The following is a 57,671-nucleotide window of genomic DNA, read 5'->3' on the forward strand; positions in this document are numbered from 1 at the left end:
TCAGCAGGGGCTGATCTGACAGCCGCCGGCGACAGTCCTGCAGTTGTAGGGCGAGCCGGAGCTCTTGCAGCTCGGACCCCCACCCGGCCCCTTCGCGCAGGCCTTGAATTCGCAACCCGGCGCCGCCACCGCCTGGCTCGCGCCCAGGTCAGCCAGCGCCGACAGATAGGGCGTCGTCGCATTCGGCGACAGACTGCTGAAGATCGTCATGCCCGAGATGACGGCCGCCACGACAAGAACGCGAACCGCGAACTGTAATGCGCGCATCATGGCTCCTCCTCCCGCTGGCTGGCCGCCGCTGCAGACCTACCTGCCGGCGGAGACAGCGGAATCTGAAGTCATTCTAGTACTGGGGGCCGCCTGGACAACAGTCTGGCGTCCCCAACGGGATTTGAACCCGTGTTACCGCCTTGAAAGGGCGGTGTCCTAGGCCAGACTAGACGATGGGGACCCAGTGCGGCGATGCCGTGGGGCGCGGGCCGATGTGGGCGAGGAATGCTAGCCGCCGCGTCACACGGCTGTCAAGAATCGACGAGCACGAGAGTCATCATTTCCCGCTGGGTGGACGCGAAGCCGTGCCTCTCATACACTTCCCGCGCCCGCCGGTTGTCGAAGCCGACGGCCAGGTGAAGCGCGCGCCCGCCGAGATCGCGGCTGGCTCCCGAGACAAACTCGAGGACGCGCGTCCCGAGGCCCAGCCCGCGACAGCGCTCGACGATGAACAGCTCGTCAATGAACATCTCCCGGCCGCCCGCCTCGAGGCCGTAGTCGAACGTCAGGACCACGTACCCGGCAATCGCCTCGTCCTGTCGGACGAGATAGACACGCCCGAGGGCCGGATCGGCCAGCAGCGCCCGCAGCGCCGGCCCCTGCACGTCGGGGCAAAACGCCGCCCCTTCGATGGGGTAGTACTCGCGCATCATGTCGAGAATGATCGCGGCATCGCCCGGGCCGGCGGAGACATAAATTGGATCCATGTCGACGTCCTGAATCAACTTGACGGGTCGAAGCTGGGCTCCCTGCGGGAATCTTCTCCACCGGCGACTATTGTTCCACGCCGGCCCCGACAGTGATAGAGTCTTCCCACAGCAGTACATCCTTTGAATACTCTTGGACCGAAAGCGTCGCTTGGCCTATCGCCCCGGACGCGAGAGGTCTCATACCGGAGGACTCCGAGATGGCTCAGATCCCGAAGAAGATCCAAGAACGACTGTTTCGCGAAGTACCGAAGTTGCAACGCGTCCTGCAGGCGGGCAAGCACCGCGACATCAACGAATCGGACACGGGATTAATCGTGGCCGACATCCTTTCAACCGTCTTTGGTTTCGATAGGTACTCCGAAGTCACAAGCGAGATGGCGATCCGGGGGACCTATTGTGATCTTGCCGTAAAGGTCGATGGAAAGGTGCAGTACCTGGTCGAAGTCAAAGCCATCGGCCTCGATCTCAAGGACACTCATCTGAAGCAGGCCGTGGACTATGGCGCGAATCAGGGGATCCCGTATGTCGTGCTCACCAACGGCATCCTGTGGAAGATCCATCGAATCCGGTTCGAAAAGCCGATCCAGAACGATGAGATCTGCGCCTTCAATTTCCTGGAACTCAGCCCTCGCAGGGACGCGGACCAGGAGCAACTCTACCTGCTCTGCAAGGAAGGGCTGAGCAAGGCAGCGATTGAGGAATTCAGTGAGCATGTCCAGACGGTCAATCGCTTCGTCATCTCAGCGGTGCTGCTCACAGACCCGGTCGTCGACCTCATCCGTCGAGAAATGCGTCGCCTCGCCCCAGGGCTCCGCGTGGATGAAGAGGAGGTGCTGTCCATCCTGCAGAACGAAGTTCTCAAGCGCGAGGTCATCGAGGGCGCCAAGGCGCATGAGGCAATGAGCCGCGTAAAGCGCGCCGCCGGACGCTCTCTCAGGAAGGAGCGCGAGGATGAAGCGCGACAGCCTTCTGCCTCGGCCGGAACTCCGCCAATGTTGCCAGTGGCGGCAAAGCCTGGCTCAGAGCCGCAGCCTTCGCAATAAACGAGGGGCCCCTACGCTTCGTAACTTCAAGAAATTTCTTGGTGAGCCGTGCTGGACTCGAACCAGCGACCCTGTGCTTAAAAGGCACATGCTCTACCGCCTGAGCTAACGGCCCACGCCTCGAGGACGGCCGCCATTCTACATCCTTCACGCGCGGAGCCGCACGGGTGTAACATTTCCCGGCAACGGAGGGGGCATGCAGCTGGAAGCCACGCTGGCCGGCACGTTCTACTGCGATGGCGCGATCCTCGCGAAGGAATGGGAGCGGATCTTCGGCCGCACGTGGGTCTGCGCCGGACGCGAGGAGCGGGTGGCCGAGCCGGGACAGTTCATCACCCTCGAGATCGGCCGGGAGAGCGTCCTCGTCATGCGCGACCGCGAGGGGCGGCTGGGGGCCTTCTTCAACGTCTGCCGGCACCGGGGGGCGCGGCTGGTCACGGCCCCGGAAGGGCGCCTGAAGGGGGCGCTGAGCTGCCCCTACCATGCCTGGACCTACTCCCTGGACGGGCGGCTGGCCGGCACGCCGCACCTGTGGGAAAGTGCGGGGCTGCCGAGGGAGCAGTTTTCCCTCTGCCCGCTGGCGGTCGGGACGTGGGGGGGATTTGTCTTCATCAACCTGGACGCCGAGCGGGCCAGCCCTCTCCTGCAGGACCTGGGGGACCTCCCCGCCCGCCTGCGGCGCTACCCCCTGGACAGGCTGCGGATCGGCGCCCGCGCCGAGCACGAGGTGGCCTGCAACTGGAAGATCCTGGTCGAGAACTACCTGGAGTGCTACCACTGCCCCGGCGTGCACCCGGAGCTCTGTGATCTGGTGCCGCTGTATCGCAAGGGGGTCGTGGATGCGGCGGGTTCGGGAGACGTCGCCTGGTTCCGGGAGGGGGCGGTCACCTTCACTCTGGACGGCACCACGAAGCGGCCGTTCCTCACGGGGCTCAACGACGACGAGAAGCGACGGTACGACGGCGAGAGCGTCTTCCCGACGCTTCTCCTGAACGTCTTCCCGGACTATGCGCAGTACCGGATGCTCCGGCCGCTCGCTCCGGACCGCACCCGCATCGTCACCGAGTGGCTGTTCGAACCCGAGACGATGGCGCGGCCGGACTTCGACCCGGCCGACGCCATCGAGTTCATCAACCTGATAGGGCGCCAGGACTGGACCGTCTGCGAGCTCGTCCAGCAGGGGGTCGGGTCACGGTCCCACGGACACGGGGTCTTCACGCCGCAGGAGACCCACTCCGGCGCGTTCAAGCGGTGGTACCTGGAGCGCCTCGAGTCGGAGCATCCCGTCGCCCGAGAAGCGCCCGCACGGCCAGGTAGGCCAGAGGCCCGCTGACAAGCCCCAGAATCCCCGCCCAGGCCAGCCGCCTCGCTCCAATCGGCACTCCCGCCCAGCAGATCAGAAACGGCCCGATGCAGATGGCGAGGGCCCCGATCCATCCTCCCGGGACGCGGAAGCGGCGCGGCAGGTCGGGGCGCGTCCGGCGGAGCCTGAGGAACGACAGGTAGATGAGGGTGTAGATCCCCAGGTTCAGCCACTGGTTCCACACCACGATGTCCGTGAAGCTGCCGATCGTGAGGGCGATCACCGTGTAGGCCGTCCCCTCGAACAGGAGCGACACCCACGGGGCGCCGAACCGGGCGCCGATCGACGCGAACAGCGCCGGGAAACGTCCCTCCTGAGCCAGGACCAGCGGGACGCGCGTGTTGATCATGAGCGCGCCGTGGAACAGCGAGACGTTGCTGATCAGCCCGCCGATGGCAATCCAGCCGCCCAGCCATTCGCCGCCGAGCCGGAATCCCAGGGTCGAGAAGTGGTGGTCGTCCCACTGGCTGTACGCCGGATCGATCGAGAGGCCGACCAGGATCGGCAGGAGGTAGCCGAGGAACAGGGCCGGGATGGCCAGCGTGTAGGCGCGTCCGTAGGCGCGTGTCGGATCCCTGACCTCCCCCGCCACGATCGAGACCGAGTCGAGCGTGTTGTAGCACCACATCCCGTACATCAGGGAGAGGCCGAGCCCCTCGAGGGTCCCCTTGCCCGCGGCGACCAGGGGGGTCACGGCCGATGCGTGGAGCCGCGGCGTCCCGAGGAGGACGAACAGGACGAACGGCGCCAGGATGAACAGGGTGAAGCCGACCGCCAGGCCGCCGCCGGTCCGGATGCCGCGCAGGTTGATGCAGACGAAGAGCCAGATCACGAGAACCCGAAGAAGCCGCTCCTGCCAGGGGGCGATGTCGGTCACCCAGTACTTCAGGTACTCGCAGAAGAGCATCGGGTAGATCGACGTGTCGGCCAGCATCTTGATCCAGTACCACCAGGCGGTCTGGAAGCCCCAGAACTTGCCGAAGGCCAGCTCGACCCAGCGGAAGAACCCTCCCTCCTCGGGGACGGCGCTGGACAGCTCGGTGGCGACCAGGGCATGCGACAGGCCCCAGAAGACCAGGCCGACGATGAGCATCAGGACGGCGGCGCCCGGTCCGCCGTCCCTGACCATCGCCTCGAGCCCGAACGGGCCGGACGAGACGAAGACAAAGATGGTCCCGGCCAGGGTCAGGACACCCAGCCCGCGGCGCAGGCCATGCGTGGAGGAGGTGGTCACCTGGCGCGAAGCCTACCAAAAAAAAGAGGCCCTTGCGGGCCTCTTTGTCGTGCGTGTGTCTCGTTCCTTCTACGGACAGGTGGCCGCTGGCGGCGTCAGGCGGACCGTGTTGTTGACCCCGCGCCCGAGGGCCGTCTTCGCCCCCGCCGTCACGCTGCTGTGGCCGGCGAGGTAGTAGAACATGGCGTTCGGCAGCGGCTGAGACACGGCCAGCGCGATCGGGATGTCGGTCCCGACCAGCACGCCGACGCCGGTGCCGCAGGCCAGGATGGCCAGCGAGCTCAACGCCGTGTCGGGAACACCGGCCGTGGTCGACTGGCCGTCATCGGACTGCGCGCCGCTGAACGCATCGTAGCCGGACATGGTCGGCGGCTGCGGCCGCGCCGGGAAGTGCAGGGTCGTGATGCCGGTGGCGCGATCGTGCGTCAGGGTCAGGAAGACGTCCGTGCCGTCGCCCGGGTAGACCTTGATCGCGGCGCTGGCGCCCGTCGTCGTGGTGCAGGCCGGATTGCTGCTGCAACGCGCCATCACCTGGTACGAGGCATCGGCGGCCGGTGAATCCCGGAAGATCGCCTGCGCCGAGAAGTCCTGCGCGAGGACGCCGTCCTTCAGGAACCTGAACTGCACCTCGCCGTCCGAGCATCCGCCGGGGTTGGTGGTGCCGCTCGCCGACAGCTCGGCCGTCTCCCCTTTCTCGTAGATGCCGTTGCCGTTGGCGTCTGCGGCCGTCAGGCTCACGATGAAGCCCTTGTCGTTCAGGCTCGAATTGCACTTTTGATCCGGACCGGCCGGGCAGGTCGATGCCGGCGGCGTGTCTGGATCCGGCACGGGCGACGCCTGGGTGGTGATGGCTCCCGTGACCGTGATGTCATCCACCCACCAGCCGTCCTCGTTCAGGCTGTTGTTCCAGCAGGTGCCGGCGCCGCAGCCGTAGGTCTGGTAGTCCTGAGACGGGCCGTTGAGATCGAACTCCCAGCTCGAGCCAATCCAGCGGATCTGCACCCGCGCGCCGAGGTAGTTCGTCAGGTTGAACCGGGTCAGCACCCAGAGGGCGCCGCTCGGCGGCGCCAGGCTCCCCGGGACGCCCGGGCCCGGGCAGCCGTAGGTCGTGTTCGCCCCCCAGGCGTTGCCGCAGTGCGACCAGACTCCCAGCGGATAGCACATGGTCTCGTGCGTGCCGCGCGGTGCGGGATCCGCCGTGCCGGTGTCGGTCGGGGTCAGGTTGCAGTAGGTGACCCGGGCGCCGTAATGGCTCCAGACGTACGGAATGTGATCGTAGACGTTCTCGAACGGGGCCAGCTTGTCCCAGGGCCCCCAGGTGTCGCCGCTGCCCGGGGCCGGATCCGGGTTGACGTCGACGCGGATCTGCACGTCGCCGTAGTCCACCGCCGAGCCGCGCGGAACGTCGGCCTGGATGTTGTCCATCATGTCGGCGATGTGGAAGAACGACAACTGCAGGTCGCCCGCGATCGGAAGCGGCGTCAGGTTGATCGGCCTCGTGGTGAACGCCGCGAGCTCCCGGAATCCCGTGGTGTCGCCCACGCGACTGTTCGCGTCGGTGTGGCGTCCCCAATGGAGGGAGTTGTTGCCCGAATAGGCCAGCCCGCCGTTGACCGGGGTCAGCATCAAGGTGGTGTTCGACCCCACGACGTGCGTCGCCAGGCATGTCCCGGGCGGGCAGTGAATGTGCCACTGCATGTCGTTGTCCGGATCGATGATGCACCCCGGATCCAGGGGCGGGATCAGATAGCCGCCGCAGCCGATTCCGGCGAGCGAGTTCAGGCCCCCCTGGGCGCTGCCGACCGTGTACCCGATGGTGTCGTTCGGCACTCCGGTGCGCCCGTCGCTGAGGTCGACTCCGCCGCCGTCCGTATCGAGGTCGAAGTCCTCGAACACGGTCCCGGCGGCCATGCCCGGCCGCGGGGCGGGCACCTTCGTGAGCGTCACGCCGGTCGGCAGGTCCAGGTCGAGGAGGATCTGGAACCCGACTTTGCGCGCCGTTCCCAGCGCTTCGCGCGACGTGATGTTCAGCGTGAAGTCCCCCTTCGCCGGATTGGCGGCGACGACCGTCTGCGTGCTCGCCGACACGGTGAATTCGAACGGGCGGCGCTGGCCGCCGATGTTCGCCGTGTCCACGCGCTCGCCCACCGCCAGGTTGCCGACCTTCACGGACGGCTTGCTCACGCACTGGATGTCGCCCTTGTCGGCCGTGGCGACGTACAGGGTCACATCGCTCAGGGGGATCGGACCGGCGTTCCTCACGGCCATCGTCATCTCGCACTTCTCGCCGCTGTCGCAGAAGGCGTCGTGGTCGCCGTTGAGATCGTTGACCTGGACCGCCTCGACGATCAGGTTCGGGAGCACGAGCCGGCCGCAGTTGACCAGGAGGCCGAAGTTCACGACGTCGTCGGGAATGCCGTTGTTGTCGCCGTCCACCATGGCGGCGGAGTCGCAGACATCGCCGACTCCGTCGTTGTCGGCGTCGGCCTGGCGGAAGGTTCCGCCGATGATCGGCGGGTTGGCGGTCACCGGGCAGTTGTCAACGTTGTCCGGGACGACGTCCACGTCCATGTCGTCGTTGAGGCTCGAGCAGCCGCCGCTGTTGACCACGCCGGCGACCGAGCAGGTCTCCTGTGTGAGAGGCCCGCAGGTGCACTGCGCCGAGGAGCTGGTGCACACCTTGGTCGGGTCCTCTTGGCAGATGCCGGTCGAGGGGCACTGCGCCTGGGTGGTGCATTGTATCTGGCTGGATCGGCTGCACGAGCCCATCGTCAGGTCCTGCCTGTGGGCCCCGTTGCAGTCGCCGTCGCAGGCGTCGCCGATGCCGTCGACGTCCGCGTCGGCCTGCGTGGGGTTCGGGGTCCTCACGCACTTGTCGAGGCGATCGACGAATCCGTCCGCGTCGCGGTCGGAGTTCGAATCGCAGGCCGTGCCCCGGCCGCTCTGCCCCAGGGTCTGGGTGGGGTTGTACACGTCCTTGCAGTTGTCGATCTGGTTGACCACCCCGTCGAAGTCGATGTCGTCCAGATCGCAGGCATCCCCGACGCCGTCGTTGTCCGAATCCTTCTGGTCGGGGTTCGGTGTGGTCGCACCCGGACAGTTGTCGCAGATGTTGCCGATCCCGTCGCCGTCGGCGTCCGCCTGCGTCGGGTTGTAGTCGAACTTGCAGTTGTCGGCGTTGAACAGCACGCCGTCCCCGTCCAGGTTGTCGAAGTCGTTCTGGGCCACCACCCCGTCGCCGCTGCCGTCGCACTGCGGGTCCTGGTAGTAGAACTGGATCGTGGTGTCCCCGGTCGACACGAAGAGCGTCGTGTCCGAATTGAGCGCCTGGCTCACCGAGACGCTGCCGATGAAGATCCCCGACGAGGCCGGCGTCTCGGTCAGGGTGAACGACTTGATCGGATGCAGGGCCGAGACCACCCCCGTCGAGAAGGGCCGGGCGTCGCTCTCGGACGACGCGAGGACCTGGACCGTCCCTGCATTGGTGCGCTTCGGGTCGTTGACCGTCACGGTCAGGGCCTCGTTGCACTCGAACAGGGCCGTCCGATCCACCGAAAGGGTGGCGCACTGCTGTCCGGCCGGTTGGCCGGCCTGCCCGAATCTCTGGCAGGCCGGGGTGTGCGGCGGCACGAACGCCCCCTCGTCCAGCGGGTGACGCTCGTCCCACTCGAAGACGACGTCGTCGATCCCGAAGCCGTAGTCGGACGGATTGGCCGCGTCCTCCACGGTCCAGAAGCCGATCCCCAGGGCCCAGCGCACGCCCGGATTGACGTCGAACGGCGTGATCGCCGAGGTCGGGCCTCCCGGGCCGGTGACCGGCGAGGTGAATCCGCCGGCGTAGTTGATCAGGTCGAAGTCGAGGTTGCGGACCGGCCCCTCGGTGTTGTTCGTCCATCCCCCGGGGGGAGGCGGTGCGCCGGGGGTCGGGTAGGGCAATTCGTTCGACAACCCCTCCGGCATCGGCGAGCTGCTGTTCGGGTTGGTGTTCTGGGTGAAACCCGTGAATCCGAGTTCGTCGCCGCTCACGAACTGGCTCCCTCCTCCGCCGACGAGCGAATGATCGGCGTCGCCACTCAGCGGACCGAAGGTGTAGGGCAGCGCGGAGGACCCCGGATAGAAGCCCGTGCCGGTATCGGTCGCGAAGAAGCCGACCTGGTAGTCGATCCCTCCGTAGCTCTGGTCGAATTCCTGGCACATCAGGCAGTTGCCGCTGTCGTCATCGAGGTTGTTGTCGACGTTGAAGTTGGCGCCGGTGTTCTCGTTCTGGGTCTGCATCATCGTATTGAAGCCGAAGCGCTGGAACTCGGCCGTGTACGGCAGGTTGCGGCTGTCCAGCGTCTGGTGCACCTTGGCGATGATCGGCGAGATGACGAAATCCTCGACGAACTCCGAGCCCGGAGGGGTGGAGGTGTCGACGGCGGTGAGGTGGTTGTCGCACGCGCCTCCGGTTCCCGGCGTCGTGGAATCGCCGTCCCCGGTGTGCCAGATGCCGGCCCCGTTGTTCTGGAACAGGGCCAGCGGATTGTTGTCAGGGATCGCGGTCTGGAACCCGCACACGCCGGTCGAGACGTATTCCCAGGACAGGGCGCGCGCCGTCCCCGGCTTGCTCGCGGGGTGGCGGAAGCCGTTCCATCCGCCGTTGTTCAGATCGAAGTGGAACGGGGCCTTGTCGCTCCCGGGAGTGGGCCCGCTCGCCGCGAACAGCATCCCCTTGTCCAGGATGCCGTTCGGGATCAGGTCGGGCTCGTTCTGGTCCCGGGATCCGTTGTTGTTCGTGTCCTCTCCGAGGGTGTTGGTCACCAGGCCGCCGGCGGTGCCCGGGATGAACATCGAGCTCCAGGTCAGGTCTTCGTCCGGCAGCACGATTCCCAGGAACGGGTCCGTCGTGTCGGCGCGGTCGATCTGGAGATTGCGGTTGAAGTCCCGGATCTCGCGCACGCCTCCCTGCGGGTAATCGGTCGAATAGTGGAACGTCTCGTAGTCGGAATTGATGGCGTGCCGGAAGCTGAAGGTCTGGCGCGGCAGCTGGATCCTGCCGGAAGAGGCCTGCAGCGTCAGCTTCATGTCCACCAGGCGATTCGCGACCGCGAGCGCGTTGGCGGTCGGCGCATCGATCCGCAGGGCGAACGTCGCCGCGCTGATCTGGCCTCCCGGAATCCGCCCGATCGACTGGGGCGAATTCAGGATGCGGACGGCGGCGGCTCCGGGGCCGCTCGCCGTCAGGGTCGCGGTCACGTCGGAGTAGTCATGGTCCATGTTCGTGTTGACGAACGTCACCGAGTAGGTGAGGTTCTCGCCGGCGTCCAGGAACTGGTCCTGATCGCAGCCCCCTCCGATGAACGCCTGCTGGGTGTAATCCTCGTTCTCGATCGTGAAGCGCCAGGCGACCAGGTTCGGCGCGCAGGAGATGCGGGCCGAAGCCGACGCGTCGCGCGGCGAGTCGGTGTAGCGCACGCGCACCGAGTACGGCTCGTCGCTCGTGTTCCCGTTCGTCTCCAGGATGCCGTTGTTCTGGACGGCGGGGAGCCCTTCGCGCAAAGGCAGACGCGGCGAGGAGTAGGCGTTGCTCGATCCGGCGGTGAACCCGAAGCCACGCTCGGAGTCCACCACGGTGCCGTTCTTCGTGACCACCTCGAAGGTCGAGGCGGCGGCCACGGCCGTGGCGTTCGTGCCGAGATCGAAGATCGTGGCGGTGACGTCGTCCGCGCAGCCGTACAGGCTCCGGTCCAGCCGGGCCGTCGAGGCCGGGAACGTGCGGGAGGTCCCGCCGATGGTCTGCGTGCCGATCCCCTGGATCGGACCGGCCAGGATCAGGCCGTAGGGCTGGCCGTTCGAGTCGAGGAGCGTGTCGCCGTCCGTGTCCTCCCCGGGATCCAGGCGGAAGTTGGCGGGGTTGGTGTCCTCGTTCGCGCCCGTGATCACCGTGATCTGCCCGGGAGTTGCCCCGCCGGTTCCGCGCTTCACGCGCACCTTCCACATGCCGGTGTAGAGCTGCGAATCGGCCGGACTGCCGTCCCCGTTCGGGTCGGCCGACAGGTGCACCGCCTCGATCGGGTTCCGCCGATCGCCGATGTCCGTGACCCCCACGGCCCGCCCCTGGCTCCACTGGCCCCGCTTCACGCCGCCGAGCATGTAGTTGTTGCCGTCATAGACGATGTTGTCGCCGGTCAGGTTGATGTTGTGGTCGGGACCGGGGGATTCGACCTCGAGATCGAGGTCGTTGATGAGGGAGCCCGCGCTGGCCGCGACGCTCGGCGGATCGCTCCAGGCCACAGCGATGCGCAGCTGGCCGCGGCTCACCAGCCCGCCGGTGCCGGACGGAATGGTGCTGTCGGAATCGACCATGAAGTTGTGCTCGATCAGCGTCGTGGTATTGTTGATCGGCGGCTCGCCGGTCGCGACGTTGTCGTAGATCAGCAGGCCGACCGCCGGATACTCGATGGTGTTCGGCGCGCCGATTCCTTTCCCCGCCGGCCAGTTCGCCAGCGGCAGGATGGAGCTCAGCACGGGACGCCCGTACCCCTGCTCGTTGTTGCCGATGACGCCGACGGAGGTGCCGCTGACCGTGCCCATATTGGTGGCGCGCGTGAAGGCCAGGGTCTGATCGTTGATGGTGGGGAACTCCGCGTCGATCTCCTCGAGGAAATTCGCCGACGCGGCGACCGCCGCCTTCACCAGGGAGCCCGAGACGTTGGCCACGCGGTCCGTCGTCACGCGCGAACCGGTCGGGTAGAAGCCCTGCGCGAAGTAGTCGCGCACGAGGGCCGCGACGCCCGCGACCTCGGCGGCGGCGTACGAAGTCCCGAAGTTCGCGTCGTCCAGGATGGCGTCGACCGGCTGGGCGGAGTCGTTGTCGCGGCTCCTCCAGACGGCGTGGGACACGGTGTTGGGTCCGAAGAAGAAGCCGGTGATGTCCGCACCGACGCCGACGACGATCGGCGCGGTGCGCAGCGATCCCGCGGTGGCCGGTCCCTTGGAGGAGAAGTTCAGGATGTTCTCCTCCAGGTTCATGGTGAAGGCGGTCAGCACGTCCTGGAAGTGGCCGCCGACCGAGACCAGGTTCTTCGCGGTCGAGGGGGGCGACACCTGCATCGGGGCGATCGCGTTCGGGTCGTTGTCGGCCGCGGTCCCGTCGAACAGATCCGGATACTGATTGCGCGCCGCGCCGTTGAACGAAGAGAAGAACTGCTGGCCCTTCAGCGTACCCTGGTTGCCGACCGGCGCGAACACCATGTAATCGCGGTTGTTCACCAGGAACTTGTCGATGTCCCGGGCTTCCTGCGGGTAGGTGCCGTCGGTGGTCGGGTTCGAGAGGAACAAATCGAAGTTGGGGGTGCCGAACGGCAGGACGTGCAGGTGCGCGTCCCCCTCGCCGCCGACGACGCCGTTGCAGGCGCCGGCACCGGCCCCTGACCGCGGGCAGATGGCCAGCTGAAGGCGGGTCTCGATCGATCCGGGAACCACGTTGCCTCCGCGCTCCAGGAGTTCGTTGATGATGCACAGGTCGGACGTCGCGGCGTCCTGCATGATGATGCGCGCGCCCTTGGCCACGCCGTCCATCTCCAGGTTGTCCACCCGCGGCCGGATGTTGTAGGTGTGCTTCGACACGCGCGCGCCGACCACCGACCCGTCTCCCGCGATGATCCCGGCCACCACATTGCCGTGCGTGCCGCTGCCCGAAAGGGTCCCGTCACACGACGTGCCGTTGTCCCCAGCGTTCTGGATCGAGTGGACCTTGCGGTGGTTCGTGGCGGGGTAAGCGTGCGACAGATCGAACACCTGCGTCGCCGTCTGCGAGAACTGCACCGAGTCGCCGGAGATGCCGTTGTCGGTCACCGTGACGATCTGGGGCGGCACCTGGTCGGTGCCGTTGTTCACCCGCTCGCCGTTGAGGTTCGTGTCGATGCCGCCGCCGTCGATCCCGGCGTCGTGGTACGGCTTCTGGAACGGCAGGTTTTCCTTGAGGTTGCCGACCATCGCGGTCGTCGGGGTTTCGGTGTTCGACAGCAGGAATTCGGCGCGTTCGTAGATGAAACTCACGCGGCTCTTCCGGGCGAGCTGGGCGATCTTCGAGTGGGGCACGGTCGCCTCGTACGACAGGCCATCGAGCGAGTACTGGGCCGCCCGGCCGGGGCCCGCCACCTGCTCGACCGTGCGCCGCGCCTCGTCCGGATCCGTGCCGCGGAAGAAGTTCACGATCACGTCCAGATCCGGGCTCAGGGCCCTCGATTTCTGCAGCATCGGAGTCCGCCCGAGCCTCGGATCGATGCGGAAGAAGGCCTCCCACGGAAGGGCCGCCTCGACGAAACCGGCGCGCGCCAGGGCCTCTTCGGCGCCCGCCGGGACCTCGACCAGAAGCGATCGGCTTTCCAGCGCATCGTGGACCCGCAGGCCGAGCTTCTTGAGATCCTCACCGAGCTCGTCCATGGTCCGGGTGCTCAGAGCCGCTTCGCTCAACTGGATGGCGTTGAACCCTGTGGCGATCTCGCCGCGCCTCCCCTGCCCGGTCAGCCGGCGGCCGGCGGCTCCCGCCAGCTCCGGCACACGGGCCCGCAGTTCCCCGATCGAGGCGGGATCGACGAACCCGAGCGGCGTCTCGATCATCCGGTGTCGCTGGCCCGGGGAGACGTCCCAGCGGGCCTCGAGCCCCGCGAGCGGCGAGCGGCCCTGCGGCCTCTCGAACACCGACGGCTGCTGGAGCTTGCGAGCGACCTCGAACTCGGCCGTCTGCCGGGTGAATTCACGCTCCTGGGCGGGCCTCGACTGGTCGCGCGCGGCCCAAGTGGCGAGGCTGAAGAGCGCGAGCGCGCCGCAGACCGCAACCGACGCGAGCACCACGCTGGCCAGGGATCGTCGCTTAAGGCTGGAACCCATGGGAACCTCCCTCTTTACGTGAGCGGAGAAAGAGCGATGTAGGCTCGGGGGGAAACGAGTCTGTTTCCAGTAGTCTTGGCACTCAGTATGACCATGACAGGGCCGGCGCAGACAAGCGCATCCACGGCTCGCGCGGCTGCCACCGCCCGTCTCGTCAATTCATGTACGGTGAAACGCTCCCGGAGTCAACTTCAATCCATCTTCAGGGACTGCTTCGGCTTCCGGAAGCCTGACCCGGTCCGGCCGAGAAGGCCTGCCAGGAGCGCGGTTCAGGGCCTCAGAATCGCAGCGAGGAGGCCGTCATTTGGATGTGCCCCAGGACGGCGTCCACGTCCTCCCGGCGGGTGAGGTAATTGAACACGCCGAAACGGAAGTAGACGATCCGCCCCATCGCGATGGTCGGGAACCAGGCGAATCCGCCCTTCTCGACCGTCTGCTGGATGCGGACCTGGGCACGGTTCAGCCGGTCCCGCACGGCGGGGCGCTGCAGGGTTCCGGCCGGGGCTCTTCTCGCCCAACCCGGCAGGTAGCGAAAGCAGACGCTGGCGCACTCCATGGGCGCCGGAAACGGCTCGAAGCAGTCCGATTCCCGCACCCGTCGCTCGAGGTGCCCGGCGACGTCCATGGTCCGGTCGACCAGACGTCCCAGGCCCCGGCGTCCCAGCGTCTTGAGGGTGAACCAGAGCTTCAGGCCGCGGAACGGTCGCGACCCCTCGAGCGAATAATGATAGAAATCGAGCCGCTCGGGTTCCGCCTCGAGCGCCTTCTTCAGGTAACCCGGCTCGATCCGGAAGCTGTCGTTCAGGGCCCGGCCGTTTCTGACGAAGAGCCCGCCCAGGCTGAACGGCTGGAACAGCCACTTGTGCGGGTCGATGGTGACACTGTCGGCCTGCTCGATGCCGCCGAGCCGCTCGCGGTACCGGTCGGAGACCAGGAACGCCCCTCCGTAGGCCGCGTCCACATGGAAATGCAGGCGATGCGCACGCGCCACCCGGGCCGTGGCTCGCAGCGGATCGATGTGTCCGGTGTTGGTGGTCCCGGCGGTCGCCACGACCGCCATCGGCACCAGCCGGCGGGAGCGGTCTTTGCGAATCGCCTCGTCCAGCCGATCGGGGCGCATCTTCATCCGCCCGTCGACCGCGATGCGCACCAGGGCGTCCTCCCCCAGTCCGAGCAGGTCGAGGGAGCGGGCGACGGAAAAGTGCGCCTGGTCCGAGGCGTACACCCGGAGCCTTCCGACCAGACGGGACGACAGTCCGTGCCGTCTCGCTCCGATCCCCGAAACGCGATCGCGCGCCATCTTGAGCGCGATGGTGTTGGCCACCCCTCCCCCGCTGGTGAACACGCCGAAGGCCTTCGGCCCGAACCCGATCCGGTCGTTCATCCAGCGGATCAGCCGCATTTCGAGGTGCGTGGCGGCTGGGGCGGCCTTCCAGGCGTCGACCGACTGGTTCAGGAAGGCGGCCGGCAGTTCCGCGAAGGCCGCCACCGGCAGGGGCGCGGGGTTGAACAGGCCGAAGATTCTCGGGTGGGACATGTGCATCGAATGACGGAAGATCGTGCGGCGGCACTCCTCGAGCACCCGCTCCGGGCTCCGGCCGCGCTCGGGGAGCGGCTCGTCGAACAGTCGGTCGAGGTCGGCGATCGAGGCGCCACTGTACGTCGGGCGCGCCCCTCCGTAGATGTGATCGAGGGTGACCGCGAGAAGCCTCCGGCCGTAACGGCCGGCGCGTCGTCGCGTCGGAAGGAGCCCATCCTCGGAGCGTCGTCTCAAGGCGTGGACCTCAATCCATCGCCGGCTTCGATCCGATCCCGAGCCAGCGCCGGCGCGCGGCGGTCGGAGTCTTGCCTTCGACGCTCATCCTGGCCTCGGTCCAGCGCGCCAGGCGGACGAACGGCAGCCCGAGGAGGAAGTAGATGGCCGCCGTCAGCAGGCCGATCCCGATGTAGTCGTAATAGGTCGAGGCGAGCTGTCCGTAGACCTTGGTGAGCTCGACCATGGTGATCACCGAGACGATCGACGAGTCCTTGAACAGGGCGATGAAGTCGTTGGTGACCGGCGGGATGACCAGGCGCACGGCCTGCGGGACGATCACGTGGCGCAGCGCCTGCCACTGGGTCATCCCGAGCGACAGCGCCGCCTCGCTCTGGGGCCGTGGAATCGACTGGATGCCGGCGCGGTAGTTCTCCGCCTCGTACGCGGCGTAGTTGAGCCCGAGCCCCGTGACCGCGGCCAGCAGGGGGGTCAGGCGGATGCCGATGTTCGGCAGGCCATAGAAGATGAGGTACAGCTGGATCAGGAGCGGCGTGCCGCGGAACAGCTCGACATAGGCCCGAGAGGCCCAGGCGACCGGGCGCGGTCCGTAGAGATACAGGAGGGCGATCGCGAGTCCCAGGGCCACCGCCATCGCCATCCCGGTCACCGAGATCAGCAGGGTCATCGCGGCGCCCCGTCCCAGGAGCGGAAGGTAGCCGGCATACTGGCGCAAGCGCTCGCGCCAGGGCCGCACGACCGACACGGCCGCCTTGAACTCCTCGTAGCCGTTGGGGCGCTCCGCCTGGCTCTTGAACAGGCTCTCCGTCTCCGAGTTCCAGAGCCCCCATCGGTCGTAGATCCCCCGCAGCGTCCCGTCGCCGGCCAGCTTCAGGAGCGCCTCGTCGAGCTCGTTCAGAAACAGCGAGTCGCCGGGCCTCACTCCGATGCCGTACTCCAGGTGGCCGATCGGGGGCCCGGTGAACTTGAGTGCCGGGTTCGGCTTGCCGTAGTAGAGGGCGATCGGCCAGTCCATCAGGACCGCCTCGAGGCGGCCATTGGCCAGGTCCTCGTAGGCGTTGATCTGCCCTTCGTAGCTGCGGACGTCGATGCCGCCCAACTTGTCCAGGATTCTCTGCGCGAGCGAGAACTTCAGCGTGCCGACCGTGCGCCCCTTCAGATCGTCGAGATCGCGGATGGCCTTTTCTTCGCGGCGCACGCTCAGCTGTTCGGCCGTGGCGTAGTACGGGATGGTGAACCGGATGACCTGCTCCCGGTCCGGCGTGATCTCCAGACCGTTCAGCGCGATGTCGTAGTTGTTCCGCAGGAGGCCGGGGATCAGCCCGTCCCACTGGTTCTGCACGAACACCGCCGGTCGGCCCAGCGTCCGCCCCAGCCCCTCGGCAAGCTCCACCTCGAACCCGACGATGCGCGAGGGGTTCTTCGGATCCTGGAAGACATAGGGGGCGCCCCCTTCCGAATCGGCGCCCCAGCGCAGCGGCTCCGCCGAAGGGGTCGGGGGTGCGGCCAGGGCGAAGGCGCCGGACAGGAGGAGGGCGGCGCCTGCGAGGACGGCCCTCACAGGAAGCTCTTGAGGAACTCGCGCGTTCTCGGGTCGCGCGGCGCGGTGAACAGGGTCGCGGGCGGCCCCGACTCGACCACGAGCCCCTCGTGCATGAACAGGATGATGTCCGCAACGTCCCGGGCGAAGCGCATCTCGTGCGTCACCACCACCTGGGTCATCCCCTCGTCGTGAAGCTGCCGCATGATCAGAAGCACCTCGTTCACCAGCGTCGGATCGAGGGACGAGGTCGGCTCGTCGTAGAGCACCGCGATGGGCGACATGGCCAGGGCGCGGGCGATGGCGGCGCGCTGCTGCTGGCCTCCGGACAGCTGCGCGGGGTAGTAGTCGAGGCGATCCCCGAGCCCGACCTTGCCCAGGAGCTCCCGCGCCCTCGCCCGCGCCTCGTCCCGGCGCACTTTCTTGACGACGGTCGGAGCCAGCGCGGCGTTCTCGAGGGCGGTCAGGTGCGGGAACAGGTTGAAGCTCTGGAACACCATGCCGACCTCCTCGCGCAGGCGCCGCAGCCGCGGCTTCAGATCGTGCGGGAAGCGGCCGTCGTGCCGCTCGAGGGTCACGTCGCCGATCGTCACCCGCCCGTGGTCGAGGAGCTCCAGGCCGTTCAGGCAGCGCAGCAGCGTCGACTTGCCGCAGCCGGACGGACCGATGATCACCACCAGCGCCCCCTCGGGAACCGAGAAGGTCACGCCGCGCACCGCCCGGGCCTCACCGAAGCTCTTGCGCACGTCCTCGAGGACGATCAGGTCGCGCCCGGGTCCACCCACCCTCCCCTCCTCTCCTCTCGTCGGCCGGAGCGCATCGCGCGGGCCGCTTTTCATTTCGGGGACGGAAGGCTAGCATGGCGGGGCCGGCGGAGGAAGGTCGGAGGGCAAACCGGGCAAGGAGGCCTCATGGACAAGTCGGGATACAGGATGGAAACCCTCGCGGTGCACTCGGGTGAGCGGCGGCCGGGGCCGGAAGGCTCGGTGGTGTTCCCGATTTACCAGGGAACGGTCTACTCGTTCGAGCCGGGGACCGACTATCACGACATTCGCTACATCCGGCTGAACAGCACCCCTTCCCAGCGCTACCTTCACGACAGGCTGGCGGCGCTGGAGGGGGCGGAGGCCGCGGTGGCGACCTCCTCGGGGATGGCGGCGGTGACCGCGATCCTGCTCGCCTTCCTGAAGAAGGGAGACCACCTGCTGGCGGGAAACTGCCTCTACGGCGGGACGCACGACTTTCTCACCCGACATGCCGAGGACCTGGGACTGAGCCATACCTTCGTGGACGATCAGAGACCCGACACCTGGAAGGCTGCGGCGCGCCCCAACACCCGCCTCTTCCTGGTCGAGACGATCACCAACCCGCTGATGCGCGTGCCGCGGCTCGAGGAGGTCGTCGCGTTCGCCCGCTCGGAGCGGTTGATCACGGTGATCGACAACACCTTCGCGAGCCCGGTCAATTTCCGGCCGCTGGACCGGGGGTTCGACGTGTCGTTTCACAGTGCCACCAAGTACCTGAACGGCCATTCCGATCTCGTGGCCGGCTGCGTTCTCGGAAGCCGGGAGCACGTCGACCGCGTGCGCCGCACGCTCAACCTCTACGGAGGCACCCTCGACCCGCATGCCGGCTTCCTCCTGGCGCGCGGCACCAAGACACTGGCCCTCCGCGTCCGGGCCCAGAACGCCAACGCCCTTGCCTTGGCGCGCTTCCTGGCGCAGAGCCCCAAGGTGAAGGAGGTGAATTACGCCGGCCTGGAGAGCCACCCCGATCACGCCCACGCCCGCAGGCTTCTGTCGGGGTTCGGGGGGATGCTCAGCCTGCGTCTCAATGGGGGCGCCGGGGCGGCCGGGCGGCTCATCGGGGAGGTCAGGATTCCCTACTGCGCGCCGAGCCTCGGCGGCGTTGAAACCCTGATCGTCCAGCCGGCCCGGACCTCGCACGCCGGCATGCGCCCCGAGGATCGGGAGCGCCTGGGGGTCACCGACGATCTGGTCCGGGTGAGCTGTGGCATCGAGGCCGCGGAGGATCTGGTCGAGGACTTCCGGCAGGCCCTGGACAGGATCTAGGAGCCCGTCCGGGCATTCGCCCGGGTCCTAGAATCCGGCGCGCACCGCCTGGCGCACCGGCAGCCACTTCGCGATCCGGCCCCGGGGCAGGATGATCGTCCCGTCGCGCTGGGGCGACGTCGAGATGATCCCGATCTCGCACCCGACCGTCTCCTCGATTCGCCGCACGTAGCGACGCGCCGGCTCCGGCAGGTCCTCGAAGCGTCGCGCCGGGCTCGTGTCGGCCTTCCACCCGGGCAGGACCTCCCAGATCGGGCGGCACGACCTGAGGACCGAGATATCGGCCGGCAGGACGTCGTACCTCCGGCCCTCGTGCTCGTAGGCGACGCAGATCGGGATCTCGTCGAACGCGTCCAGGACATCGAAGAGAGTGAGCGCCAGGCACTCGATCTGGTTGATCATGACCGAATAGCGCGCCACCAGCGCGTCGAACCAGCCGCAGCGGCGCGGCCGGCCGGTGGTGCTGCCGAATTCGCGGCCCCGTTCGCGGATGCGCCGGCCGGAGTCGTTGTCCTGCTCCGTCGGGAAGGGCCCTTCCCCCACGCGCGTCGAATAGGCCTTCAGCACCCCGATCACTCCCTCCAGGCGGATGGGGCTGATGCCGAGGCCGGTGCAGGCCCCACCGGCCGTCGAGCTGGACGATGTCACATAGGGGTACGTGCCGTGGTCCAGGTCGAGCATGGTGCCCTGCGCCCCCTCGCACAGAACCACCGCCCCCTGGTCGAGGCGCTGGTTCAGCAGGAGCGACGTGTCGGTGAGGAACGGCGCGAGGCGGGCGGCCTGCTCCCTGAGGCGCGCGGCGACCTCTCCGGGCGGCGGATCCCACTCCGCGGGCAGGCGGTCGCCGCTGGCGCTGCGGGTCAGCCGCGCCAGCGCGCTCACCTTCTCCTCCAGGCCGGCCGAATCGGCCAGGTCGGCGATCCGCAGGCCATAACGGCCCGCCTTGCTCTCGTACGTCGGTCCGACTCCGAGGCGGGTCGTGCCTATCTTCGCGTCCTTGACCCCTTCCTCGCGCGCGATGTCGCAGCCACGCTGGTACGGCAAAATGAGGTGGGCCCGATCGCTGATTCGAAGGTTGTCTTCGACCCGCACGCCCGCTCCCCGGAGCTCGTCAACCTCCCTGAGGAGCGCTCCGGGCTCGACGACGACCCCGTTGCCGATGATGCACAGGACGCTTTCCCTGAGGATTCCGGACGGGATGTGGTGCAGGGCGAAGCGCCGGTCGCCGACGCAGATGGTATGCCCCGCGTTCGGCCCGCCACCATAGCGCGCCACGATGTCGACGCGCTCGGTCAGGAGGTCGACGATTTTCCCCTTCCCCTCATCACCCCATTGCGAACCGACGACGACGAAGCCGGACATGGTGTCTCCCTGGAATCCGACCGGAGCAGGCAAAGGGGGTCAGGCGGAGGTTCCTCTGCCGCGACATGCTAGCAGAAAAACGCCCCGGCGCGCCGGGGCGGCCGCGTCCGGACCCGCGCGACCCGGCGCCATACTCGGACAATCTCCTAGTGAGGAAGGATTTGCTGGACGCGGAACAGGAGGGAGTCCTTGATCTGCTGCTTGTCCAGGAAGCCCGTGACGCCCGCGGCCTGAAGGAAGTCGAGGACGTCCTTCTTGAACACCGCGCTCATGATCAGGATCGGCGTCTCCTTGGCCCGGGCCGACTTCTTGATCTCGCGCAAAACGTCGAACCCGGTCATCTTCGGCATCAGCAGATCCAGGAGGACGAGATCGGGGTGCTCGTTCTGAACCAGGTCGAGCGCCTGCCTCCCGTCCTCGGCTTCGAGGACCTGGTATCCGGCCGAGGTCAGAATGCGCGCCGCGATCCGGCGCACCGTGACGGTGTCGTCCGCCACCAGGACTTTCTTGCGATGCTCGGTCTTTTCGAATGAATCGGGGGTGGAGGAGGACTTCACTTCATCCTGCACCAGGTCGATGCGGACGATCTCCTGGCAGCTGCTGCAGAGGTACTTGATGACCTGCGACTGGCCGTCCACCTCGCGCAGGCGGATGACGTTCTTGCAGTGCGGGCAGCGCACGATCAAGGCCGGTTCTCCGTCGTCCAAGGTAATTCCGGGGCGCGGCATTTGCACGCAGGGTTACCAAATTGTGACCCGTGAGGCCCTGTGCTAGACTCCGCCGTGTCACCCGAAATCGTCCTGAATGGCGAACACCTGCGCCTGGAGGACGTCCTCCTGGTCGCCCGCGGAGGCGTCCGGGTCGCGCTGGCGGCGGCCGCCCGCCGACGCGTCGAGCAATCCCGCGCCGTCATCGAATCGATCCTCGCCTCCGATCGCCAGGTCTATGGAGTCAACACCGGGTTCGGCCTGCTCAAGGACATCCGCATTCCACGCGACCAGCTCGACGCGCTGCAGCTCAACCTGATCCGGAGCCACGCCGCGGGCGTGGGAGCGCCGCTGCCGGCCGCGGCCACGAGGGCCATGATGCTCCTGCGGGCGCACGTCCTGGCCCGCGGACACTCGGGCGTGCGGCCCGATCTGGTGGAGACTCTTCTCGCCCACCTGAACGCCGATCTCCTCCCCGTCGTCCCCGAGCAGGGCTCGATCGGCGCCAGCGGCGACCTGGCCCCCCTGTCGCACCTCGCCCTCGCGCTCGTGGGGGAGGGGGAGGCGATGTTGCGCGGCGTGCGCATGAAGGCGCAGGCCGCCCTCGAGAAGGCCGGCATCCGGCCCTTCCGACTCGGCCCCAAGGAGGGACTGGCGCTGGTCAACGGCACGCAGCTCATCACCGCGGTCGGTGCCCTGGCCCTCCTGGAAGCCGAGGATCTGGCGGTTTTGGCCGACATCGCCGGCGCGTGCACGCTCGAGGCCCTGAAGGGCAGCCACCATGCCTTCGAGGAGAGGATCCACGCCCTGCGGCCGCACGCGGGCCAGCTGCAGAGCGCGGCCAACCTGCGCCGGCTCCTCGAGGGGAGCGGCATCGCCCGTTCCCACGAGGACTGCGGCCGCGTGCAGGACTCCTATTCCCTGCGGTGCATGCCCCAGGTGCACGGCAGCGCCCGGGACGGCATGCGCTTCACCCGCTCCGTCCTGGAAGTCGAGGTCGACGCGGTCACCGACAACCCGATCGTGTTCCCCGAGGCGGGAGACGTCGTGTCGGGCGGCAATTTCCATGGCGAGTCTCCGGCCCTGGCGCTGGATTGCCTCGCCATCGCGACCGCGTCGCTCGGGTCGATCTCGGAGAGACGCATCGACCGGCTGATGAATCCGGTCCTGAGCGGGCTTCCGGCGTTCCTCACGCGCGATCCGGGAGTCCACTCGGGGCTGATGATGGCCCACGTCACCGCCGCCGCCCTCGTCTCGGAAAACAAGATCCTGTGCCATCCGGCGAGCGTCGACTCGATCCCGACCGAGGCGAACCAGGAGGACCACGTCTCGATGGGTCCGATCGCGGCGCGCAAGGCGCGGGAGGTGGTGCAGCACGTGCGCCAGGTGATGGCCATCGAGATCCTGTCCGCCTGCCAGGCGCTCGACCTGGTGGCGCCCCTCCTTCCCGGGCGCGGCGTCCGCTCGGTGCACGAGGCGGTCCGGCGCGCCGTGCCGTTCATGGAACGCGACCGCGTCCTGGCGGACGATCTCCGGGTGATGGCCGATCTCGCCGCCGACGGCACGCTGCGCACCGCGGCCGAGCGGACCGTCGGGGCGCTGCGATGAGCCGCCGGACCGCGCCCGCCCCGATCGTGCGCGCCCCCCGCGGCACGTCCCTGTCCTGCAGGGGGTGGGCGCAGGAAGCGGCCCTCCGCATGCTGATGAACAACCTCGACCCGGAGGTCGCCGAGAAGCCGGACGAGCTGATCGTCTACGGCGGCACCGGCAAGGCGGCGCGCGACTGGGCGTGCTACGACGCGATCGTACGGACCCTGCGCACACTCGCGTCCGACGAGACGCTCCTGGTCCAGTCCGGCAAGCCGGTCGGCGTCTTCCGGACCCATCCGGGCGCGCCCCGGGTCCTGATCGCCAACGCGCTTCTGGTCCCGGCGTGGGCCACGTGGGAGGTGTTCCGCGAGCTGGATCGGAAGGGGCTGACGATGTTCGGCCAGATGACCGCCGGCTCGTGGATCTACATCGGCAGCCAGGGCATTCTGCAGGGGACCTACGAGACCTTCGCCGCCGCCGCGCGCCGACATTTCGGAGGCAGCCTCGCGGGCCGCCTGCTCGTCACCGCCGGCCTGGGAGGCATGGGGGGGGCGCAGCCCCTCGCCGGCACCATGAACGGCGCGGTCGTCCTTGCGATCGAAGTCGATCCCGACCGAATCCAGAGACGCCTCCAGACCCGCTACGTCGACCGCCAGGCCGCGAGCCTCGACGAAGCGCTCGCACTGGCCCGGCAGGCCCTGGGGCGCCGGGAGGCGCTGTCGATCGCGCTCCTCGGCAACGCCGCCGAGATCCTGCCGTCTCTGGCGGCGGGGCCGATCGTGCCCGACCTGGTCACGGACCAGACGAGCGCGCACGATCTGCTCCAGGGGTACGTGCCGCACGGTCTCCCCTACCGGGAGGCGCTCGATCTGCGGGCGTCCGATCCGAAGAGATACATCGGCCTGTCCCGGCTCTCGGTGGCGGCACACGTCCGCGCCCTGCTCGCTCTCAGGCGCCGGGGCGCCGTGGTCTTCGATTACGGCAACAACATCCGCCATGAGGCCCGTGAGGCGGGTGTCGCGGACGCCTTCGACATCCCCGGATTCGTGCCCGAGTTCATCCGCCCCCTGTTCTGCGAAGGGAAGGGGCCGTTCCGCTGGGCCGCCCTCTCCGGCGATCCGGAGGACATCCACCGGACGGACGACGCGGTCCTGGAGATGTTCCCCGAGGACGAGGCCCTCTGCCGCTGGATCCGGCTGGCCCATGAGCGGGTCGCGTTCCAGGGGCTCCCGGCGCGCATCTGCTGGCTGGGCTACGGCGAGCGCGCCCGGTTCGGCCTGAAGATCAACGAGCTGGTGGCCCGGGGCGCTCTCCGGGCGCCCATCGTCATCGGCCGCGATCACCTGGACGCCGGATCGGTGGCCTCTCCGAACCGTGAAACGGAAGGGATGCGGGACGGCTCGGACGCCATCGCAGACTGGCCCATCCTCAACGCCCTGCTCAACACGGCGGCCGGGGCCCACTGGGTCTCGGTGCACCACGGTGGCGGCGTCGGCATCGGCTACTCGCTGCACGCCGGCCTGGTCGTGGTCGCGGACGGCACGCCCGAAGCCGCCGCCCGCCTGGAGCGCGTCCTCACGACCGATCCCGGCACCGGCGTCATGCGCCACGCCGACGCGGGCTACCCCGAGGCGATCGCCTTCGCCAAAAAAACCGGTCTCAAGCTGCCGATGGTCTGAGGTCCTCCATCCCATGAACAAGCGCATCGCCCTGGCCAGGGGCCGCGAGCGGCGGGTCAAGGCCGGGCATCTCTGGGTCTACGCCGGAGAAATCGCCTCGGTCGAGGAGGGCGCCGAGCCGGGCGACACCGTCGACGTGAGCGACCACAAGGGCCGCTTCCTCGGGCGGGGCTACTACAATCCCGCGTCCACGATCGCGGTCCGGCTCCTCACCCGCGACAGCAAGGAGCCGCTCGATACCGGGCTCCTGCGCCGACGCGTCGCCCAGGCGATCGCCTACCGGCGGCATTTCTATGCCGCGGGGGAATCCTGCCGGCTGGTGTTCGGCGAAGGAGACCTCCTCCCGGGCCTCACGGTCGACCGCTACGGCCCGGCGCTCGCGCTGCAGATCTCGACCCTCGGCATGGACCGGATGCGCGACGACATCGTGGCGGCGCTGCAGGACGCGGTCCATCCGCGCGGCATCTACGAGCGCAGCGATCTGCCGACGCGCCAGCGCGAGGGGCTCGAGGCCCGGACCGGGCTCCTCCTGGGCGAGGTGCCCGACGAGATCGAAATTTCCCTCGACGAGATGCGCTTCCTCGTCCGCCCGCGGGCGGGACAGAAGACCGGCATGTATCTCGACCACCGATTCAATCGACGCGCCCTGCAGCCTCTCGCTCGCGGCCGGCGCGTGCTGGACGTCTTCTGCAACTCCGGATCGTTCGGCCTGTACGCCCTGAAGGCCGGCGCCGAGCGCTGCACGGGGATCGAGATCTCCCCCGAGTGCCTGGAGGTGGCGCGGCGCAACGCCTCCTTGAACGACATGGATTCCCGCTGCGAGTGGGTCGAGGGGAACGCCTTCGACCACCTCAAGGAGCTCGACCGTCGGCAGGAACGCTTCGGCTTGATCGTCCTCGATCCGCCGGCCTTCACCAAGAGCGCCCGGGCGCTCGACGCCGCCGTGCGCGGTTACAAAGAGATCAACCTGCGCGCCTTCAAGCTGGCGGCGCCGGGGGCCCTCCTCGTCACCTCCTCGTGCTCGTACCACCTCGGGCCGGAGGAGTTCCTGGCCGTCCTGCAGGACGCCGCCTCGGATGCCGGCCGGGACGTCTCACTCGTCGAGATGCGCGGACAGGCTCCCGATCACCCCGTGCACCTCTTCGTCCCCGAGACACGCTACCTCAAGTGCGCGATCCTTCTCGTGCGCAACTGACCGAGCCACGTCCGAGGCCTCCCCGACATCTCGGCACAGGTGACGGGCCGCAGCGTGGCGTGGCGATTTCGAGCCGCGGCGTGGCCCGTCACCCGCGACGGAGGATGGTTGACAGCCTGATCGGGCGCCGATAGACTAGCCCGCCAGTCCGGACGCCCCGGGCGTCCCGATGGCTGTCGCGTCCCTCCCGGCCGGTTCCGGAGTCCATGGCGATCGAGAACCCAGTGATGTGGGCCGTCCTGGTGGTTCTTGCCGCGACGGTTTTCGGTCTCGGCCTCGTGCTCCTGCGCCGCAGGACCCCGGTGGTCTCCCCTCCCGATCCGACGCTCGGTCTCCTGCAGCAGCAGGTGTCGCGCCTGGCCGAGCAGATCAACCAGCTCGGCGCGCAGATCCCCCGTGACGTCGGGACGTCGCTGAGCCAGCTGACCGGCCAGATGGCGGCCCGGCTGTCGGAGAACGCCCAGGCCCTGCAGAAAGCGAGCGCCGACACGGGCAAGCTGATCGCCGACATCAACCTGCGTCTCGGGGAGCTGCGGCAGAGCAGCCAGGAGATCCTGGCGCTGGGCCAGGACGTCCGCGGTCTGCAGCAGATCTTCCAGGCGCCCAAGATCCGCGGCGGCCTGGGGGAGATGTCCCTGGGCTCGCTCCTCCAGCAGGTGTTCCCGGCCGGCCATTTTGCGCTGCAGCATGCGTTTCGGGACGGACTGATCGTGGACGCCGTCCTGCGGCTGCCGGGCGGGCTGGTCCCCATCGACTCCAAATTCCCGCTGGCGGGCTTTCGCCTGATCCTCGAGGCCCCCGCCGCGGAGCGCGAGCGCGCGCGACGCGCGTTCGGGCGCGACGTGCGCCGGCACATCGACGACATCGCCGGCAAGTACATCCGACCTTCCGAAGGGACGCTCGATTTCGCCCTGATGTACGTCCCCGCGGAGAACGTCTTCTACGAGCTCATCGCGCGCGACGAGGCGGATGCGGAGGGGGACGACCTGAGTGCCTACGCCCAGAAGCGTCGTGTCCTGCCCGTGTCGCCGAACAGCATCTACGCCTACCTGCAGGCGATCGCCTACGGCCTGATGGGCCTGCGGATCGAGGAGCGCGCCCGGGAGATCCTCAAGGGGCTGCAGCAGCTGGGCGGCGACTTCGGCACCTTCAAGGCGGCCTTCGACCTCGGGCTGAGGCACTTCAAGAACGCGCAGAACGCCTTTTCCGAGGCCGGCGATCGCGCCGACCGGCTCGGGGACAAGATCCAGCAGTACGCCCGCGTCGCCCAGGAGCCCCCCGGCGACGAGGCCGTCGCCCCGCCCGCCGTGCAGTCCGAAGAGCGCGTCCACGCGCGGCAGGCGGATCGATGAGGCCGGCCGGCCGGAGGCGCCGCCCGTCCCCGAGGCCCGCCGTCGCGGCCGCCGTACTCCTCCTGATCGCGGTCCTTCCGGCGGCGCCGGCGCGGGCCGCCAAGATGTTCTCGCTGAGTCTCGACGACGTCGCCAACGGCCGCGCGGAGGTGGTCGACCTGTCCCACGACCTCCGGGAAGGGATGCCGCTCTTCCCGGGCGGGATTCCCTTCACGCTCGAGACGCTGACGCAGCTCGCCGACGGCTATTACATGAACTCGTTCGTCTCGGGCGAGCACACCGGCACGCACGTGGACGCCCCGGCCCATTTCGGCAAGGGTCTGCCGGCGGTCGACGAGATCCCGCCGACGCGCCTGGTCAGCCAGGGGATCCTGATCGACGTGCAGTCGAGGGCGGGGGCCAATCCCGACTACCTGTTGACCCTGGCGGATCTGCAGGGCTGGGAGAAGGCCAACGGCCGCATCCCGCCGCGCACGATGGTCATTCTCAACACCGGATGGCACCAGCGCTGGGAGAATCCCGACCGCTACCTGAACCGGGACGATGCCGGCGGGCTGCACTTCCCCGGTTTTTCGGCGGAGGCGGCCCGGTTTCTGCTGAGGGAGCGTGACGTGAACGGCATCGGAATCGACACCGCCAGCGTCGACGCGGGCAAGTCGACGACCTTCGATGTGCACAAGGTCATGCTCCAGGGCGGCCGCTATCAGGTCGAGAACCTCGACAACCTGAATCTCCTGCCGGTGCGCGGGTTCAGCGTCATCGTCGCGCCGATGAAGATCAGCCGGGGCTCGGGGGCCCCCGCACGCGTGCTGGCCATCGTGCCTCGCTGATCCCCTCGACGAGCGTCGTGTGACCCCCTCCGGGCCGCCCCGCCGGCCGCCGCGCGAATCTCACCGCCACGGTCCGCCGCGCGACCGCCCGAAACACGGTCCCGGGCGCCCGGCGCCCTCGGGGGCGCCACGCAACATCCGGCTGCTCATCGAGTACGAGGGGAGCCGTTATGCCGGGTGGCAGGTCCAGGAGCAGCAGCGGACCGTGGCGGGGGAAATCCAGGCGGCGATCCGCGCCACGCTCCACGAGACGCCCAAGCTCATCGGTGCCGGCCGGACGGACCAGGGCGTGCACGCCGAAGGGCAGGTGGCGAACTTCTACAGCCGCTCGGCTCTGCCTCCGCCCCAGGTCGCCGAGGCGCTGAACCAGGTCCTGCCGGCCGACATCAACATCCTCGAGGCGCGCGACGTCCCGGCCACCTTCCATTCCCGTCACGACGCGCTGGCGCGGCGTTACCGCTATCAGATCGCCGCGCGGCGGTCGGCCTTCTTCAAGCGCCTCATATGGTGGGTGCGGCAGCCGCTCCTGTTCGGGGCCATGGAGGAGGCTTCCCGGAGCCTCGTCGGGCGCCACGACTTCTCCTCGTTCGCCGATCGAAGCGCCGAGATCGCCGAGCCCCGGGTGCAGGTCTTCGCGGCCTCCCTGAGGCATGGCGAATTCCTGACCTCCTTCACCATCGAGGCCGACCACTTCCTGCCGCGCATGGTGCGGCGCGTCGTCGGCGTCCTCGTCCAGATCGGGCTGGGGAACCTGCCGCCCGAGGCGATCGGGAGATTCCTGTCCGCAACGGTGGACGACCCGGCGCAGTGGACGGCCCCTTCGTCCGGCCTGTTCCTCGAGCGCGTCCTGTATCCCGGGGAGCATGGCGCCCCTCCACCGCGCCGGCCGACCGGTCGCTAGGATCCTGTCCGCGTCTTCGGCCGGGCGGGACGCATATTGCCCGGATCCCCCGTCCGTCGCTATACTCCGGCCGCGCCCGCTTCCGGGCGCCCCATCCGTGGAATCGAAGGAGCCTTATGTGGAGCGTGCCGGTCCTCCCCCTGATTCTCCTGTCCCTCTTGACGGCCTTTCCCGTCGCGGCGGCCCCCGCCGCCGCGCGGCCCGTGGTGCCTCCCGACCTGAAGCGGGCCCTCGATGCCGCCGATGCGAAGCGCATCGGGGCCGACCTGCGCTTCCTCGCGGACGATTTTCTCGAAGGACGCGGCACCGGCCAGAAGGGAGGCCGCCTGGCCGCCCTGTACCTCGAGACCCGGTTCCGTCACCTGGGGCTCGAGCCGGGGGCCTCCGCCGATTCCTACCTGCAGGAAGTGCCTCTGGTGGGCGTCGAGACCCAGGCCCAGAGCCGGCTCGCCATCGCGCTCGAGGACCAGAAGTTCGAAGCGGGATGGCTGGAGGACTACGTCGCCAATTCCGAGACCCAGAAGGAGCTCGAGGAGATCGACGCGCCGATGGTCTTCGTGGGCTATGGGATCGTCGCCCCCGAATACGGGTGGGACGACTTCAAGGGAGAGGACGTCAAGGGAAAGGTCGTGGTCATGCTGGTCAATGATCCCCCCTCGGACGATCCGGCGGTGTTCGGCGGCAAGGCGTTGACCTACTATGGACGCTGGACCTACAAGTACGAATCGGCGGCGCGCGCCGGGGCGGTCGGCGCCATCCTGATCCACACCGACGAATCGGCCGGGTACGGCTGGAGCGTGGTGCGCAACTCCTGGGGACGCGAGCGGCCGTATGTGGCCCTCGGCCCGGGAAGCTCCCGGCCGCTGTCGATCGCCTCCTGGGTGACCGAGCCGTTCGCCCGCCACGTCCTGAAAGCGGCCGGCCAGGACTTCGACCAGCTGCGGTCGGCGGCCGCGTCCAAGAGCTTCCGGCCCATCCCCCTGCCGCTGCGCGCCCAGGCGCGCCTCATGACCCGCATCCGTCCGATCATGACGTGGAATGTGATTGGCGTCCTGCGCGGCAGCGATCCCGGCCTGAGAGACCAGGCGGTCGTCTACACGGCCCACTACGACCACCTGGGGCGCGGGAACCCGGAAGACGGAGACGACATCTACAACGGCGCCCAGGACAACGCCTCAGGAGTCGCCACCCTGATCGAGACGGCCCGCATGTTCACTCTCCTGCCCAAGGCGCCGCGGCGCAGCATCCTCTTCATCGCCTGCGCCGCCGAAGAAGGCGGCCTGCGCGGATCGGAGTACTTCGCCACCCACCCGACGGTCCCGATCTCCCAGACGGCAGCCAACATCAACATGGACGGCACGCCGGTCTGGGGCCAGCCGCGGGACTTCACCTTTCTGGGGGCCGATCGGTCTTCCCTGAAGGCCGTGATCTCCGATGCGTCCCGCGTCCTCGGGTTCAAGCCGGTCCCCGATCAGCACCCCGAGCAGGGTTCGTTCTACCGTTCGGATCAATTCAACTTCGCCAAGGTGGGGATCCCGGCCTTCGGCCTCGATCCGGGCCTGGACTACGTCGGCAAGCCGGAAGGGTACGGCGCGAAGATCTGGGATGAATACGAGGCGAAACGGTATCACCGTCCGAAGGACGAATACGATCCCTCCTTCGATTTGTCCGGATCCGCCCAGAGCGCCCGTATCGCGCTGTATGTGGGCTACAAGGTGGCGCAGACCACCGCCATGCCCCGCTGGAACAAGGGAGACGAATTCGAGGCCGCGCGCCATGCGGCGATGGCCGCCGCGGCCGCTGCGGCTGCCATGCCGGGGCGAAGGTGACCGAGTCCTGGGGGCCTGTCGCGCCCTAGCCCGCGGGTTGCAGGACCACGGCGTCCGGCGGGCGCGGGCCGTCGGCGCGGCGGCTCTCGCCGGCGTACCCGCAGCTCCGCCGCACGAACCGCCGGCGCTCGTGGTTGTATTCGCCGGCGCAGTAGGCTCCGTGCCATATGTTGCCGTCCTGGCGCGCGACCTCGATTAGAAACAGGTCGCCGGAGCCGCATTCCGGACAGCGCGTTCCTCCGACGTCCCGCGCCGGCAGAGCCGGCGGCAGCGAACGACTCATTGTCCGTCTCCCGTTGGATGTTCGCCTCCGATCTACGTGCGCGACGGGCCCGAGTCAAGGGGGAAATCGCCCGGGCTCCGCGCGGCGTTCGTGGCCTGGGGGTCTCCGGGGCCGCGCCGGTGGCGGCCGCGGCGCGGCGGCGGCGCGGCGCGCGCGCCGGCTGCGTCGCGTGCGTGCCCGTCCCTTGCGGCGCAGGTCTCGTGGGCGATCGCGGGGACGCGCCCCGGACCGATCTGGGGCAGAATGAATCTCGCATGAGGCGGCGCGGTGCGATTCTCGTGGCCCTGTCCCTGATGGCCCTGTCGGGAGGGGCCGTGGCCGCTGTGGGGGCCGACGACGCCGTTCCGCCGCCGCCCCGCCTGGCGGATCTCGCGAGGCGCATCCAGATTGTCTGCTTCGAATCGTATCCCGAACGACTCCTGCGGCGGATGTCAGGACGGCGCGGGCCGATCCCCGAGGAGGTGCGCGCGGACCCGCGGCTCCAGGTCAAGTACCTGAAGTCCGAGTGGGTCGTCCGCAAGGGACTCTTCTATCCCACCTGGCTCGACGAGCTCCTGCCCGCCCTGCAGTCCGCCGTGCGCCCCGGCGCCCGCTTCCTCGATCTGGGAAGCGGTGACGGACGCGTCGTGTTCCTGGCCGCCGGCATGGGCGCGCGCGCCACCGGCATCGAGTTCAACCGGGGGCTGTACCGCCTGGCGCGCACGGCCCGTGCCCGGCTGGACGGACTTCCTGGCATCGATCGGGCCGTGTTGAAGCGCGGCGACTTCTTCAAGGAGGATTTTTCGGACTACGACGTCTTCTTCTATTTCGGGAGCGGCAGCTCGGCGGAGCAGGCGCTGCTCGCCAAGCTTCGCCGCGAAATGCGCCCCGATGCCCTCCTGATCCTGGCGCATATCCAGGGACCGGTGCCGGGTTTCGAGCGGGTGGCGGATCATGGCGTGGCCGGGGTCTACCGACCGGCCCCCTAGGCTCCCGGGAATCCGCCCGGCTGTCGAGCCGGCAGCGGCCGGGAGCCGGGTTGGTGGACGGCAAGGGGATCGAACCCTCGACCTCCGCGTTGCGAACGCGGCGCTCTCCCAGCTGAGCTAGCCGCCCACACGACCTGGCACGACGGCGGATGAGATCTGTAATGGTGGGCCGTGCTGGATTTGAACCAGCGACTTCTACCGTGTGAGGATAGCACTCTCCCGCTGAGTTAACGGCCCATCCAGGCGCGGGATTATAGCATCGAGGGACGAGCCCCGGGCGCGGTCTCCTCGGTCACGCTCCCGGGAGAGTCTAGATGCGGTAGGCCTCGAGCACCTGGTCGGCGACCGGAGGCACGATCAGGACCTCTTCACGCCCGTCGCGGCGCGCCGCGACCTCGACCAGAGACTCCCCGCGGCGGTCGGAGTAGCGTGCCGTGATCGAGGCAATCAGGATTTTCAGGTTCTCGTCGGGGTCTCCCTCGACCACGGTGATGGGGCTTCCGCAGCGCAGCGCCTCGAAGCGCCAGCCCGGCAGGTCGAATCGCGCCAGGAACTGGTTCTCGCTCTCATCGCGGGCCACGATGATCTTGACGGCATCCGACAGGCGAAAATGCCGGCCGACCTTCAGGAGGATCATCTCGTCGCGGCGGATCCGGTCCGGTTCGGCGTGCAGGCGCTTGTCGTGGAAGCGTCGGGCAAAGCTCTCGTCCGCCAGGTAGCAGCAGCCGCCGGACGGCTGGGGGTAGTCGGCGATCCCCCATTTCTCTCCGAGCGCCATCTGGTCCCTGCGCGAGCGGCCGGAGAGGCCCAGAAGCCCCTCCCGATCCACCCAGCCGAGCTGCTCCGGGATGGTCGGCGGCAGGTGCCGGGCGGAGAGCGGCCGCAGCAGGTACCCTTCGATGCCGCACTCCTTCTCGATCATCCGGAGAGCCTGCATGTGCTGGGACATCGGCCGCTGCCCCAGGACCTCGCCGGTGAACACGAAGTGCCCCCCGTGCTCCCGCATGTACTCGGCGGCGCCGTGGATCATGAAGATGCGGCAGTCGATGCAGGGATTGGCCCGCTTGCCGTACCCGTGCTTGGGGTTGAGCACCATCTTCATGTAGGCCTCGCCGGCGTCCAGGATCTCGATCGGAATCCCCAGGTCGGCGCCGGCGCGCAGGCCCTCGTTGCGCATCCGCTTCGGGTCCTCCTCGGGGCGGGCCATCGCCCGCCGATGGTCGTTCATGCAGAACCCGGTCGAATAATGAAGGCCCGTGACCTCGATCCCCTGCTCGAGGAGGACGCGCGCCGCCAGCGTGCTGTCCAGCCCTCCCGACATGAGGCCGATCGCCTTGATCGGGCCGGGCCGTCCTTCCGGTGCCGCGTTCATCGCGTCGCCCCCTTGCCGCCCGCCTTCCTGACGAACAGCCCGTATTCCGCTCCCTGCTGCGTGTGGCCCAGATACTCGTGTCCCGTCGACCGGCACCATGCCGGCATGTCGATCAGGATCACCCGATCATCCGAGACGACCTTCAGGATTCGGCCGGTCTCCATCTTCCGGATCCGCTCGGCCGTCTTGATGATCGGCACGGGACAGTAGAGGCCGACGGTGTCGAGCACATCGTCCGCCTGCGTGGCGTCGCGCATGGCACGGCATCTTAACAAAGGAAGGAGCCCCGGGGCAACGCGCGCGCCGGGAGCCTGTCCGAGCAGGGGGCGGGCTCCCAGGAGCCCTGCTAGGGGGCCCGCGCGGGGCCGAGGAGGCGGTGGGCCCCTTCGATTGTCCCGTGGTGCACGATCACCTTGGGGCCATCCGCGACCGGAGCGAGTCCCATGAGGTCCGCCGCGAAATCGGCACGCAGCTCGACCAGGAGATCGCCTCCCCCCGGCACCAGGAGCCGGAAGGTCCCTACCGGATCGCGCCGGGGGATGACTTCCGTGAAGGTGTAACGGTGGCGCAGCTCGTCTCCCCTCCCGGGCACGCGGAATCCGGAGCTCGAGGTGAACACGTAGCTGATCCGATCGGTCGGGATCGGCGCCTTGAGGCGCGTCGTGACGACCTTCTCCTCGACCGCTTCGCCCGACGAGACTTCCGCCGCGAACTCGACGCGGCCCGAGGGGAAGGGCAGCGGGATCCGGTCGCTGGTCTCGTCCCGGGGCAGGACGCGGCCGCCGGACCCGGCGAGCCGCACGCCGCCCAGGTTGTCCCGGGATCGAATCGTGGCGACGGCCTTCTCCGACCTCAGATCGAGCCGCTGCCGCACGCGCACGACCTGACGGTGCCGGTCGTCGTAGGGAGCGAGGATCGAGTTGATCGCCGTGAGCGCCAGGGCCAGCGCCAGTGCCGTGACGCCGACGTGTCGCCCCGACAGCCACCACCAGAACCGGCTGTGAAGGCAATCCTGGAACGACGCCACGTGCGCCACGTAGAGGACGAGCGGCAGGGTCAGTGAGAAGGCGACCGCGAACAACAGCGGCAGGGACAGGGACACACCCCCCAGATCGACGAGCGTGTGGTAGTCCTCCAGGCTCATGAGGAGCGTCAGGGGCGCCGCCGCCGCGAGCCCGAGCGCCAGCTTCCGCCCGGTGTTCTTCAGGAAGGGCGAAACCAGGAACGCCAGGACCGGCGCCGCCATGATCGCCGCGGGCTCTGGCCAACCGAAATGAAGCGAGGCGGCCACGCACCCCGCCGGAATCAGGTAGGCGGCGGCCAGATACGGGCCGGGTTCCACGGTCGGTTTGATGCGCCGGAACAGGTTGAGAGCCACCCAGCCGGTCAGGAGGGACCAGGCCATCGCCTGGGCCACGTGCAGCCCATGATGGGCCGTCCACGGGTAACGCACCCCGTGAACGATCTCCATGAGCCGCTCCGACAGGAACAGCCCGGACAGGCCGATGGCGGTCGCGGCGGACGTGACGATGATGACGCGCAGGGTCTCGGCTATCGCGCGCGGCCGGGCGACGTCCCGGATCCGCCAGAGCGCGAGCAGGACCCACCCCAGCAGGGCCGCCCAGGCGACGGACAGCAGCGCCACGGACGGCAGGATGAAGCCGCGGCCGAATACCTGAATCGGCAGGTAATGCGGGTCGTCGGTCGCATCGAGGGATCCGGTATCCAGGTCCTGCAGAATGCGATTGACGACCCGCACCGCCCTGTCAAGCGCCTTTCTGCGCACACCTCCGACGCTGTCCTCGACCGTGTGGTAGGTCCAGGCGGGATAGGTTCCCAGGAGCAGGAACGCCGGGATCTGGCGATCCAGGAACGGCTCGTGGTCCGAGGAGAAGGGCAGGTCGAGGAATCGCGGCGCCAGGGTCCAGAGCGGGCGGGAGGCAACCCCCTTCACCCTCGTCTCCCGGGCGGCGCGCAGCAGGAGCCGCTGGGCCCACAGGGCGGGCGGCCTGGGGACCGGAGCCACCAGGAGATCTCCCCTCCCGACGAGCTCGAGGGCCATCATCGCCTTCACGTCGGAGAGATCCTCCCGATCGACGTAGAAGCGCGATCCGAGAAGCCCTTCCTCCTCGGCGCAGAAGGAGATGAACACGTAGGTCAGCCGGTGGGGCCTCCGCGCCAGGGCCCGGGCCGCTTCGATGAGCACCGCGACGCCCGAGGCATCATCGTTGGCTCCCGGCACCGAATCGCTCGCCGAGTCGTGGTGCGCCGCCACGATGATCGTCGCGGGCGACGTGCCCGCGAGCCGCCCGATGACGTTGCCGGAGCCGACCGATCGCTCGCCGTCCTTGTAGGGGGCCACCGCGACCTCCTGGACGGACACCGCGACGCCGGCTTCCTCCAGTCGGGAGCGCACGTACTCGGCGGCCTGCCGTTCCCCCTCGGTCCCGGTCTTGCGCGGGCCGATACTCCGGGCGAGCGCCACCACGTGGCGGAAGGCCGCGTCCCCGGCGGCAGAGGAGTCCACCTCATCGGCCAGGACGGGATGAGCCACCGCGAGCGCCACGAGAGCGGCAAGCGCCGGACGTCGTACGAGTCCCAGGGTGGCGACAATAACCTCCTGATTTTCCGATTCTTGACTCGCGGGCGGGCGTAGATTAGCATACCGATTCGCCTTCGGAGATCGGCAGTCCTCTCCCGATCACGCCATGCAATCGACCGGATGCGCCCCGCCCGGAGGTTCGCCCTGGCCCGTCCGCACGTTACGCGAGCCGGAATGACCCGGTGACCGCCGCCCTCCTGCTGGTCCTCGAAGGGCTCATCCTCCTCATCCTCGGTCTCGACCTGTCGCTCGGGTTTCTCCTCCTCTCGTCCCCGGTCCGGATCGCGCTGGCGGTGGGCGCTGCGGGCGCCCTCGGCCTGCTGGTGACCCTGGGGCGCCGCATCCCCCGAACCCCTCGACCGGCGCTCCTGGTCCTGGCCGCTTCGGGGCTCGTGCTGGCCGTGCTGGGTGCCATGGAGGCTCGCGCCGTCCGCCTCCTCAAGGAACGCTGGGAAACCGGTGCGAGCGAGCGCCTGGAGGCGCGCGCACGGATTCTCGAGGAGGACTTCCGGCAGTTCCTGGGCGACCTCGTCCGCCCCATCGACCCCGCCGACGTTCCCGTCGGAGATCGTCGCGCCGCCTTCACCGCCCTGCTCGAGGCGCAACGGCGCAGCCGCCTTCCTGCGGAGCGGCTCGGCTTCTCGATCTACGGCGCGGACGGCACGCTCATCGCCTGGCAGGGGAACAGCGCCGGACCGCCCCGGGATGTCCTGTCGATCCCCTGCCCCGGACCTTCGTACGGAACAGGGGGGGACGCGGCGACGCGGCGCCTCTATGCCGTCCTCTGCTCCGCGGCGGGCGTGCGCTGGGTCGTGGAATTCGCCCTCGATTCGCCACCCGCAGCCGGCTCGCGCGACGCCGCCACCACGGGATTCGCCTTTCTGCCGCACTGGCACGAGGCCGGTCCCGCCGTCGTGCGCCTGCGCGAGGACCGCGGGGCACAGGACGACCTGACGCTTCTGTTCGAACGCCAGGGCGACCGCTACTGGGGACGCCGCGGGAACGAGGGTGGAACGACCCTGGCGTTTCCCCTGCGCGCGCCGTCCGGCGAGCGCCTGGCGCTCGTCACTCTGCGCGACCGCCTGGTGTCCCAGGAGATTGAAGAGACCCGCCGCCACTTCCGCATCTTTGGCGGACTGGTGCTCGCGGCCGCGATCCTTCTCGCCTGGCTCCTGCCGCTGCAGAGCGGCGGAATCCGCCCGCGGACCGCTCGCGCCCTGATGGCCAGCGCCGCCGTCTGGACGACGCGCTGGGCCCTCCTGATCCTCAGCGAGCCGTCCGGCGCGGCGCCTCACGCGGTCTATGAGATCCCGGACGCCTCGTCCTCGATCCTCCTGTCTCTTGTGCGCTCGCCCGCCGACCTCCTCTTGACGGCCGTGGCCTGCTGCGCCCAGGCGTTCATCCTGCAGCTCGCTCTGGAGAGCCTCGGGCGCCGCGTTCCGGCGCGCCGGCCGCGGCTGGTTCGCGCCGCCGCGGGGACCGCGGCGATCCTCGTGTTCGCGAGCGTCGTCCACACGCTGCACCTGTTTCTCGATCGGCTGGTCCTCGACGTCCGGCTCGATTTCAGCCGGGTCGTTCCCGGCGAGCTCGCCTCCCCCAGGCTGGCGATCCAGGCGGCGCTTTTTCTCTTCGCCCTCGCCGCCGGCCTCCTGTTTCGCGCCCTGGTGGACGTCGCGCTCCGCCACGGCACGACCGCCGACGATTGGCGCTGGCTCCGCTGGCTTCGAGGCGCCGGCTCCTCAGGCGTCCCCCGGGCCCTGCGCGCCGCGGCCGCGATCCTGGCGTTGACTCTGGGATACGCCTCGCTGCTCCATCACTCCTACGATCGCCTGCGGCGCGAGACGTTCGAGGACGAGCTGCGCCCCCTCGTCCTGGAGCAGAAGGCGATGCGCCGGCGCGCGTTGCGGGCCTCGATGTCCCTGGCCCGCGATCCCGATTTTGCTGCGCTGGCGGCCCTGGCGGCCGAGGCGAAGACCGGCTCGGGGGCGGCCTATCGCCTCTGGCTGGCCACGCCGATCGCCGATCAGGGGCTCGCGTCCTCGGTGCGAATCTTCGATGCCGACGGACGTGCGAGCGGCGGCTTCGCCGTCGACTTCGCGCCCACGCTGGACGTCCCGTTCGAGGAGGCGGTTGCGGCCGCCCGAGGAGACCTCGTTTCGGTCCCCCCACGACCGGGGACGGCGGTGCGCAAGCCCGTGATCTTCGGATCGCGCTGGGTCGGCGGCACCCGGCACCCGTTGCTGGTCGTCCTCACCGTGTCGGACGATTACGGCAACCTGCCGATTCTTGGCGACCGGACGGTGGGAGCGGGGCTGTTCCGCGCCGGCATCCGACCACGCGGAAACCCGGAGCTCCTGCGCTCCGATCCTCTCATGGCCGTCTTCTCGAAGGACATGGTGCGCCTCTACGAGTCGGGAGGGGAGATTCCTCCTCCATCGCCCTCGGCGCGCGCGGCCCTCGATCGAATCGGACAAGCCTGGGCCACGGACCAGCTCCGTGGGGGCGAGGCCCTGATCCTCTACGTCAGGGGGCCCCAGGAAGTCTTCGCGCTCGCGTACCTTCACCCGAGCCGCACCGCTCTGCTCGCCTCGTACCTGCGCCTTTTCCTGCTCAACGCCGCCCTGGCGATTCTCGCCGCGGGACTGGCGCGCGTGATACGACGCACGGCATCGCTGCGGATGCCGCGGCTTCCCACCGTGGCCACTTATTCCGGGCGGCTGGTGGCCCTGTTCCTGCTGGCGGGACTCCTGCCCCTCCTGACCCTGGCCTTTCTCACGGCCCGCTCGACGACCCTGGGCATCGACCGCGACATCACCACGTCGGGGCTGGCATCGCTTCAAGTCGCACGGCGCGTCGCCGAGGACTATTTCACCGTCACCCGGCCCGAGGAGGCCGGCTCCCTGGACGACGACGTGGTCTACTGGCTGAGCCGCGTCGTGCGCCAGGACATCAACATCTACGTCGGGGCCGAGCTCCTCTCCACCAGCTCGCGCGAGCTGTACAGCTCGGGGCTTCTCAGCCAGCGGCTGAACGGCGAGTCCTACCGGGCGATCTACCTGGAGGGGGAGCCGTTCTGGCTGGCGGAGGACCGCACCGTGGGCCTGGACTACCTCACGCTCAGCGCGCCGATGCGCATCGATCGACAGGGCACGATGGGGCTGATCTCGATTCCCCTCCTCGAGCACCGGCACGCCGCAGCCCGGAAGGAAGAGGACGTGCGCGACGCGGTCCTCATCGTCACCTGCTTCGCCGTGCTCGTGCTGGCGCTCGTGGGGCACGTCCTGGGAGTCCGTGCGTCCCGCCCGATCACGCTCCTGGTAGGCGCCGCGCGGCGCGTGGCGGGCGGGGATCTCGACGTGCGTGTCGACGCGACGGCCAGCGACGAGACCGCCCTTCTGGTCGAGGCCTTCAACCGCATGGCCGACTCGCTGCGGCAGCAACGCCAGGACCTCAGGCGGCACGCCGACTACATCGAGAAAATCCTCAAGAGCGCCACCACGGGAGTCGTGTCGATCGACGGGTCGGGCACGATCATCACCATCAATCCGGCGGCTCAGGCGCTCCTGGCCGGCGGCGCGGCCGGCCCGGTCCCGGGCGACGACCTGACCCGGCACCTTGCGGGGGAATCCACCCTGGCGCCCCTGCTGCCTTCCCTGCACCGCTCGCTGGCCGGACGGGTCGAGCGCGAAGTGGAGGTGGCGCTCGCCGCGCGCCGGGGTGCAGCGCGGGCGAGCGCGCCCGCGGACGGGCCGCGCCGCGTGCGCGCGGTGTTCATCCCGTTCGCTCCGGAGGAGAACCGTCCGCCGGGCCTGATTGTGCTCCTGGAGGACGTGACCGAGATCGTCCGCTCCGGACGGCTGGCCGCCTGGGCGGAGATGGCGAGGCGCGTGGCGCACGAGATCAAGAACCCTCTCACCCCCATCCTGCTCTCGGTCGAGCACGTGCGCCGCGTCTTCAAGGCGAGGGATGCCCGATTCGAGCGGGTCCTGGAGGAGTGCCTCGACAACATCCGCAGGCAGGTCGAGGTCCTGCGGCAGATCGCCTTCGAGTTCTCGACCTACGCCCGCCTGCCCCACCTGAAGCAGGAGCCGGCGCACGTGGGGGCCCTGATCGACGAGGCGCTCGGACCCTACGCTGCGGCCGCGCCCGCCGGGATCCAGATTCGGCGGGAGGTCCCCGAAAGCCTGCCGGCCGTCCTGGTCGATCGTCCCATCATGATCCGGGCGCTGGTGAACCTGATCGAGAACGCTCTTCAGGCGATGCCTGAGGGAGGCGCACTGGCCGTCTCGGCCCATGCCGCCGACGGCCCCTCCGGAGAGGCGCGCGTGGCAATCGAGGTGCGCGACACCGGGTGCGGCATCGCCGAGGCCCTCCTGCCACGGCTGTTCGAGCCGTACTTCTCCACCAAGAGCGGCGGCACCGGTCTCGGGCTGGGCCTCGCCCGCCGGGCGGTCGAGGAGCACGGCGGCACGCTCGAGCTCCAATCCCGCGAAGGCCAGGGAACGGTCGTGACCCTCGCTTTGCCGGCGGCTCCGGCCGGGGCGGCCACGGGAGCGGCGTCGTGACTTCCCGGTCCGTCGGCCGGGTGATACGGGTCCTCATCGCGCTCTCCCTAGTCGCTCTTGCGGCGGGCTGCGAAAAGGAGACCCACCGGGCGGCGCGCAGGACGTTCCAGGAGATCCTGGCGGCGGACCTGAAGGACGACGATCGGGCGGCCGCGCTCGAAGCGTTCGTGCGGGACTTTCCGGAGCACAAGACGAATCCGTACCTGGCGCGCGCCTGCGGCCTGCTGGCCGATCACCACGCCCGCGCCGGCCGCGCCGATATCGCGGCGTCGTGGTACGAACGGGCGATCCGGGCCGTGCCCGACGACCCCGACCTGCTCAATGCCCTCGGATACCACTATGCCCAGAACGGAATGAACCTGGACCGGGCGGTGACCGTCCTGGAGCAGGCCGTCCGCCTCGCCGAGTCGCGCCAGTACCCACCCCGAAGGCAGGGTTTCATCAAGGACTCCCTGGGGTGGGCGTACCGCATGCGGGGAGACCTGCCGCTCTCGGTCGCCCTGCTCGAGGAGGCGGCGCGTCTCGCCCCGGGCGTGCCGATCATCCGGGAACACCTGGCCGGGGCCTACCACGCCCTCGGAGAGCGCGACAAGGCGGTGTCGGTCTACCTCGAGCTCTACGTGGAGGGGCGCGCCACCCGCGCCGATCTGGGCGCCGCCATCCGGAGCCTCGGACGCGAAGGCGGGCCGGCTTACGCGCGCCAGGTGGAACGCCACCTCGCGGAAGGCCTGCGCGGCATCATGGAGGCCGATCGGCGTGCAGCCCGGGCGGTCGGGGCGGACCTGGTCACGCTCGTCTCCGCCGATGGTCTGAGGCTCGCCGCATCGCTCTTCCGTCCCCGCACCGATGAGCGGCGCCCGGTCGGTGGCGTCCTCCTGCTCCACCCCCTCGGCTCCAGCCGCGCGGCGTGCACCTCCCAGGCATCCGCCCTGGTCGCCCGCGGCCTGATGGTGCTCAGCCTCGATCTGCGAGGTCATGGGGCCAGCGTCAGCGAGACCGTCCCGGATTCGCACGCCTTCAGCGCCCGGCTGGATTCCAATCTCGACGCCTCCGATCAGGACGCCCAGGCCGCCCTGGCGTTCCTGGCACATCAGCCGCGGGTCGACCCGTCCCGAATCGGCGTGGTTGGAGGAGGTCTGGGAGCGCTCGTGGCGGCGCGGACCGTTCGTGCCGAAGGGGCGCCGGACCGGACCGGTGTCGTCTCCGTTCCAGGTCCGCGGGCGCTCGTCCTTCGGTCCCCCTGGGGACGCGCCGACGCGTACCGGCGCCTGCTGGCCGGGTTCGATCCGCGCTTCGTCCTGCTGGTCGCGGGTGCCGAGGAAGGGGGCGCGCTGGCGACGGTCCGGGCGCTCGCCGGCGCCGACGGATCCTACGGGCCGAGGAGCCTCGTCGTCGAAGGCCCCGGGGGGCACTACGATTTTGACGAGTCCAATCCCGACATCGACGGTTCCGTGGCCGACTTCCTGGTCGAGCGCCTCCTGCCCGGGGGCCAGGAGCCCGTCCGAATACCCGGACAGGCTCCTAGATCGACTCGAGAAGCCGGTGGCTCGGCGGAGCGTCGAGAAGGGCCGAGCGCTTCTGCGCCAGGGCCTTCCCCTCCCGGTCCTCCTGGGAGGAGAAACGGTCGCGGTAGTCGCGATTCACCCAGCGCACTTCGGCGTGGTACTCGGCGGGGTCCTCCAGGCTGCGCAGGAGGACCTGGTTGATGAAGCCGCGCGCGCGCCGCATCAGGGCGGTCCATTCCTGCTGCTGAGCCTCGAACTCCTGCTCCTTGCCGCTTTTCACCCGAAAGGTGACCTGGTCGACGATCATGAACGCTCTCCTAGCGCGAGGCGCCGGCCCCTCCGGGGACGGCGGGCGTGAAGACCACGTCGGCGCCAATCTCGATCCGGTGGTCGAGCACGGCGATACGACGAATGTCCAGATTGAGCGCGACGGGCCGGTCGCTGAATCTCCAGAGGTCCTCGACAAGCTCCGGCATCTCGAAGCGGGGCAGCGAGTCCTTCAGATCGATCGACCCCAGGCCCGGAAGCTGCACCGGCAGGCTCGAGACGACGACGAAGTACCGGTTCTGCGCGTCGTCGTGGCGCAGCGTGAACACGGGCGTCAGGATCTGATCGATCGGAATGGCGGCGCCCCTCAAGCGCACCTTGAGCGTCGCCTTCGAATCCAGAAGCCGCAGATCCCTCGGTTCGGAAAGCGTCAGGTCGATCTTGATGTAGGAGTTGCCGACGCTGAAGGTGTAGGGCGTAGCGGCCTTGAGCAGATCCAGAAGAGCGGTCTCGCCGATCGTGAAGCGGACCTCCGATCGATCGGCCGTCTGTGGCGCGGGCGTCGCTCCGGGGGCCGCGGGAGCGGGCGCGGCCGGGGCGAGCGCCAGAAGTCCCGCCAGGATGCCACAGACCACCCGTGCACGCATCATGAACAGCGAGTATAGCACGCCGGATCCGGGCCCCCCGGCGCCTCAGGCGCTCCGCTCGCACGCCTGTGCCAGGGCCTGGAGCTTGGCCGAGGCGATCGGGATTGTCAGGCCGCCGAGATCGGACGCGGTGCCGAGCAGCAGCCGATCCGCAGGCGGGAGGCCGCGCGTCCCTTCGAGCAGCGCCCTGATCTCGCCGGGGTCTTCGACGCGGGCCGCCTGCCCATCGACGAGGCCCAGGGAAAGCTTGAGGGTGTCGGGAAACGGCGTCCCGTCCAGCAGGCCCAGGCTGGCCCGGCCCCGGACGCAGTCGAGGCTGAGGCAGGCGATCCGCTTCAAGCGGGCGATCCCCGGGTAGACCCCTGCGACGTCGCCCCCTTCCAGGTGGAGGCACAGTGCGGCACGAATCCCCCGGCCCAGCACCTCCCAGAGCCGGGTGAACAGGGGGAAGTCCTCCTTCGACTGCAGCAGCGCCGGCTCGTCGATCTGCAGCCAGTCCGCGCCGGCCGTCTGCAGGGCCCGGAGCTCCTGATTGAGGGCGATCGCCAGAGCCATCGCCAGAGCCATCCTGTCGTCGTAGGCGCGGTCCTCTGCCAGGCGGGCCAGGGTGTAGGGGCCGATGAGCACAGGCTTGACCGGCTTCGGCGAGCCGTCCCGGGCGAACAGGAAATCCTCGCACAGAATCGGCCCCTTCCAGGCGATTTCCGAGGCGACGATCGGCACACGGTAGGAGGTGCCGCTCCCGGGGAACCCCTCACGAGACTCTCCCAGAAGGACGCCGTCGAGATGGCCCGCGACCTGCGACACCGGATCCGCCCTGCGGACCAGCCCGTCGGTCACGAGGCCCAGCCCGGCGCGGATCTGGAGGTCGATCGTCTCGCGCGTGATGCGATCGAGGACGGCCCCGTCCGGCGCGGTCCCCCCGGACGGGCGCGTCCACGGAAACGATCCGTTGTTGGTGGCGATCATCATGGACTCCGCAGTGAGCTCCCGGGGGTCCGGGAACGAGGGCCCGCTCCGCGGCCCTCGTTGCGGCTCGGCACGAAGGCGATTCCGTCGGGATGGGCCCCGACCGGGATCGTCCGCGTCACTTCGAGCGAGCTCGTCGAGAGGACCGAGACCGTGTTCGAATCGTTGTTGCAGATGAAGGCACGGGCCCCCTTGAGGTCGGTCACGACGCCGCCGGGCCGCCGTCCGACCCGCACCGTGGTCTTCACCCGGCGCGCCAGGACATCGAGGATGGTGACGTCGTCCGACCCGCGGTTCGGCACCAGGGCGGTGAACGAGTTCGGGGTCACGCCGACGCGGATGGGCGTCCTGCCGGTCGGCAGCCGCGCCAGGACGGCGCCGGAGCCGGCGTCCAGGATGGCGACCTGGTCCGAGCCCTGCAGGGCGACGACGATCCAGCGTTCGTTGGGCGTGACGGCAATTCCTTCCGGCCCGTCGCCCACCGGCATGTGCCTGATGACGCGCAGCTCGGGTATCCTCAGAAAGGTCACGCTGTCCGAGTCGACGTTGGTCACGCAGGCCTTCTTTCCCCCGGCCAGGGTGACGGCCATGTGGGGGCGCGCCTGCGTGGTCGTGACCGAGCGCAGGACGACGTCCCTGGACACATCCACGACAAACAGCCGTCGGCTCCCCTCGCTGGTCACCAGCAGGTGCCGTCCGTCCGGTGTCACGACCAGGCCATGCGGAGCATCCAGACGATCCGGGCGCAGCGTGCGGAGGACGCGTCCGGCCTTCAGATCGACGACCGACACGCTCTTGTCCTTCATGTTGGACACGTACGCCTTGCGGCCGTCGGGAGTCGCCGCGACCTCGTGCGGCTCCTTCCCGACCGGGATGGTCGCCAGCTTCTCGTAGGACGGAACGTCGAACACCATCAACGTGTCGTCGTTCTTGTTGAGGACGAGCAGGTGACCTTCCGAGGCGGGGGCCGCATCCTGCGCGCGGACGGGCCCCGCCGGGAGGAGCCCCAGGGCGGCCCACAACGGCAGCCACGCGGCCACACCCCTCACGCCCGCCGGCCCCTTGGATCTCATCCGCGCCCCGCCGCCACCCCGTTCACCGGTGCATCCTAGCAGACGGACGCATGGAGCGCTCGCGCCGCGCCAGGCGGGCGCGGAACCTCGCCGCGCGGCGGAAGTCCCGCGCCAGTCCTCGCCCCATCCGAAGTCGGAGCCGCCGCAGCTCGCGGATGAAATCATCCAGGGCCGCGGTGGCGGCGGAGCGATTGGACCTCAGGATGGCGTCCCACAGCCCGGGAGGACTCGAAGCAAGCCGGCTCATCTGCCGGAAGGCCGGTCCGGAGAATTCCAGGAGCGGGCCTGCGGGCGAGGCGGCGGCGGCGTTCACCAGGGCCACGCTGATGAGCTGCGGCAGGTGGCTCAGGCGCGCCATGGCCTCGTCGTGGCGGCGCGCGTCGAGCCGTGCCGGGCGGGCCCCCAGGAGCTCGACCAGGCTGGCGAGCCGCCCGAGAGCCTCCGCCTTCGGCCCGCCCTGTCCGCGCGCCGCCCCGGGGCAGAGGATCCAGGGCGCTCCCCGGAAGAGAGACGCATCGGCGCTCCGGATCCCTGAACGCTCGGAGCCGGCCATCGGATGTCCGCCGACGAACCGATTGGCCAGGCCGAGCCGGCGGGCGGCGCCGAGGATTTCTCCCTTGGTGCTCCCCACGTCGGTGATCAGGGCGCGAGGCCCCGCGAGGCGCGCCACACGGGGCAGCGTCTTCATGATGCCGTCCACCGGCAGGGCGAGCAACACCAGGTCGGCGCCTCGCAGGCCCCGGACAAGCGAGGGGGTCGATTCGTCTACCGCCCCCCTGAGGCGCGCCGCCCGAAGCACGGCGGGCCGGTCGATTCCGACGACCTGCACGCGGGGCACCTGCCGCCGCATCGCCAGGCCGATCGACCCGCCGATCAGGCCGACCCCGACGATGGCGACCCGACGGAAGGGGGCCCTGCCGCGGACCTCATGCCTCAAATCGACCGCCCGATCGCCGGCGCGATGATACGCAGCTGCGCCATGAGCTCGGCGAACTGCTCCGGATAGATCGATTGCGGGCCGTCCGACAGGGCCGCCTCCGGCTCGTGGTGCACCTCGACCATGATGCCGTCGGCTCCGGCGGCCACGGCGGCGCGCGCCATGGGAATGACCTTGTCACGCAACCCGGTGCCGTGGCTGGGATCGGCGACGATCGGCAGGTGGCTCAGCTTCTTGATGATCGGGATGGCCGAGATGTCCATGGTGTTGCGGGTGTAGTTCTCGAACGTCCGGATGCCGCGCTCGCACAGCATGACGTCCCGGTTGCCGCCCGCCATGATGTATTCCGCCGACAGCAGCCACTCCTGGATCGTGGCCGACAGGCCGCGCTTCAGCATGACCGGCTTCTTCTGCCGGCCGAGCTCCTTCAGGAGGTTGAAGTTCTGCATGTTGCGCGCCCCCACCTGGAGGATGTCCGTGCAGGCGGCCACCTGCTCGACTTGGTTGGTGTCCATGACCTCGGTGACCACGTAGAGACCGTGCCGGTCCGCGACCGTCCGGAGGTGCCTGAGCCCCTCCACGCCGAGCCCCTGGAAGGCGTACGGGGAGGTGCGCGGCTTGAAGGCGCCGCCGCGCAGGATGCGCGCGCCATACCGCCTCACGGAGCTGGCGATGATGTCGAGCTGCTTCTCGCTCTCCACCGCGCACGGTCCGGCCATCATGATGATGTCGCGTCCGCCAATCGCCACGTCGCCGATCCGGATCACCGTGTCCTCGGGCTGGAAGGTGCGCCCGGCCAGCTTGTAGGGCTCGGTGATCTTCACCACCTCCTGGACGCCCGGCATGATCTCGAATTCCCTGGGATCGAGGGGCGTCCGGCTCGCTCCCACCACGCCGATCACCGTCCGCGTGGAGCCGGTCGAGCGGTGAGCGTCGTATCCCTTCTGCGTCAAGGAGGCAATCACCTTCTCGATCTGGTCCTCGCTGGCGTGCCCGTTCATCACAATCACCATGGGCGTGTCCTCGCTCCTCCTGATTCCCGGTGTCCCGGAAGCCGATTCAGTCCTTCGGATCTCCGGGGTCTCCCGGCCCGCCGGGCGCGCTTCGACCGGGGGGCGCGGCGCCGCTTCCGTCCGTCACCATGCGCTCGATCCGTCGCGACTCGTCGATGATCCGCTCGAACAGCCTGCGCAACGCCTCGGACTGGAGAGGTCCGCCGTTCGTCCGCTGGACGTTGCCCAGGACCTCTTCCTCCCTCGCAGGCTGGTAGATCGGCAGGCCGCGCTCCTGCTTGATGCGGCCGAGCGCGATGGCGCAGCCGGCGCGATCGTTCAGGAGCCGCACCATTCTCCGGTCGATCGCATCGATCCGGCGGCGCAGATCGTCCATCGCGTCGGGCCGTCCTCCCCCGGCCGCCCCCGATTTCGATGGGCTCCTCACACCGCGTCGTCCCGCCATGTCCTCAGGTCCCCAGGGGGGCCGACAGAGAGCGGCAGAACGCCTCGACCCGGTCCTCGAGATCGGGGGACGTGGCGTTCTCCTCCACCAGGCGGACGAGGGCGCTGCCGACCACGACCCCGTCCGCGAAGGATGCGATCGATCGGACCTGGTCAGGTCGGCCGATCCCGAACCCCACCGCGATCGGCAGCCGGGATGCCTGGCGGGCGGCGCGCACCTGGTCGGCCAGGCCGGCAGGAAGGTCGTCGGACACTCCCGTGACTCCGGTGCGCGAAATGAAGTAGATGAAGCCGCCGGACAGGGCGCCCACCGACTGCACCCTCTCGGGCGAGGAGGTCGGCGACAGGAGGCCGACGAGATCGATCCCCGCCTCCCCCAGCGCGCCGCGCAGATCGTCAGCCTCGTCCAGCGGCAGATCGGTGACCAGGACGCCATCGACCCCCGAGCGCCCGGCCTCGAGCGCGAACGGCCCGACCCCCATGCGGTGCACGGGATTGTAGTAGGTGAACAACACGACGGGTGGCCCACCGTCCCGGCGCACCTCGGCCGCCAGTCCCAGGCAGGAGCGCAACGTCACGCCGTTCCGGAGCGCTCGCTCCGCCGCCCGCTGGTTGACCGGTCCGTCCGCGATCGGATCGGAGAACGGCACCCCGATCTCCAACAGATCCGCGCCGCCGCGCTGGAGCGCTCCGGCCAGACGGCGGGTGGTGGGAAGGTCCGGATCGCCCGCCGTGACGTACGGAATCAGGGCGCAACGCCCGCGGCTGCGCGCCGCCGCGAAGGCGGCGGCGATCCGGCCTGCGGCCCTGCCCGGATTCCGGCTCACAGCCCGCCCGCCTCCTCCCCTTCCCGGCGCGCCACCTGGGCGACGTCCTTGTCGCCGCGGCCGGACAGGTTGACGATGACCCGCGCTCCCAGGCGCCCATCCGCGCCTTCGCGCAGGAGCCACGCGACCGCGTGCGCCGACTCCAGCGCCGGGATGATCCCCTCCAGCTCGGCCAGGCCGTGGAACGCGGCAAGCGCCTCCTCGTCCGAGACATGCGTGTAGGTGGCGCGCCCCGTGTCGCGCAGGTGCGCGTGCTCCGGACCGACGGCAGCGTAGTCCAGGCCCGCCGAGATCGAGTGGGTCCCGACGATGTTCCCATCCTCGTCCTGGAGGAGAAAGGTCCGCGTCCCGTGCAGGACTCCGACGCTGCCGCCGGCGAAACGGGCGGCGTGGCACCCGGGCTCGAGTCCCGCGCCCCCCGCCTCGACTCCGATGAGGCGCACATCCCGATCGTCCAGGAAGGCGTGGAACAGCCCGATCGAATTGCTGCCTCCTCCGACGCAGGCGATGAGGGCGTCCGGCAAGACCCCCTCGGCCTCCAGGATCTGCAGGCGCGCCTCGTGGCCGATGACCGACTGGAAGTCCCGCACCATGGCCGGGTACGGGTGGGCACCGAGGACCGAGCCGAGGACGTAGTGCGTGTCACGGACGTTCGTCACCCAGTCGCGCATCGCCTCGCTGATGGCGTCCTTGAGCGTGCGGCTCCCGGCGCCGACGGGCCTCACCTCCGCACCGAGCAGCTTCATCCGGTAGACGTTGAGCGCCTGCCGTCGCATGTCCTCCTCGCCCATGTAGATGGCGCAGCGCATGCGGAACAGGGCCGCCACCGTGGCGGTGGCGACGCCGTGCTGACCGGCGCCGGTCTCGGCGATGATGCGCGCCTTCCCCATGCGGCGCGCCAGCAGGGCCTGGCCTATCGTGTTGTTGATCTTGTGCGCCCCCGTGTGCGCCAGGTCTTCGCGCTTCAGGTAGACCCGCGTCCTCCCCCCGAGGCGGGCCGCCAGGTTGTCGGCCCGATACAGGGGAGTCGGCCTCCCGGCGTAGGTTTTCAGATAGTGATCGAGCTCCCTGTGGAAGCCCGCGTCGGTTCGTGCGGCCTTCCAGGCCGACTCGAGCTCGAGAAGCGGGCTCATCAGCGTCTCGGGAACGTAGCGCCCGCCGTAGGGACCGAACCGTCCTCGATCGTCGGGGGTCTTCATGCCCGGCTCTCCGCAGCCTCTGCCGCCCGGTGCACGCGGCTCATGAATTCGGCCAGGAGCCGGCGGTCCTTGCGCCCGGGGGCGCTCTCGACACCGCTGTTGACATCCACGGCGTACGGACGGGCCGCGGCGATCGCGGCGGCCACGTTGTCCGGTGTGAGCCCCCCCGCCAGGATCACCCGACCGTAGGCCGACACCTGGCGCGCGACGCTCCAGTCGAACGTCATTCCGGTCCCGCCCCGTCTGCCGGGCTGGTGGGCGTCGAGAAGCGAGGCACCGCAGCGATAGAGCCGCACCGACTCGGGCCTGAACTCGGGGCCGACCCGGTGCGCCTTGTACCACGGAAAGGCGATCCCCTGGCACGCCTCAGGCGGCTCGTCGCCATGCAGCTGCAGGCAGTTGAGCCCCGCGAGCAGGGCGGTCCCCTCCATGACCGCCGGCAGCTCGTCCGCGAACACGCCCACGCGGGTCACGAAAGGCGGGAGGGCCGCGCAGATATCCCGCGCCCGGTCGGCCGTGATGCGCCGGGGACTTCCTTCGACGAAATTGAAGCCGAAGGCGTCGACTCCCAGCTCGAGCGCCACCAGGGCGTCCTCCAACCGGGTGATGCCGCACAGCTTGACGCGCATGCTCACGGCGGCCCCCCGATCAGGGTCCGCAGCGCCTCGCCCGGATCCGCCTCCCGCATCAGCCGCTCGCCGACCAGGACGGCGTGATACCCCGCGGCGCGCAACCGTTCGATGTCCTGAGGCGACTCGATCCCGCTCTCGCTGACCCTCAGGATCCCATCGGGCAGGCGCGGAGCGATGCGCAGGGAGTTTTCGATCGAGACCGTCATGGTCGCCAGGTCGCGGTTGTTCACGCCGATGAGCGCCGCCCCCGCGCCGAGCGCCCGGTCCGCCTCGTCCTCCGAGTGCACCTCCACCAGGGGCTCCATGTGGAGCGAGCGCGCCACGCCGATCAGGGTCCCCAGCTCCCTGGAGGTGAGGATGCGCGCGATCAGCAGGATCGAATCGGCTCCGAGCACGCGGCTCTCGTAGACCTGGTACTCCTCAAGGATGAAATCCTTCCTCAGGATGGGCACCGAGACCGCCCGCTTCGCCTGGCCGAGGTGCTCGGGCGCGCCGAGGAAGAACCCCGCCTCGGTGAGCACCGAGAGAGCCGCCGCTCCGGCCTGCTCGTAGACTGCGGCGATCCTGGCCACGTCGGCGCCGGGCTTGATGTCCCCCTTCGACGGCGAGGCGCGCTTGATCTCCGCGATGATGGAGACGCTCCCCGGGCGGCGCAGCGCCTGCGGGAGATCGCGCGGCGGCAGCGCCGTCGTGGCCAGCTCGATCATGCGCCGCACCGGTGACTCGGCCTTGTCGCGCGCGATCTGCGCGCGCTTGGCCTGCACGATCTTCTCCAGAATGTCCATGTCATCCCTCCGGCCGGCAGATGGCGCGCAGGTTCTCGACGATGCGCCGCGCTCCGCCCGAATCGATTGCGCCGGCCGCCAGCGCGACTCCCTCCCGCAGATCCCCGGCCCGGCCGGCCACGAGGAGCGCCGCCGCGGCGTTGATCAGGACCACGTCGCGGCGCGGCCCGCGCTCGCCATCCAGGACGCCCCGGGCGATCGAGACATTGCGCCGCACGTCCCCCCCGCCCAGATCCTCCAGGCTGGCGCGGCCGAGTCCCGCGTCCTCCGGCTCGAGGCTTCCGAGAACCACGCGGCCGTCTCGCAGCTCCGCGAACCGGGTGGTCGCGTGCAGCGTGATCTCGTCCAGGCCGCCGCCGTGCACGACCAGCGCGCGTTCCGATCCGAGCTCCCTCAGGACCTCGGCCACCTGACCCAGCCGCGCGGGATCGAACACGCCCAGCAGCTGGTGCCTCGCCCCGGCCGGATTGATCAGGGGCCCCAGGAGATTGAACACCGTGCGCACGCCCATCTCGCGGCGCACCGGAGCCGCGTGGCGCATCGCCTCGTGCAGGGCCGGCGCGTAGAGAAAGCCGATTCCGACCTCCTCGAGGCAGCGCTCGACGGCGGACACCGGCACGTCCACCTTGATGCCCAGCCCTTCCAGCAGGTCGGCGCTGCCGCAGCGGCTGCTCACGGAGCGATTGCCGTGCTTCGCGACCACGACACCCGCGGCCGCCACGACGAAGGCGGCCAGCGTGCTGATGTTGAAGGTCCCTGCACCGTCCCCGCCCGTCCCGCAGGTGTCCAGGATCACCCGGGCGCCGCAGCGCACCCGCGTGGCCCGCGCCCGCATGACCCGCGCGAATGCGGCGATCTCCGAGACCGTCTCGCCGCGCATGCGGAGCGCAACGAGGAAGGCCGCGAGGCGCGCCGGCGCGACCCGGCCGTCCATGATCGCCTCGAAGGAGGCGACCGCCTCGTCGTCCGAGAGGCCGCCCCCCTCCACCACGCGCGCCAGGACCGCCTGCACCGCGTCACCGCCGTCCATCATGCCGCCCATGGCCGATCCAGGAAGTTCTTCAGCAACGCCTTGCCGTGCAGCGTCAGGACCGACTCCGGATGGAACTGGACCCCCTCCGTGGGGTGCCGCCGGTGGCGCAAGCCCATGACGACCCCCTCCTCCGTACGCGCCGAGACCTCCAGGACCTCCGGGACGCTGTCCGGATCGACGACCAGGGAGTGATACCTCGTGGCCTCGAACGGGTCCGGCAGCCCTGTGAAGAGGGTCTTCCCGTCGTGACGGATGAGGCTAGTCTTGCCGTGCATCAGGGAGGGGGCGCGCACCACGCGGCCGCCGAAGGCCTGCCCGATTGCCTGGTGACCGAGGCAGACTCCCAGGATCGGCACGCGCCCGGAGAAGGCGCGCACCGTGTCGAGCGTGATGCCGGCCGCGTCGGGCGTCTTCGGGCCCGGCGAGAGGACGATCGCCTGCGGCCCGCGGGCGGCGACTCCGTCCAGGGTGATTCGATCGTTCCGGTACACCTCGACCTCGGCCCCCAGCTCCTGGAGGTACTGGACGAGGTTGTAGGTGAACGAGTCGTAGTTGTCGATGACCACGATCACGCCTGCGCCTCCGCCCGCTCGATCGCCTCGATCAGCGCCCCGGCCTTGCTCAGGCACTCGCGGTGCTCCGACGCCGGGTTCGAGTCGGCGACGATGCCGGCCCCCGCCTGGACGTGAGCCACGCCCCGGGCCATGACCGTGGTCCGGATGGTGATGCAGGAGTCCAGGTTCCCGGAGTAGTCGATGTACCCCACCGCCCCCGCATACGGCCCGCGACGCGTCGTTTCGAGCTCCTCGATGATTTCCATGGCGCGCACCTTGGGGGCGCCGGACACCGTGCCGGCCGGGAAACAGGCGATCAGCCCGTCGAAGGCGTCCTGCCCCGGGCGCAGCCTCCCGGAGACCTCCGAGACCAGGTGCATGACGTGCGAGAAGCGCTCCACCGCCATGAAACGCGTGACTGCGATGCTCCCCGCACGGCTGACACGCCCGAGGTCGTTCCGCCCCAGGTCCACCAGCATGACGTGCTCGGCCCTCTCCTTCGGGTCTGCCAGAAGGTCCTCCTCCTGCCGCCGGTCCTCCTCGTCGTCGCGGCCGCGCGGTCGCGTGCCGGCGATCGGCCGCGTCTGGATGCGGTCCCCCTCGACCCGGACCAGCATCTCGGGGGAGGCCCCCGCCAGGCTGACCTCGCCGAAGTCCAGGTAGTACATGTACGGCGACGGGTTGATGCGGCGCAACGCCCGGTAGATGGAGAAGGGAGAGGCGGCCGCCCGGCGCTCGAAGCGCTGCGACAGCACGACCTGGAAGATGTCGCCGGCGCGGATGTAGTCCTTCGCCCGATCGACGCCTTCCTTGTACCGCGCCGGCGACACGTTCGACCTCCAGCGATCGCGGCTCCGTATCCTGCGCTGCTCGGGCGGCGCGGGCCGGCGGAGGAGGCGTTCGATCGCCTCGATCGTGCGCCGTGCCGCGCGGTACCTGTCGAGAAGGGCACCCGGCCCGAGCCGGCGCCCGTTCTCCTCGGTCTTGATGTTGGAGACAATCTGGATCCGCTGCCTCAGGTGGTCGAAGGCCAGCACCGTGTCGTAGATCCCGAACAGGATGTCTGGAACCCGCAGGTCGTCCTCGACCCCGCACGGCAGGCGCTCCACCAGGCGGGCCACGTCGTACGACAGGTACCCGACGGCACCGCCGGTGAAGCGCGGCAGGTCCGGGAAGCGGACCGGACGATGCCGCGCCATCGCCCGCCGGAGCGCCAGAAGCGGCGGCCCGCCGTCCCCGTCCATCCCGACCGTGGCGCGCACGACGGCGGAGGGGTCGCGCCCCAGGAACGAGTAGCGGGCGATCGCCTCCCCCCCCTCCACCGATTCGAGCAGGAACGGCTGGCGGGCGCCGCGCGCCAGGCGCAGGAACGCCGCCACGGGGGTGAGCAGATCGGCGCCGACCTCCCGGCAGAGTGGAATGACGTTGCCCTGGCGCGCCAGCTCCGCGAGGTCCCCCGGATGGATGTTGAACCCGTCCTTCACGGCTTCTCCTCGTCGTCCTTGTCCTTCTCGAGGATCCCGAGCGTGCGCGGCACCTCGAACACCACCTGGATCGGCTCGTCGATCTCCTTCACCTTGAAGAGCAGGCGCAGCGGCACGCCGTTCAGCCCGGACTCCGGGATCGGGAAGTAGATCACGTCCTCCATGAAGCCGTGGGGAGGCAGAATCAACTGCTCGATCAGGAGCGACCGCCTGGCCGAGGACGGATAGAAATCGCTCGGGATGTGGGTCATCAGGCCGACCCCGGTCGCCGTGAACTGGCGGTTCTGCACGAACAGCCGGCGGTCGAGATCGAGCCGCCCGTAGTTCTCGGCCACCTCCCGCGCCGGGGCGATCGAGTATTGCCGGCCGAGAGGATCCTCCAGCGTGAACGCCTCCCGCGTGATGGTGAACGTGACCTTCGACTTGTTGCCGACCTGCACGAAGAGGGGAAAGTACGCTTCCTTCCGGATGAAGCGGGCGCCCTCCACCCCGACCACCAGGCTCGCCAAGCTGCCGTCTTCCTTGTAATTGAACGCGCTCAGCTTGTCGCTGTACGGAGAGACCACGTTCGGGTTGCGCTCGAGGGACATGCAACCTCCGCAACCGGCCGCCATGGCGGCGACCACGATCAGCCTGATGACTCCGACTCCCGCGATCCTCTGCATCATCGTCAGCCTCTTCATGACACGCCTCCCGAAGTGGTGTCCCCGCCGTGCCAGCGACCCCGGCCGCAGGACGGACGAACTCCCGCGCGGCCGGCGCCTTCCGGAAAGGACGGGACAGCGAGGGCCCCGCCGGCTCTCCGGTCAGCGCCACCAAAAGTAGTGGTTTGTATGGTGGAACAGGGGGTTGTGACGGGGCGGCGCCGTCTCGCGGAGCGCGAGGTCCACAAAGTCGTCCTCGCCGATGGGCCGGGCGTGCAAGGCGGTTCTCCCGAAAAACGGCCCGGCTACTCTAGTACAGCCATCCGGGAGTGTCAATCGCGCACCGGCGCAAGGCCTTCTTAGCCACCGGTGGCGGGGCGCAGCGCGGGGCGGCTCATGCTCGGCGACGGGATCGTCCAGCTCGCCCGGGCTCCGCGACTTGCCTCGAAATCGCCGCCCCGCGCTGCGCCCCGCCACCTGTGGTTACGGATGCCTCGCTCCGTCACGCGGAATGGCTCCCCCGTTTCGCTGCGGCCGACAGCCGAGCCGCTCTCGGGTCGATGCGTGGAGAAAATCCAAGAGGTGCGTCGCGGGCCGGAGCGGGGCGGCGCGGCGTGCCGATTTCGAGCCGCGCCATGCGTGACACCTGGAATCAAGATGACCTTCGCGAGCGAGCATGAGGCGCGCCGCGCCGCCCCGCTCCGGCCCGCAACTCGCAACAGGGAAGGTCTCAGCGCCGTCGGCGCCGCGAGGGCGGGGATGGCAGGCCGGCGAGCGCGGCGCGCCGCATCACCTCGAGGGGCGCCCGCCTGCCCGTGAACAGCTCGAACTGCGCGGCCGCCTGGGCGACGAACATCTCGAGCCCGTCGATGACTACGAGGCCGCGGGCCCGCGCCTCCCTCAGGAGACGGGTCTCGGGAGGGTTGTAGATGATGTCGTAGACCACGGGAGCCGCGATCCAGGTTCCGGGAATCGGCGTGCGATCGATCTCCGGCGCCAGCCCGACGGACGTGGCGTTGATCAGGAGATCCGCATCGAACCCGCGCAGGCGGGCCCAGGGCAGGTGCCGTACCTGAAGCGCGCGGGCCAGATCGCGGGCCCGCGAGGGAGTGCGGTTGAACAGGGTCACGCGCGCGCCCTCCGCCACGAGTCCATGGACCAGCGCCCGCGCGGCGCCTCCGGCCCCCATCACCGCCACGCGCAGTCCCTGGAGCGTCAGGCGGGATCGAAGCGGCGCCACGGCCGCCTCGACATCGGTGTTGAAGCCTTCGAGGCGGTTCCAGATCTTGACGACGGTATTGACCGCGCCGATCCGCCGGGCCGGCCCGTCCAGGGCGTCGAGGTGGGGCAGAATCGCCTCCTTGTGAGGCAGCGTGACGCTCAACCCGCAGATCCGCATCTCGCTCAGAATCGGCAGGAACTCCGCCATCGTCCTGGCCTCGAGCGGCAGGTACCTGTAGTCCAGATCGAGGGCCCCGAGAGCCGCATTGTGGACGCGCGGCGACAGCGAGTGGCCGATGGGGAAGCCGAGAACACCCAGGAGGCGCGTGCCGGGCCCGATGCGGTCGAAGCGGTACAGGTCGAAGAGGTCCTCGAGCGGGACCTGGCCCGGCGCGCTGTCGGCGGTCCCGCGCGCCGGGGCATAGAGCGCCGCCGATCCCCACAGAGGGGCCAGGATGCGGCTGGGGATCCCCCTTCCGCCCATGCAGAAGGCGATCAGGGTGCCCGGGGTCGCCGAACGCAACAGGTCCCTCATCCGGAGGAGGTCGCTGGCGGCGTCGGCGAACGTGACGATCTTCAGGAGCGCCTCGCCCGCGGACTGGCGCATCTCCCGGTGCAGCGCCTGCAGGTCGGCCGGAGTTCCGTTGAAGTCGTGGTAGGACAGGATCCGTCGCGCCCGGCCGCGCCCCTTCATCAGCACCTGGTCCGGATCGCCGAACTCCAGATCGATGTACTCGACCCCGGCCTGGAGCGCCCTCCGCAGCAGGGGCTCACGCTCCGAGGGACGCGCCCCGCCTCCCTGCTGGCGGCTGCGGACCGTGGCGAGCTTCGGCTTGCCCTGGAGGGCGAGCAGCCGATCGAGGTCGAGGTCCCGGACGAGATCCAGGCGGAGCTCGACGACGTCGGCCCGCGGATCCGCCGCCAGATAGGCGCGCCGCATGGCGTCGGTGGTGTCGCAGGCGAGGACCTGGATGACCAGGCAGCGCGAGGGCAAGGAGCTCTCCAGCGAGTGGCGGCGGAGGGCCCTCCTCAGGAGGGATCGGGGCCCTTCGGGTACAGCGACGTGCTCAGGTACTTCTCGCCGCGGTCCGGCAGGAGCGTGACGATCTGGCCGCTCCGGATCCGCCGGGCGATCAGGAGGGCCGCATGCATCGCCGTGCCGGACGAGATCCCCGCGAAGATCCCCTCCAGCCGGGCCAGGTCGCGGGCGGCCCGGTAGGCGTCCTCATCGGCGACGGTGAGCCGCTCGTCCACCAGGCTCCAGTCCATGATCTCCGGCACCCGCGATTCCGTCATGTTTCGAAGCCCCTGCTGGGTGTGACGTTCCTGGGGCTCGACCGAGACCACCTTGAGGCGCGCGTTGCGCTCCTTGAGGCGCCGGGCCATCCCGACCAGGGTGCCGCACGTGCCGAGCGTGAGCACCAGCCAGTCGACGCGCCCTCCGCTCTGCCGCCAGATCTCCTCCGCGGTCCCCTCGTAGTGCGCCCGGGCGTTGTCCGGGTTGACGTACTGGCCGACGCGAAAATACCGGTCGGGATGCCCGGCGTGCAGCCGATCGGCCAGGTCCCAGGCCTCGTCGGAACCGCCGTCCTTCGAGGTGAACACGATCTCGGCACCCAGGGCCAGGAGGATCTGCCGCCTCTCGACCGAGACTTTCTGGGCCATGGTGATCATCACGGGGTATCCCTTGACGGCGCCGACCATCGCGAGGCCGATGCCGGTGTTGCCGCTGGACGACTCCAGCAGGGTCATCCCCGCTTTCAGATCGCCCCGCCTCTCGGCCTCTTCGACGATGCGCAGGGCGATTCTCTCCTTCACGCTCCCCATCGGATTGAACCCCTCCAGCTTGGCGAGGATGACCGCGTTCGGCTCGGGGTTCATGCGACGAATGCGCACCAGAGGCGTGTTGCCGATGGTCTCGAGGATGTTCTCGCAGACGCGCGGTGGTTCCATGGCGGCGGCATTATAAGGCGGATTTGACAAGCCCCGAGGCGGGGCGCTAGCATGCCCCTTCCTTTTTCACCACGATCGGGAGACGCGATGGACGAACCGACTGCGGCGAAACTCACGAGCCACGCCCGTTCCGGCGGCTGAGCGGCCAAGCTCAGTCCGGTGGACTTGAGCGAAATCGTCAAGGAATTCGCCGGGGCGGCCAAGACCGATCCGAACCTGCTCGTCGGCTTCGAGACCGGCGACGACGCGGGCGTGTATCGCCTGACCGACGACCTGGCCCTGGTGCAGACGGTCGATTACATCACCCCCGTGGTGGACGACCCTTTCCTTTACGGTCAGGTGGCGGCGGCGAATTCCATTTCCGACGTG

The 57,671-nt window shown here is 69.3% G+C and carries 42 protein-coding genes, 4 tRNA genes and 1 pseudogene (1 of these 47 running past the window's edge); 14 read left to right on the forward strand and 33 right to left on the reverse strand.

The window, feature by feature from the left end:
- The 3 genes from VGV60_02275 to VGV60_02285 form a co-directional block, all read right to left on the reverse strand.
- On the reverse strand, positions 1-270 hold the full coding sequence (locus VGV60_02275; protein ID HEV8700080.1) for a hypothetical protein: 270 nt from the start codon (positions 268-270) through the stop codon (positions 1-3).
- Positions 271-373: 103 nt separating this feature from the next.
- Positions 374-451: transfer RNA gene (locus VGV60_02280), tRNA-Glu, on the reverse strand.
- A gap of 70 nt (positions 452-521) precedes the next feature.
- Positions 522-977 carry a GNAT family N-acetyltransferase gene (locus VGV60_02285; protein ID HEV8700081.1) on the reverse strand — a complete coding sequence of 152 codons (456 nt, stop codon included), beginning with the start codon at positions 975-977 and terminating at the stop codon, positions 522-524.
- 200 nt (positions 978-1,177) lie between these two features.
- On the opposite strand from VGV60_02285, the gene VGV60_02290 reads away from it, so the two are divergent.
- The gene (locus VGV60_02290; protein HEV8700082.1) at positions 1,178-2,023 is read left to right on the forward strand and encodes a type I restriction enzyme HsdR N-terminal domain-containing protein; all 846 of its coding nucleotides are present in this window, start codon (positions 1,178-1,180) and stop codon (positions 2,021-2,023) included.
- A gap of 39 nt (positions 2,024-2,062) precedes the next feature.
- Here the strand turns inward: VGV60_02290 and VGV60_02295 are convergent.
- Positions 2,063-2,138, reverse strand: a tRNA-Lys gene (locus tag VGV60_02295).
- An 81-nt stretch (positions 2,139-2,219) separates the two neighbouring features.
- Here VGV60_02295 and VGV60_02300 point away from each other — a divergent pair.
- Positions 2,220-3,356, forward strand: coding sequence for an aromatic ring-hydroxylating dioxygenase subunit alpha (locus VGV60_02300; protein HEV8700083.1), 1,137 nt, complete (start codon positions 2,220-2,222; stop codon positions 3,354-3,356).
- On the opposite strand, the gene VGV60_02305 is transcribed toward VGV60_02300, so the two are convergent.
- From VGV60_02305 to VGV60_02325, 5 genes are all read right to left on the reverse strand, one after another.
- On the reverse strand, positions 3,268-4,620 hold the full coding sequence (locus VGV60_02305; protein ID HEV8700084.1) for an APC family permease: 1,353 nt from the start codon (positions 4,618-4,620) through the stop codon (positions 3,268-3,270). The two genes, VGV60_02300 and VGV60_02305, sit on opposite strands and share 89 nt — an antisense overlap.
- A 69-nt stretch (positions 4,621-4,689) precedes the next feature.
- Positions 4,690-13,494 carry a thrombospondin type 3 repeat-containing protein gene (locus tag VGV60_02310; GenBank protein ID HEV8700085.1) on the reverse strand — a complete coding sequence of 2,935 codons (8,805 nt, stop codon included), beginning with the start codon at positions 13,492-13,494 and terminating at the stop codon, positions 4,690-4,692.
- Positions 13,495-13,771: 277 nt separating this feature from the next.
- Positions 13,772-15,268 (reverse strand): aspartate aminotransferase family protein, encoded by a 1,497-nt coding sequence (locus tag VGV60_02315; protein ID HEV8700086.1) that lies wholly within the window; start codon positions 15,266-15,268, stop codon positions 13,772-13,774.
- Between the two features lie 10 nt (positions 15,269-15,278).
- The gene (locus VGV60_02320) at positions 15,279-16,829 is read right to left on the reverse strand and encodes an ABC transporter substrate-binding protein/permease (protein ID HEV8700087.1); all 1,551 of its coding nucleotides are present in this window, start codon (positions 16,827-16,829) and stop codon (positions 15,279-15,281) included.
- The gene (locus VGV60_02325; protein ID HEV8700088.1) at positions 16,826-17,572 is read right to left on the reverse strand and encodes an amino acid ABC transporter ATP-binding protein; all 747 of its coding nucleotides are present in this window, start codon (positions 17,570-17,572) and stop codon (positions 16,826-16,828) included. Before VGV60_02325 ends, VGV60_02320 begins: the two co-directional genes overlap by 4 nt.
- A gap of 147 nt (positions 17,573-17,719) precedes the next feature.
- Between VGV60_02325 and VGV60_02330 the strand changes: the two genes are divergently transcribed.
- The gene (locus VGV60_02330; GenBank protein HEV8700089.1) at positions 17,720-18,880 is read left to right on the forward strand and encodes a PLP-dependent transferase; all 1,161 of its coding nucleotides are present in this window, start codon (positions 17,720-17,722) and stop codon (positions 18,878-18,880) included.
- 27 nt (positions 18,881-18,907) lie between these two features.
- Here VGV60_02330 and VGV60_02335 read toward each other — a convergent pair whose 3' ends face one another.
- Both VGV60_02335 and VGV60_02340 read right to left on the reverse strand, forming a co-directional pair.
- On the reverse strand, positions 18,908-20,242 hold the full coding sequence (locus VGV60_02335) for an adenylosuccinate synthase (protein HEV8700090.1): 1,335 nt from the start codon (positions 20,240-20,242) through the stop codon (positions 18,908-18,910).
- Between the two features lie 146 nt (positions 20,243-20,388).
- Positions 20,389-20,922: a response regulator gene (locus tag VGV60_02340; protein HEV8700091.1), complete on the reverse strand. Its 534-nt coding sequence runs from the start codon at positions 20,920-20,922 to the stop codon at positions 20,389-20,391.
- 87 nt (positions 20,923-21,009) lie between these two features.
- Between VGV60_02340 and hutH the strand changes: the two genes are divergently transcribed.
- The 7 genes from hutH to VGV60_02375 all read left to right on the forward strand — a co-directional run bounded on the left by hutH (position 21,010) and on the right by VGV60_02375 (position 30,325).
- Positions 21,010-22,557, forward strand: a complete 1,548-nt coding sequence (hutH, locus tag VGV60_02345; protein ID HEV8700092.1) for a histidine ammonia-lyase — start codon at positions 21,010-21,012, stop codon at positions 22,555-22,557.
- Positions 22,554-24,218 carry a urocanate hydratase gene (hutU, locus tag VGV60_02350; protein ID HEV8700093.1) on the forward strand — a complete coding sequence of 555 codons (1,665 nt, stop codon included), beginning with the start codon at positions 22,554-22,556 and terminating at the stop codon, positions 24,216-24,218. Before hutH ends, hutU begins: the two co-directional genes overlap by 4 nt.
- Positions 24,219-24,231: 13 nt before the next feature.
- Complete coding sequence (locus VGV60_02355; GenBank protein ID HEV8700094.1) at positions 24,232-25,413, forward strand: class I SAM-dependent rRNA methyltransferase; 1,182 nt, start codon at positions 24,232-24,234, stop codon at positions 25,411-25,413.
- A gap of 206 nt (positions 25,414-25,619) precedes the next feature.
- Positions 25,620-26,765 carry a DNA recombination protein RmuC gene (locus VGV60_02360; GenBank protein ID HEV8700095.1) on the forward strand — a complete coding sequence of 382 codons (1,146 nt, stop codon included), beginning with the start codon at positions 25,620-25,622 and terminating at the stop codon, positions 26,763-26,765.
- The gene (locus tag VGV60_02365) at positions 26,762-27,595 is read left to right on the forward strand and encodes a cyclase family protein (GenBank protein ID HEV8700096.1); all 834 of its coding nucleotides are present in this window, start codon (positions 26,762-26,764) and stop codon (positions 27,593-27,595) included. The genes VGV60_02360 and VGV60_02365 overlap by 4 nt, the downstream gene beginning before the upstream one ends.
- A 19-nt stretch (positions 27,596-27,614) precedes the next feature.
- On the forward strand, positions 27,615-28,496 hold the full coding sequence (gene truA / locus VGV60_02370; protein ID HEV8700097.1) for a tRNA pseudouridine(38-40) synthase TruA: 882 nt from the start codon (positions 27,615-27,617) through the stop codon (positions 28,494-28,496).
- 125 nt (positions 28,497-28,621) lie between these two features.
- Entirely contained in the window at positions 28,622-30,325 is a 1,704-nt protein-coding gene (locus VGV60_02375) for a M28 family peptidase (protein HEV8700098.1), read from the forward strand.
- Positions 30,326-30,350: 25 nt separating this feature from the next.
- Here VGV60_02375 and VGV60_02380 read toward each other — a convergent pair whose 3' ends face one another.
- Positions 30,351-30,608 (reverse strand): hypothetical protein, encoded by a 258-nt coding sequence (locus VGV60_02380; GenBank protein ID HEV8700099.1) that lies wholly within the window; start codon positions 30,606-30,608, stop codon positions 30,351-30,353.
- A 254-nt stretch (positions 30,609-30,862) separates the two neighbouring features.
- Here VGV60_02380 and VGV60_02385 point away from each other — a divergent pair, with 254 nt between their 5' ends.
- Entirely contained in the window at positions 30,863-31,576 is a 714-nt protein-coding gene (locus VGV60_02385) for a class I SAM-dependent methyltransferase (GenBank protein ID HEV8700100.1), read from the forward strand.
- A 51-nt stretch (positions 31,577-31,627) separates the two neighbouring features.
- On the opposite strand, the gene VGV60_02390 is transcribed toward VGV60_02385, so the two are convergent.
- From VGV60_02390 to VGV60_02410, 5 genes are all read right to left on the reverse strand, one after another.
- A tRNA-Ala gene (locus VGV60_02390) sits at positions 31,628-31,703 on the reverse strand.
- Between the two features lie 35 nt (positions 31,704-31,738).
- Positions 31,739-31,813 (reverse strand) — tRNA-Val (locus tag VGV60_02395).
- Positions 31,814-31,886: 73 nt separating this feature from the next.
- A complete protein-coding gene (locus VGV60_02400; protein HEV8700101.1) occupies positions 31,887-32,948 on the reverse strand; it encodes a hypothetical protein in 1,062 nt (353 codons plus the stop codon).
- On the reverse strand, positions 32,945-33,205 hold the full coding sequence (locus VGV60_02405) for a sulfurtransferase TusA family protein (GenBank protein HEV8700102.1): 261 nt from the start codon (positions 33,203-33,205) through the stop codon (positions 32,945-32,947). The genes VGV60_02400 and VGV60_02405 overlap by 4 nt, the downstream gene beginning before the upstream one ends.
- Positions 33,206-33,294: 89 nt before the next feature.
- A complete protein-coding gene (locus VGV60_02410; GenBank protein ID HEV8700103.1) occupies positions 33,295-35,502 on the reverse strand; it encodes a M28 family metallopeptidase in 2,208 nt (735 codons plus the stop codon).
- Positions 35,503-35,732: 230 nt separating this feature from the next.
- On the opposite strand from VGV60_02410, the gene VGV60_02415 reads away from it, so the two are divergent.
- Both VGV60_02415 and VGV60_02420 read left to right on the forward strand, forming a co-directional pair.
- Complete coding sequence (locus VGV60_02415) at positions 35,733-40,115, forward strand: ATP-binding protein (protein HEV8700104.1); 4,383 nt, start codon at positions 35,733-35,735, stop codon at positions 40,113-40,115.
- Positions 40,112-41,821: a dienelactone hydrolase family protein gene (locus VGV60_02420; protein HEV8700105.1), complete on the forward strand. Its 1,710-nt coding sequence runs from the start codon at positions 40,112-40,114 to the stop codon at positions 41,819-41,821. The genes VGV60_02415 and VGV60_02420 overlap by 4 nt, the downstream gene beginning before the upstream one ends.
- A 116-nt stretch (positions 41,822-41,937) precedes the next feature.
- Here VGV60_02420 and VGV60_02425 read toward each other — a convergent pair whose 3' ends face one another.
- From VGV60_02425 to VGV60_02500, 16 genes are all read right to left on the reverse strand, one after another.
- Positions 41,938-42,555: a hypothetical protein gene (locus VGV60_02425; GenBank protein HEV8700106.1), complete on the reverse strand. Its 618-nt coding sequence runs from the start codon at positions 42,553-42,555 to the stop codon at positions 41,938-41,940.
- A gap of 24 nt (positions 42,556-42,579) precedes the next feature.
- Positions 42,580-43,506 carry a hypothetical protein gene (locus VGV60_02430; GenBank protein ID HEV8700107.1) on the reverse strand — a complete coding sequence of 309 codons (927 nt, stop codon included), beginning with the start codon at positions 43,504-43,506 and terminating at the stop codon, positions 42,580-42,582.
- The gene (locus VGV60_02435) at positions 43,503-44,576 is read right to left on the reverse strand and encodes a hypothetical protein (protein HEV8700108.1); all 1,074 of its coding nucleotides are present in this window, start codon (positions 44,574-44,576) and stop codon (positions 43,503-43,505) included. Before VGV60_02435 ends, VGV60_02430 begins: the two co-directional genes overlap by 4 nt.
- 22 nt (positions 44,577-44,598) lie before the next feature.
- Entirely contained in the window at positions 44,599-45,513 is a 915-nt protein-coding gene (locus VGV60_02440; protein ID HEV8700109.1) for a prephenate dehydrogenase/arogenate dehydrogenase family protein, read from the reverse strand.
- Positions 45,510-46,526, reverse strand: coding sequence for a 3-deoxy-7-phosphoheptulonate synthase (aroF, locus tag VGV60_02445; GenBank protein ID HEV8700110.1), 1,017 nt, complete (start codon positions 46,524-46,526; stop codon positions 45,510-45,512). Before aroF ends, VGV60_02440 begins: the two co-directional genes overlap by 4 nt.
- A gap of 46 nt (positions 46,527-46,572) precedes the next feature.
- Positions 46,573-46,902: a chorismate mutase gene (pheA, locus tag VGV60_02450; protein ID HEV8700111.1), complete on the reverse strand. Its 330-nt coding sequence runs from the start codon at positions 46,900-46,902 to the stop codon at positions 46,573-46,575.
- Positions 46,903-46,975: 73 nt separating this feature from the next.
- Positions 46,976-47,797 (reverse strand): tryptophan synthase subunit alpha, encoded by an 822-nt coding sequence (trpA, locus tag VGV60_02455; GenBank protein ID HEV8700112.1) that lies wholly within the window; start codon positions 47,795-47,797, stop codon positions 46,976-46,978.
- Complete coding sequence (trpB, locus tag VGV60_02460; protein ID HEV8700113.1) at positions 47,794-48,996, reverse strand: tryptophan synthase subunit beta; 1,203 nt, start codon at positions 48,994-48,996, stop codon at positions 47,794-47,796. Before trpB ends, trpA begins: the two co-directional genes overlap by 4 nt.
- Positions 48,993-49,625 (reverse strand): phosphoribosylanthranilate isomerase, encoded by a 633-nt coding sequence (locus VGV60_02465; GenBank protein HEV8700114.1) that lies wholly within the window; start codon positions 49,623-49,625, stop codon positions 48,993-48,995. Before VGV60_02465 ends, trpB begins: the two co-directional genes overlap by 4 nt.
- Positions 49,626-49,627: 2 nt before the next feature.
- On the reverse strand, positions 49,628-50,413 hold the full coding sequence (gene trpC / locus VGV60_02470; GenBank protein ID HEV8700115.1) for an indole-3-glycerol phosphate synthase TrpC: 786 nt from the start codon (positions 50,411-50,413) through the stop codon (positions 49,628-49,630).
- A gap of 1 nt (position 50,414) precedes the next feature.
- Positions 50,415-51,446, reverse strand: a complete 1,032-nt coding sequence (gene trpD / locus VGV60_02475) for an anthranilate phosphoribosyltransferase (protein ID HEV8700116.1) — start codon at positions 51,444-51,446, stop codon at positions 50,415-50,417.
- Positions 51,443-52,018: an aminodeoxychorismate/anthranilate synthase component II gene (locus VGV60_02480; protein HEV8700117.1), complete on the reverse strand. Its 576-nt coding sequence runs from the start codon at positions 52,016-52,018 to the stop codon at positions 51,443-51,445. The genes trpD and VGV60_02480 overlap by 4 nt, the downstream gene beginning before the upstream one ends.
- Entirely contained in the window at positions 52,015-53,484 is a 1,470-nt protein-coding gene (gene trpE, locus VGV60_02485) for an anthranilate synthase component I (GenBank protein HEV8700118.1), read from the reverse strand. The genes VGV60_02480 and trpE overlap by 4 nt, the downstream gene beginning before the upstream one ends.
- Positions 53,481-54,167, reverse strand: a complete 687-nt coding sequence (locus tag VGV60_02490; GenBank protein ID HEV8700119.1) for a hypothetical protein — start codon at positions 54,165-54,167, stop codon at positions 53,481-53,483. The genes trpE and VGV60_02490 overlap by 4 nt, the downstream gene beginning before the upstream one ends.
- Positions 54,168-54,858: 691 nt before the next feature.
- A complete protein-coding gene (aroE, locus tag VGV60_02495) occupies positions 54,859-56,343 on the reverse strand; it encodes a shikimate dehydrogenase (GenBank protein HEV8700120.1) in 1,485 nt (494 codons plus the stop codon).
- Positions 56,344-56,378: 35 nt separating this feature from the next.
- The gene (locus VGV60_02500; GenBank protein HEV8700121.1) at positions 56,379-57,302 is read right to left on the reverse strand and encodes a cysteine synthase family protein; all 924 of its coding nucleotides are present in this window, start codon (positions 57,300-57,302) and stop codon (positions 56,379-56,381) included.
- Between the two features lie 153 nt (positions 57,303-57,455).
- On the opposite strand from VGV60_02500, the pseudogene selD reads away from it, so the two are divergent.
- Positions 57,456-57,671: pseudogene (selD, locus tag VGV60_02505) on the forward strand (selenide, water dikinase SelD); it runs 780 nt beyond the window's last position.

It is taken from the genome of Candidatus Polarisedimenticolia bacterium (assembly GCA_036001465.1).
GTDB lineage: Bacteria > Acidobacteriota > Polarisedimenticolia > Gp22-AA2 > Gp22-AA2 > Gp22-AA3.

Coding starts and splice junctions, on each gene's coding strand:
- VGV60_02335 (HEV8700090.1), bottom strand. CDS start 20,242: ATGTCCGGCTTCGTCGTCGTCGGTTCGCAATGGGGTGATGAGGGGAAG.
- VGV60_02435 (HEV8700108.1), bottom strand. CDS start 44,576: ATGAGATCCAAGGGGCCGGCGGGCGTGAGGGGTGTGGCCGCGTGGCTG.
- VGV60_02380 (HEV8700099.1), bottom strand. CDS start 30,608: ATGAGTCGTTCGCTGCCGCCGGCTCTGCCGGCGCGGGACGTCGGAGGA.
- VGV60_02490 (HEV8700119.1), bottom strand. CDS start 54,167: ATGAAGAGGCTGACGATGATGCAGAGGATCGCGGGAGTCGGAGTCATC.
- VGV60_02465 (HEV8700114.1), bottom strand. CDS start 49,625: ATGCGCGTCAAGCTGTGCGGCATCACCCGGTTGGAGGACGCCCTGGTG.
- VGV60_02300 (HEV8700083.1), top strand. CDS start 2,220: ATGCAGCTGGAAGCCACGCTGGCCGGCACGTTCTACTGCGATGGCGCG.
- pheA (HEV8700111.1), bottom strand. CDS start 46,902: ATGGACGATCTGCGCCGCCGGATCGATGCGATCGACCGGAGAATGGTG.
- VGV60_02330 (HEV8700089.1), top strand. CDS start 17,720: ATGGACAAGTCGGGATACAGGATGGAAACCCTCGCGGTGCACTCGGGT.
- VGV60_02385 (HEV8700100.1), top strand. CDS start 30,863: ATGAGGCGGCGCGGTGCGATTCTCGTGGCCCTGTCCCTGATGGCCCTG.
- hutU (HEV8700093.1), top strand. CDS start 22,554: ATGAGCCGCCGGACCGCGCCCGCCCCGATCGTGCGCGCCCCCCGCGGC.
- VGV60_02365 (HEV8700096.1), top strand. CDS start 26,762: ATGAGGCCGGCCGGCCGGAGGCGCCGCCCGTCCCCGAGGCCCGCCGTC.
- VGV60_02405 (HEV8700102.1), bottom strand. CDS start 33,205: ATGCGCGACGCCACGCAGGCGGACGATGTGCTCGACACCGTCGGCCTC.
- VGV60_02355 (HEV8700094.1), top strand. CDS start 24,232: ATGAACAAGCGCATCGCCCTGGCCAGGGGCCGCGAGCGGCGGGTCAAG.
- aroF (HEV8700110.1), bottom strand. CDS start 46,526: ATGGTGATTGTGATGAACGGGCACGCCAGCGAGGACCAGATCGAGAAG.
- trpD (HEV8700116.1), bottom strand. CDS start 51,446: ATGATGGACGGCGGTGACGCGGTGCAGGCGGTCCTGGCGCGCGTGGTG.
- VGV60_02285 (HEV8700081.1), bottom strand. CDS start 977: ATGGATCCAATTTATGTCTCCGCCGGCCCGGGCGATGCCGCGATCATT.
- VGV60_02310 (HEV8700085.1), bottom strand. CDS start 13,494: ATGGGTTCCAGCCTTAAGCGACGATCCCTGGCCAGCGTGGTGCTCGCG.
- VGV60_02360 (HEV8700095.1), top strand. CDS start 25,620: ATGGCGATCGAGAACCCAGTGATGTGGGCCGTCCTGGTGGTTCTTGCC.
- VGV60_02430 (HEV8700107.1), bottom strand. CDS start 43,506: ATGATGATCGCCACCAACAACGGATCGTTTCCGTGGACGCGCCCGTCC.
- VGV60_02400 (HEV8700101.1), bottom strand. CDS start 32,948: ATGAACGCGGCACCGGAAGGACGGCCCGGCCCGATCAAGGCGATCGGC.
- trpB (HEV8700113.1), bottom strand. CDS start 48,996: ATGAAGACCCCCGACGATCGAGGACGGTTCGGTCCCTACGGCGGGCGC.
- VGV60_02290 (HEV8700082.1), top strand. CDS start 1,178: ATGGCTCAGATCCCGAAGAAGATCCAAGAACGACTGTTTCGCGAAGTA.
- trpC (HEV8700115.1), bottom strand. CDS start 50,413: ATGGACATTCTGGAGAAGATCGTGCAGGCCAAGCGCGCGCAGATCGCG.
- VGV60_02500 (HEV8700121.1), bottom strand. CDS start 57,302: ATGGAACCACCGCGCGTCTGCGAGAACATCCTCGAGACCATCGGCAAC.
- VGV60_02275 (HEV8700080.1), bottom strand. CDS start 270: ATGATGCGCGCATTACAGTTCGCGGTTCGCGTTCTTGTCGTGGCGGCC.